At 45.1% G+C, this 57,297-nt stretch carries 55 protein-coding genes and 1 pseudogene (1 of these 56 only partly in view); 24 read left to right on the plus strand and 32 right to left on the minus strand.

Features of this window, described 5'->3' with window-relative positions; translation table 11 throughout:
- Positions 1-86 precede the first annotated feature (86 nt).
- From AZH43_RS18295 to rplM, 6 genes and pseudogenes are all read right to left on the minus strand, one after another.
- Positions 87-242: pseudogene (locus AZH43_RS18295) on the minus strand (dihydrolipoyl dehydrogenase); the annotation flags it as partial.
- Between the two features lie 167 nt (positions 243-409).
- Positions 410-1,051 (minus strand): hypothetical protein, encoded by a 642-nt coding sequence (locus tag AZH43_RS00005; RefSeq protein ID WP_067664930.1) that lies wholly within the window; start codon positions 1,049-1,051, stop codon positions 410-412.
- A gap of 18 nt (positions 1,052-1,069) precedes the next feature.
- Positions 1,070-1,498, minus strand: coding sequence for a ClpXP protease specificity-enhancing factor (locus AZH43_RS00010; RefSeq protein ID WP_067664938.1), 429 nt, complete (start codon positions 1,496-1,498; stop codon positions 1,070-1,072).
- A gap of 11 nt (positions 1,499-1,509) precedes the next feature.
- Entirely contained in the window at positions 1,510-2,160 is a 651-nt protein-coding gene (locus AZH43_RS00015) for a glutathione S-transferase N-terminal domain-containing protein (protein WP_067664941.1), read from the minus strand.
- A 356-nt stretch (positions 2,161-2,516) separates the two neighbouring features.
- Positions 2,517-2,903 carry a 30S ribosomal protein S9 gene (gene rpsI, locus AZH43_RS00020; protein WP_005007735.1) on the minus strand — a complete coding sequence of 129 codons (387 nt, stop codon included), beginning with the start codon at positions 2,901-2,903 and terminating at the stop codon, positions 2,517-2,519.
- A gap of 13 nt (positions 2,904-2,916) precedes the next feature.
- Positions 2,917-3,345, minus strand: a complete 429-nt coding sequence (gene rplM / locus AZH43_RS00025) for a 50S ribosomal protein L13 (RefSeq protein WP_005007737.1) — start codon at positions 3,343-3,345, stop codon at positions 2,917-2,919.
- Positions 3,346-3,940: 595 nt separating this feature from the next.
- Between rplM and pdxA the strand changes: the two genes are divergently transcribed.
- The 3 genes from pdxA to AZH43_RS00040 are packed head-to-tail and all read left to right on the plus strand — an operon-like array spanning position 3,941 to position 6,608.
- The gene (gene pdxA, locus AZH43_RS00030; protein ID WP_067664943.1) at positions 3,941-4,909 is read left to right on the plus strand and encodes a 4-hydroxythreonine-4-phosphate dehydrogenase PdxA; all 969 of its coding nucleotides are present in this window, start codon (positions 3,941-3,943) and stop codon (positions 4,907-4,909) included.
- Positions 4,910-4,942: 33 nt separating this feature from the next.
- Entirely contained in the window at positions 4,943-5,758 is an 816-nt protein-coding gene (gene rsmA / locus AZH43_RS00035; RefSeq protein ID WP_067664946.1) for a 16S rRNA (adenine(1518)-N(6)/adenine(1519)-N(6))-dimethyltransferase RsmA, read from the plus strand.
- 1 nt (position 5,759) lies between these two features.
- Positions 5,760-6,608, plus strand: a complete 849-nt coding sequence (locus AZH43_RS00040; protein WP_067664949.1) for a symmetrical bis(5'-nucleosyl)-tetraphosphatase — start codon at positions 5,760-5,762, stop codon at positions 6,606-6,608.
- A gap of 72 nt (positions 6,609-6,680) precedes the next feature.
- On the opposite strand, the gene AZH43_RS00045 is transcribed toward AZH43_RS00040, so the two are convergent.
- The 7 genes from AZH43_RS00045 to AZH43_RS19030 form a co-directional block, all read right to left on the minus strand.
- The gene (locus AZH43_RS00045; protein ID WP_067664952.1) at positions 6,681-7,133 is read right to left on the minus strand and encodes a DUF2147 domain-containing protein; all 453 of its coding nucleotides are present in this window, start codon (positions 7,131-7,133) and stop codon (positions 6,681-6,683) included.
- 51 nt (positions 7,134-7,184) lie between these two features.
- Positions 7,185-7,634: a DUF2147 domain-containing protein gene (locus AZH43_RS00050; RefSeq protein ID WP_067664955.1), complete on the minus strand. Its 450-nt coding sequence runs from the start codon at positions 7,632-7,634 to the stop codon at positions 7,185-7,187.
- A gap of 140 nt (positions 7,635-7,774) precedes the next feature.
- The gene (locus tag AZH43_RS00055) at positions 7,775-8,221 is read right to left on the minus strand and encodes a DUF2147 domain-containing protein (RefSeq protein ID WP_067664958.1); all 447 of its coding nucleotides are present in this window, start codon (positions 8,219-8,221) and stop codon (positions 7,775-7,777) included.
- An 88-nt stretch (positions 8,222-8,309) separates the two neighbouring features.
- Positions 8,310-8,984, minus strand: coding sequence for an LrgB family protein (locus AZH43_RS00060; RefSeq protein WP_067664961.1), 675 nt, complete (start codon positions 8,982-8,984; stop codon positions 8,310-8,312).
- A gap of 10 nt (positions 8,985-8,994) precedes the next feature.
- Positions 8,995-9,366: a hypothetical protein gene (locus AZH43_RS00065; RefSeq protein WP_067664963.1), complete on the minus strand. Its 372-nt coding sequence runs from the start codon at positions 9,364-9,366 to the stop codon at positions 8,995-8,997.
- A gap of 44 nt (positions 9,367-9,410) precedes the next feature.
- On the minus strand, positions 9,411-10,739 hold the full coding sequence (gene hflX, locus AZH43_RS00070) for a ribosome rescue GTPase HflX (protein WP_067664966.1): 1,329 nt from the start codon (positions 10,737-10,739) through the stop codon (positions 9,411-9,413).
- Between the two features lie 67 nt (positions 10,740-10,806).
- Entirely contained in the window at positions 10,807-10,935 is a 129-nt protein-coding gene (locus AZH43_RS19030; RefSeq protein ID WP_264753336.1) for a hypothetical protein, read from the minus strand.
- A gap of 181 nt (positions 10,936-11,116) precedes the next feature.
- Between AZH43_RS19030 and AZH43_RS00080 the strand changes: the two genes are divergently transcribed.
- Complete coding sequence (locus tag AZH43_RS00080) at positions 11,117-11,932, plus strand: lysophospholipid acyltransferase family protein (protein WP_067664972.1); 816 nt, start codon at positions 11,117-11,119, stop codon at positions 11,930-11,932.
- 45 nt (positions 11,933-11,977) lie between these two features.
- Here the strand turns inward: AZH43_RS00080 and AZH43_RS00085 are convergent, their stop codons facing one another.
- Positions 11,978-13,612, minus strand: coding sequence for a phospholipase D family protein (locus tag AZH43_RS00085; RefSeq protein WP_067664975.1), 1,635 nt, complete (start codon positions 13,610-13,612; stop codon positions 11,978-11,980).
- 103 nt (positions 13,613-13,715) lie between these two features.
- Here AZH43_RS00085 and AZH43_RS00090 point away from each other — a divergent pair, with 103 nt between their 5' ends.
- Positions 13,716-14,726, plus strand: coding sequence for a metallophosphoesterase (locus tag AZH43_RS00090; RefSeq protein WP_067664978.1), 1,011 nt, complete (start codon positions 13,716-13,718; stop codon positions 14,724-14,726).
- 163 nt (positions 14,727-14,889) lie between these two features.
- Positions 14,890-15,237 carry a hypothetical protein gene (locus AZH43_RS00095; protein WP_067664981.1) on the plus strand — a complete coding sequence of 116 codons (348 nt, stop codon included), beginning with the start codon at positions 14,890-14,892 and terminating at the stop codon, positions 15,235-15,237.
- Between the two features lie 80 nt (positions 15,238-15,317).
- On the opposite strand, the gene AZH43_RS00100 is transcribed toward AZH43_RS00095, so the two are convergent.
- A complete protein-coding gene (locus tag AZH43_RS00100) occupies positions 15,318-16,631 on the minus strand; it encodes an MFS transporter (RefSeq protein ID WP_067664984.1) in 1,314 nt (437 codons plus the stop codon).
- A gap of 143 nt (positions 16,632-16,774) precedes the next feature.
- The gene (gene trhA, locus AZH43_RS00105) at positions 16,775-17,422 is read right to left on the minus strand and encodes a PAQR family membrane homeostasis protein TrhA (protein ID WP_067664986.1); all 648 of its coding nucleotides are present in this window, start codon (positions 17,420-17,422) and stop codon (positions 16,775-16,777) included.
- 101 nt (positions 17,423-17,523) lie between these two features.
- On the opposite strand from trhA, the gene AZH43_RS00110 reads away from it, so the two are divergent.
- Positions 17,524-18,744 (plus strand): class I SAM-dependent methyltransferase, encoded by a 1,221-nt coding sequence (locus tag AZH43_RS00110; RefSeq protein ID WP_067664989.1) that lies wholly within the window; start codon positions 17,524-17,526, stop codon positions 18,742-18,744.
- 11 nt (positions 18,745-18,755) lie between these two features.
- Positions 18,756-19,178: a GNAT family N-acetyltransferase gene (locus AZH43_RS00115; RefSeq protein WP_067664992.1), complete on the plus strand. Its 423-nt coding sequence runs from the start codon at positions 18,756-18,758 to the stop codon at positions 19,176-19,178.
- Between the two features lie 180 nt (positions 19,179-19,358).
- Here the strand turns inward: AZH43_RS00115 and AZH43_RS00120 are convergent, their stop codons facing one another.
- Entirely contained in the window at positions 19,359-19,688 is a 330-nt protein-coding gene (locus AZH43_RS00120; RefSeq protein ID WP_067664995.1) for a hypothetical protein, read from the minus strand.
- Between the two features lie 142 nt (positions 19,689-19,830).
- A complete protein-coding gene (locus tag AZH43_RS00125; protein ID WP_067665004.1) occupies positions 19,831-20,463 on the minus strand; it encodes a LysE family translocator in 633 nt (210 codons plus the stop codon).
- Positions 20,464-20,600: 137 nt separating this feature from the next.
- On the opposite strand from AZH43_RS00125, the gene AZH43_RS00130 reads away from it, so the two are divergent.
- A complete protein-coding gene (locus AZH43_RS00130) occupies positions 20,601-21,071 on the plus strand; it encodes an Lrp/AsnC family transcriptional regulator (protein ID WP_067665007.1) in 471 nt (156 codons plus the stop codon).
- 137 nt (positions 21,072-21,208) lie between these two features.
- On the opposite strand, the gene AZH43_RS00135 is transcribed toward AZH43_RS00130, so the two are convergent.
- Together AZH43_RS00135 and AZH43_RS00140 are read right to left on the minus strand one after the other, a co-directional pair.
- Positions 21,209-23,341 (minus strand): 3-hydroxyacyl-CoA dehydrogenase NAD-binding domain-containing protein, encoded by a 2,133-nt coding sequence (locus AZH43_RS00135; RefSeq protein WP_067665010.1) that lies wholly within the window; start codon positions 23,339-23,341, stop codon positions 21,209-21,211.
- A gap of 11 nt (positions 23,342-23,352) precedes the next feature.
- Positions 23,353-24,558 (minus strand): acetyl-CoA C-acetyltransferase, encoded by a 1,206-nt coding sequence (locus AZH43_RS00140; protein ID WP_067665013.1) that lies wholly within the window; start codon positions 24,556-24,558, stop codon positions 23,353-23,355.
- Between the two features lie 193 nt (positions 24,559-24,751).
- On the opposite strand from AZH43_RS00140, the gene AZH43_RS18510 reads away from it, so the two are divergent.
- Positions 24,752-24,907 carry an NUDIX hydrolase gene (locus tag AZH43_RS18510; RefSeq protein ID WP_161485903.1) on the plus strand — a complete coding sequence of 52 codons (156 nt, stop codon included), beginning with the start codon at positions 24,752-24,754 and terminating at the stop codon, positions 24,905-24,907.
- 118 nt (positions 24,908-25,025) lie between these two features.
- On the opposite strand, the gene AZH43_RS00145 is transcribed toward AZH43_RS18510, so the two are convergent.
- On the minus strand, positions 25,026-26,036 hold the full coding sequence (locus AZH43_RS00145) for an AraC family transcriptional regulator (protein ID WP_067665016.1): 1,011 nt from the start codon (positions 26,034-26,036) through the stop codon (positions 25,026-25,028).
- A 211-nt stretch (positions 26,037-26,247) separates the two neighbouring features.
- On the opposite strand from AZH43_RS00145, the gene AZH43_RS00150 reads away from it, so the two are divergent.
- The 5 genes from AZH43_RS00150 to AZH43_RS00170 all read left to right on the plus strand — a co-directional run bounded on the left by AZH43_RS00150 (position 26,248) and on the right by AZH43_RS00170 (position 33,716).
- Entirely contained in the window at positions 26,248-27,366 is a 1,119-nt protein-coding gene (locus AZH43_RS00150; protein WP_067665019.1) for a CaiB/BaiF CoA transferase family protein, read from the plus strand.
- Between the two features lie 120 nt (positions 27,367-27,486).
- A complete protein-coding gene (locus AZH43_RS00155; protein ID WP_067665021.1) occupies positions 27,487-28,767 on the plus strand; it encodes a carbohydrate porin in 1,281 nt (426 codons plus the stop codon).
- 169 nt (positions 28,768-28,936) lie between these two features.
- Positions 28,937-31,339 (plus strand): glucose/quinate/shikimate family membrane-bound PQQ-dependent dehydrogenase, encoded by a 2,403-nt coding sequence (locus AZH43_RS00160; RefSeq protein WP_067665024.1) that lies wholly within the window; start codon positions 28,937-28,939, stop codon positions 31,337-31,339.
- Between the two features lie 255 nt (positions 31,340-31,594).
- Complete coding sequence (locus tag AZH43_RS00165) at positions 31,595-33,238, plus strand: nitrite/sulfite reductase (RefSeq protein ID WP_067665027.1); 1,644 nt, start codon at positions 31,595-31,597, stop codon at positions 33,236-33,238.
- Positions 33,231-33,716 carry a DUF934 domain-containing protein gene (locus AZH43_RS00170; RefSeq protein ID WP_067665031.1) on the plus strand — a complete coding sequence of 162 codons (486 nt, stop codon included), beginning with the start codon at positions 33,231-33,233 and terminating at the stop codon, positions 33,714-33,716. Before AZH43_RS00165 ends, AZH43_RS00170 begins: the two co-directional genes overlap by 8 nt.
- 55 nt (positions 33,717-33,771) lie before the next feature.
- On the opposite strand, the gene AZH43_RS00175 is transcribed toward AZH43_RS00170, so the two are convergent.
- From AZH43_RS00175 to AZH43_RS00185, 3 genes are all read right to left on the minus strand, one after another.
- Positions 33,772-34,221: a VOC family protein gene (locus tag AZH43_RS00175; protein WP_067665034.1), complete on the minus strand. Its 450-nt coding sequence runs from the start codon at positions 34,219-34,221 to the stop codon at positions 33,772-33,774.
- Between the two features lie 195 nt (positions 34,222-34,416).
- Positions 34,417-35,592, minus strand: coding sequence for a thiolase family protein (locus AZH43_RS00180; RefSeq protein ID WP_067665037.1), 1,176 nt, complete (start codon positions 35,590-35,592; stop codon positions 34,417-34,419).
- 109 nt (positions 35,593-35,701) lie between these two features.
- Complete coding sequence (locus tag AZH43_RS00185) at positions 35,702-36,223, minus strand: GspH/FimT family pseudopilin (protein ID WP_067665042.1); 522 nt, start codon at positions 36,221-36,223, stop codon at positions 35,702-35,704.
- A gap of 376 nt (positions 36,224-36,599) precedes the next feature.
- On the opposite strand from AZH43_RS00185, the gene omp38 reads away from it, so the two are divergent.
- Complete coding sequence (gene omp38, locus AZH43_RS00190) at positions 36,600-37,649, plus strand: outer membrane protein Omp38 (protein ID WP_067665044.1); 1,050 nt, start codon at positions 36,600-36,602, stop codon at positions 37,647-37,649.
- Between the two features lie 686 nt (positions 37,650-38,335).
- Here omp38 and AZH43_RS00195 read toward each other — a convergent pair.
- The 3 genes from AZH43_RS00195 to AZH43_RS00205 all read right to left on the minus strand — a co-directional run bounded on the left by AZH43_RS00195 (position 38,336) and on the right by AZH43_RS00205 (position 42,269).
- Positions 38,336-39,799 (minus strand): amino acid permease, encoded by a 1,464-nt coding sequence (locus AZH43_RS00195; protein ID WP_067665047.1) that lies wholly within the window; start codon positions 39,797-39,799, stop codon positions 38,336-38,338.
- Positions 39,796-40,833: a class I SAM-dependent methyltransferase gene (locus AZH43_RS00200; protein WP_067665050.1), complete on the minus strand. Its 1,038-nt coding sequence runs from the start codon at positions 40,831-40,833 to the stop codon at positions 39,796-39,798. Before AZH43_RS00200 ends, AZH43_RS00195 begins: the two co-directional genes overlap by 4 nt.
- Positions 40,834-40,898: 65 nt before the next feature.
- Positions 40,899-42,269, minus strand: a complete 1,371-nt coding sequence (locus tag AZH43_RS00205) for a uracil-xanthine permease family protein (RefSeq protein ID WP_067665053.1) — start codon at positions 42,267-42,269, stop codon at positions 40,899-40,901.
- A 175-nt stretch (positions 42,270-42,444) separates the two neighbouring features.
- Between AZH43_RS00205 and typA the strand changes: the two genes are divergently transcribed.
- Together typA and mscL are read left to right on the plus strand one after the other, a co-directional pair.
- On the plus strand, positions 42,445-44,283 hold the full coding sequence (gene typA / locus AZH43_RS00210) for a translational GTPase TypA (protein WP_067665056.1): 1,839 nt from the start codon (positions 42,445-42,447) through the stop codon (positions 44,281-44,283).
- A gap of 222 nt (positions 44,284-44,505) precedes the next feature.
- Positions 44,506-44,946, plus strand: a complete 441-nt coding sequence (gene mscL / locus AZH43_RS00215; RefSeq protein WP_067665059.1) for a large conductance mechanosensitive channel protein MscL — start codon at positions 44,506-44,508, stop codon at positions 44,944-44,946.
- A 177-nt stretch (positions 44,947-45,123) separates the two neighbouring features.
- Here the strand turns inward: mscL and AZH43_RS00220 are convergent, their stop codons facing one another.
- A complete protein-coding gene (locus tag AZH43_RS00220) occupies positions 45,124-45,405 on the minus strand; it encodes a peptidylprolyl isomerase (RefSeq protein WP_067665062.1) in 282 nt (93 codons plus the stop codon).
- Positions 45,402-46,256 carry a bifunctional DNA-formamidopyrimidine glycosylase/DNA-(apurinic or apyrimidinic site) lyase gene (gene mutM, locus AZH43_RS00225; protein ID WP_067665065.1) on the minus strand — a complete coding sequence of 285 codons (855 nt, stop codon included), beginning with the start codon at positions 46,254-46,256 and terminating at the stop codon, positions 45,402-45,404. The genes AZH43_RS00220 and mutM overlap by 4 nt, the downstream gene beginning before the upstream one ends.
- A 389-nt stretch (positions 46,257-46,645) precedes the next feature.
- Between mutM and AZH43_RS00230 the strand changes: the two genes are divergently transcribed.
- The 4 genes from AZH43_RS00230 to AZH43_RS00245 are packed head-to-tail and all read left to right on the plus strand — an operon-like array spanning position 46,646 to position 52,166.
- Positions 46,646-47,920, plus strand: a complete 1,275-nt coding sequence (locus tag AZH43_RS00230) for a carbohydrate porin (protein WP_067665068.1) — start codon at positions 46,646-46,648, stop codon at positions 47,918-47,920.
- A gap of 23 nt (positions 47,921-47,943) precedes the next feature.
- The gene (locus tag AZH43_RS00235; protein ID WP_067665071.1) at positions 47,944-50,049 is read left to right on the plus strand and encodes a TonB-dependent receptor; all 2,106 of its coding nucleotides are present in this window, start codon (positions 47,944-47,946) and stop codon (positions 50,047-50,049) included.
- 13 nt (positions 50,050-50,062) lie between these two features.
- A complete protein-coding gene (locus tag AZH43_RS00240; RefSeq protein ID WP_067665074.1) occupies positions 50,063-51,178 on the plus strand; it encodes an NADH:flavin oxidoreductase/NADH oxidase in 1,116 nt (371 codons plus the stop codon).
- 49 nt (positions 51,179-51,227) lie between these two features.
- Positions 51,228-52,166: an AEC family transporter gene (locus AZH43_RS00245; protein ID WP_067665077.1), complete on the plus strand. Its 939-nt coding sequence runs from the start codon at positions 51,228-51,230 to the stop codon at positions 52,164-52,166.
- 117 nt (positions 52,167-52,283) lie between these two features.
- Here the strand turns inward: AZH43_RS00245 and AZH43_RS00250 are convergent, their stop codons facing one another.
- Positions 52,284-53,090, minus strand: a complete 807-nt coding sequence (locus AZH43_RS00250) for a tetratricopeptide repeat protein (RefSeq protein WP_067665080.1) — start codon at positions 53,088-53,090, stop codon at positions 52,284-52,286.
- 370 nt (positions 53,091-53,460) lie between these two features.
- Here AZH43_RS00250 and AZH43_RS00255 point away from each other — a divergent pair, with 370 nt between their 5' ends.
- The gene (locus AZH43_RS00255) at positions 53,461-53,706 is read left to right on the plus strand and encodes a hypothetical protein (protein WP_067665083.1); all 246 of its coding nucleotides are present in this window, start codon (positions 53,461-53,463) and stop codon (positions 53,704-53,706) included.
- A 214-nt stretch (positions 53,707-53,920) separates the two neighbouring features.
- The gene (locus AZH43_RS00260; protein ID WP_067665088.1) at positions 53,921-55,096 is read left to right on the plus strand and encodes a PQQ-dependent sugar dehydrogenase; all 1,176 of its coding nucleotides are present in this window, start codon (positions 53,921-53,923) and stop codon (positions 55,094-55,096) included.
- Between the two features lie 347 nt (positions 55,097-55,443).
- Here AZH43_RS00260 and ygfZ read toward each other — a convergent pair whose 3' ends face one another.
- Both ygfZ and AZH43_RS00270 read right to left on the minus strand, forming a co-directional pair.
- Positions 55,444-56,169, minus strand: a complete 726-nt coding sequence (ygfZ, locus tag AZH43_RS00265) for a CAF17-like 4Fe-4S cluster assembly/insertion protein YgfZ (protein ID WP_067665090.1) — start codon at positions 56,167-56,169, stop codon at positions 55,444-55,446.
- Positions 56,170-56,301: 132 nt separating this feature from the next.
- Positions 56,302-57,297, minus strand: partial view of a multicopper oxidase family protein gene (locus AZH43_RS00270; RefSeq protein WP_067665093.1) — the 3' end only. The gene runs 1,125 nt beyond the window's last position; the window shows 996 of its 2,121 coding nt (coding positions 1,126-2,121); the start codon falls outside the window, past its right edge — the gene reads right to left on this strand; it ends in the stop codon at positions 56,302-56,304.

Here is a 57,297-nt window from a genome sequence, read left to right on the forward strand (position 1 = left end):
TTTTATGTGCAGGAAAAGGGAAAATAAAAGAAGGAATACTCCCAATCACGAAGGAAATAGAAACAAATAAAGGCTTAATTCAATGCTTAAATAGGATTCAGCTGTCTGCGTGCATGCTTAAGGGCAGTGCGAAGGCCTTCTTCTAAGGTTGGATGATAGAACGGTTTAGTCAGGGCATCATCAATGGTGAGTTCTTCTGAAATTATCCAAGCCAGCAAATGCGCGAGATGTTCTGCTGATTCTATAAAAAAGTTTAGACCTTAAATTAGTCTTATTGCTGGAATAATAATTCTTAAAAAGAATATGTGAAAAGTAAATGGATTTAAGTGCGTTAATACGCTGTAATTTGCCGAATTTACCAATAAAAAAAGAACCAGATTGGCTGGTTCTTTTTTATTGCTTCGCTATGTTAAGCAAATATATTGCAGGCGGCAGAGGCAAGTACCCATAAAATAGCTAGAGCAATAACAGGTTCAACTATTTTTGACCATACTGGAATAGCTGGAGCTGCATCTTCCTGTTCTTGATGTGTATGTTGGCTTACCATTTGATTAAACTCCTTCATTGATTCTTCTAATGATAGCTCATCTTGAGGGATGGTTTTGGAGCCTTTTAATTCCGAAAGTTTATTTGTTGACCAAACCCAATCATTCGCTTGGCCTGATAAATGTTCTATTTGACCAATGAGCAACTCATTGATGCTCTGCAGCGAGTGATTGCCGGTATCATGCAGCTGTTTTAATTCTGTCAGCTGCAAGCGAAAAATTTCCGCAGTGACGGCTTCCAATTCAGGCCGAGCAAGGCTGGACAAGTTTTCTTTAGAGGTGGTTAGATGCCTTGCAACTTCTTGGATATAGAGTTCATCCGGTGAGGTAATTTCCTGATAGACTTTCTTATCATTTGAGCGCCATTGGCTGATCAGTTCACCCAGTGTTAATGCATTGATTTCTGAAATATGGCGGCGTTTATCTTCTGTGGAGTGCTGAGGAAGAAGCTCAGGCTTTTGAGTTTCTATTTGTTCTGCAAAGTACTGTACTAAGTCAAAAGCCATGCTGCTGCTCCATATTTATTAATCTAATAGCCTTAAGCTCGGTTTTTTCTTCGGCTGTTCATTTTTTTGTTCAGTGTCTGATTTTAAAGCATCTTCGGTGTTTTGGATATGCTGATATTCATCTGGATCGAAGAATAAGCCTTGGCCGTTCTCGCGCGCATACAGCCCAAGCACTGCTGAAAAAGGCACGTATAAATCACGTGAAACACCGCCAAAGCGTGCGGAGAATGTAATCGCGTCATTGCTCATGTTTAGGCCGTGCACAGCATGCGGCACAATATTCAATGTGATTTGCCCATCCTGAATGAACTGCTCAGGAACCATTGTATTCGGCTGTGTGGCGTCAACTAAGAGATAAGGAGTGAGCTGGTTATCACAAATCCATTCATATATCGCGCGGGCCATGTAGGGGCGTGTTGGGCTAAGATTTAATTCTTGTTCAGACATAAAAAACTCAATTAATTCGACAATAACGCACTGTAGCGGTTTTTTTCCTGCAATGTCATGGATTTTACAAAAGCAGGACGGTTAAAAATACGTTGACAATATAAGTGTATAGGACGGCAATGCTGCGGCGGCAAATGAATGCCCATCGACGGCAACCTAAGAAAAACCGGTGCCAGCATACAGTCTAAAATACTGAAATGCTCTGACATGAAAAATGGAAAATGCTGGAACAGCGGCGTTAATGAAACCAGTGTGTCCTGCAGTTTTATTTGGGCTTTTTTTTGCGCAGCTTTATTCAGGGTATCTGAATCGCGCAGCATAATATCTGCAAGTTCCAGCCAATCCTGTTCAAACCGCCAAATATATTGACGCTGTTCTGCCCTTGGGGCCGGCGCATCGGCATACAGTTTATTTTGCCGGTAACGGTCATCGACATATTCTGAAATAATGCTGGTTTTAAACAGTTTCAAATCATTTTCTACCAGCATCGGAAGCTGGTTGTATGGATTTAAGCTGGCTAAGTCTTCGTCGTCTTCATCGGTCAAAATCAAAGTGTATTTGATTTGCTTTTCTGCAAGTACATAACGGATCCAATGCGACCGAAAATCATCTGCATGGCTATACAGCGTGATTCCTTGAGGAGGTGCGGGTTCGACTGACATAAATCCTGAACAACGTCTTTAGAATAAGATAGGATACTAAAATTAGAGGATAAAATCACGGATCCGTTTGGGAAATTCGAAAAATGGCTGATTTTTGTCATAGTGAATGCTGATTGCGCTATTCGGAGTGCTATTTTTGGATTATCACAGGTATTTTTACATTGAGAGGGATGTGATTTTGCAAAATTACCGCGGACATTTTTAGAGTGATGCTGTATACCGCAATTCATGCTGGCTGATAGGTTTTTATATTTTTATATAGCAGATTGAATTGAAAGCGTTTGGCTAAAATAAAACGGCCAGGCATAAAAAAGCCTTGGATAAACCAAGGCTTTTTGTCCGATTCGGTAAACGGATTAACGTTTAGAGAATTGAGGACGTTTACGAGCTTTACGTAAACCAAGTTTCTTACGTTCAACTTCACGAGCATCACGAGTAACGAAACCAGCTTGACGAAGAGCAGGTTTTAAAGTTTCGTCAGAAGCGATCAACGCACGAGTAATACCGTGACGGATAGCGCCAGCTTGACCGCCGATACCACCACCAGCAACAGTGATGTAAAGGTCATATTTTTCAGTAGCTTCTAAAAGCTCTAAAGGTTGATTTACAACCATACGAGCAGTTTCACGACCGAAATATTGTTCAAGTGTACGGTTGTTGATTACGAGTTTGCCTGTACCAGCTGACAAGAAAACACGTGCAGTTGCGGTCTTACGGCGACCTGTACCATAATTAGTAGCCATGTGCTGTTATCCCTTAGATGTCCAAAACTTGTGGCTGTTGAGCAGCGTGTGGATGCTCTGTACCTGCATACACTTTCATTTTCTTGATCATTGCATAACCAAGAGGACCTTTAGGTAACATACCTTTAACAGCTTTTTCTAAAACTGCTTCTGGTTTGTGAGCGATTAACTTTTCAAAGTTAGTCTCACGGATACCACCAGGGAAACCAGTGTGGCGATAGTATTTCTTATCGTGAGCTTTTTTACCAGTCACAGTAATTTCTTCAGCGTTAATAACAACGATGTAATCGCCAGTGTCAACGTGAGGAGTATAAGAAGTCTTGTGCTTACCGCGTAAACGACGAGCGATTTCAGTCGCAAGGCGACCTAAAGTTTTGCCAGAAGCATCAACAACGTACCAGTCGTGTTGAACTTCAGCTGGCTTAGCGCTGAGAGTTTTCATTAAACCACTACCTATTATAGTTGGTTTGGACTATGGAATCTGTCCAAACAAAAGGAGACGCGATTCTAAACGAAAACGTGAAGAATCACAAATGAAAATATTAAATTTCAAGCGCTGTATTATAAGGCGCTGTCTAATATTTGACTAGTGTTTTTTATAGAAATCTCGATCTTCTTTCATTTACGAATATTCGTCATTTAAATTCACCAGATCTTGCTGAAATTAAAAAAAAATGGCGCGTACTCAAAAAATGCAGCTAGGCGGTTTTTTGAGTTTTTTTACTTCTATTATTAAAGTCTAACCGCAGGAATATTCCTTGGTATGCCTGCTTGTCCAGTCAAATTCAGCTATTTGGAACCTCTTTATGTTTTAGCGGCTATGTCATGGGCGCTGGCATTTATTTTAATTTTCACCGTTGATCTTTCGATGAGCTTTAATTCTCTGCTGCATTCATAATCGTTCTGCCGGTTTTGATTGCCTAGTTTTGTGGCATGCGGGTTCTGTTCTCACAAGATTAAAAATATAAAAATCAACGGTAATTATTTTATAGATTCAGTAAAATAATCACACTGAAATTAATCCTTCAAGGTCAGCCATGCTTCCTTTATATATTACCAGCGGTGAACCGGCGGGTATTGGTCCGGATATTTGCCTGAGTTTAGCCGACCGTATTGATGAGCGCCCGGTTGTGGTGCTGATTGATAAGCAGATGCTGCAGAAGCGGGCTGAAATTTTAGGACAGCCGATTGAGCTGGTTGAGTATACCGGACAGCAGGCCTCATGCGCTAAAGGGCAGCTGTATGTCGAGCATGTGCCTTTGGCTGCTGATGTTGTTTTGGGACAGTTGGATGTCAACAATGCGGCCTATGTGTTAGAGCAGCTCCGCCGTTCGGCAGAGTACGCCATGACAGGACGGAGTGCCGGTGTTGCGACAGCGCCGGTTCAGAAGTCCATTATCAATGAGGCCGGGATTCATTTCAGCGGCCACACTGAATATTACCAAGAGTTTGCCGGTGTGCCGCGTGTGGTGATGATGCTGGCAACCAAAACGCTGCGTGTTGCGCTGGCAACAACACATTTGCCCTTGCGTGAAGTTCCGGACGCTATTACGGCAGAGCGCCTGCATCAAGTTATTGATATTTTAATTCATGATCTGAAAACCAAGTTTAAAATTGAGCAGCCGCGTATTTTGGTTTGCGGCCTGAATCCGCATGCAGGGGAAGATGGCTATTTGGGCATGGAAGAAATTGAGGTGATTAATCCTGTGCTGGAAAGCTACCGCGCAAAAGGGGTGAAGATGAGCTTGAGCCTGCCTGCTGATACCTTATTTACTCCAGAAAACTTAAAAGATGCCGATGCGGTTTTGGCGATGTATCACGATCAGGGTTTACCTGTGTTAAAATCTCAAGGATTTGGTGAAGCCATCAATATTACGCTTGGCTTGCCGTTTATCCGTACCTCTGTTGATCATGGCACAGCACTCTCCCTTGCCGGCACTGGACTGGCAAAAAGTTCAAGCTTGCATGTCGCTGTCGATTTAGCGCTTGTCCTTGCGCGCCATTGATTCACTCATTCAGTTTCACGTTGGAATTCTTTTATGTATCAAATTAATGCCTTAAACCCAAAAGATGAAGGGCATCACACGCGTAAGCGTTTTGGTCAAAACTTTTTGCATGACCAACGTGTAATTGCCAAAATTGTCCGTTCTGTAAATCCGCGCCCAGGCGACAACGTGGTTGAAATTGGCCCTGGCTTGGCGGCTTTAACATCGCCTTTAATTGGTGAATGCGATGCTTTGACGGTAGTCGAGCTGGACCGTGATTTGGCGGCTGGCCTGCCGGGCCGGGTGCCGCATCCTGAACGCTTAACCATTATTGAAGCGGATGCCTTGAAATTTGATTTTATGTCATTGTTTCACGAAGACCGCCCGCTGCGTGTAGTTGGCAACTTGCCTTATAATATTTCCACACCTTTGCTTTTCCATCTTTTGGAATTTGGCGCTAAAGTCAAAGACATGCACTTTATGCTGCAAAAAGAGGTGGTGGACCGTATTACAGCATCTCCGAATACTAAAGAATATGGCCGTTTGTCGGTCATGATTCAATATTACTGTAAACCGACCTTCCTGTTTGAAGTGCCGCCAGGCTCATTTAACCCGCCGCCAAAAGTGACATCGGCGGTATTCCGTTTAGAGCCTTATGCGGTTAAACCGATTATTGCTAAAAATGAAAAAGCGCTGGCGCGTTTGGTTTCACATGTCTTTACACAGCGCCGCAAAACGCTGCGCAACAGCTTAAAAGGCATGCTGGCTGACGAAGGTTTTGAAAATGCTGGGGTAGACCCGATGGCGCGCCCAGAAACGTTAAGCCTTGCTCAGTTCGTCGCTTTAGCCGATCAAATGGTGGATGCATAACATGGCGCGCGAAAATATCCGATATAACTATGTTATTGGTGATGTGCAGGGCTGTTTTGAAGCTTTGAAACTGCTGCTGAAACACATTCAGTTTGATGCAGATCAGGATTTTATCTGGTTTGCCGGTGATTTAGTCGCGCGCGGTGAAAACTCGATTGGCGCACTGCGCTTTATCAAAAAGCTGGTAGACCGCAATGCCGCGGCTACCGTGCTGGGCAATCATGATCTGAATTTACTGGCGGTTGCCCGCGGCATTAAAGAGCTGAAAGAGCAGGATAATACTGCTGATGTCATTCATGCATTGGAAAGTGACGACCTGATTGATTGGCTGCGCAAACAGCCGCTGTGCCTTTTTCCTAATGCACAAACGGTGCTGACCCATGCGGGCATTCCATGCAATTGGACGGCCGAGCAGGCTGGAGCGCTAGCCCAAGAAGTGGAAGCGGTAATTGGCCATGAAGACTTTGCTGTTCTCGATGATTTTTTAAGTGAGATGTACGGCAAAAAACCAGCGCTTTGGTCTGATGATTTGCAGGGCAATGAGCGTCTGCGGTGCATTACAAATTATTTAACCCGCATGCGTTTAACCGATGCTGCAGGCCGGATGGAATTCAGCTTTAAAGATGCATTGGATGAACCCATGCCCGAAGGTTTTCTGCCGTGGTTTGAATTTGAATCGCAGGCGGCGAAAACCCATCAGATTTTCTTCGGCCATTGGGCGGCTTTGCAAGGCAAAACCATTTCTGAACGCATTCAAAATGTAGATGGCGGCTGTGTATGGGGCAATCAGCTGATTGCTTACCGTTTAGAAGATCAAGAAATTTTCCGTGTGGACAATCCTGTGTTTTAAGCAGAGCCGCGGGGATAACATCATGAGCAATAAAAAAGCCGCAATATTTTGCGGCTTTTTTCTGAAAAAGGATTAATCAAGGCGCAGCCAAGTTTGATTGCGGCCTAAGGTTGAAACCCCCATATAAGCGCGCATAGTTAGGCGTTTGCCTGTTGCGTTCAATTTGACTTTTGCATCATAGACTTTACCTGCAAGCGGATCGATAACACGGCCCTTTTCATAGTTGCTGGTGCCATCTACATGCTTTAAGCCTTTTAAAATTTCCATTCCTAAAATAGGCTGGTTTTTATAAGGCGCAGGGCAATCATTGCAGGTTTTTTGCGGTGTATAGCCAGGGCGCGGCGTAATTTTGACAATTTTACCGGTATATGTGCCATTGTTTTCTTTCTGAATTTCAATAATGGCTTTGGGTGAACCTGTTTTATCATCTATAGATTGCCATGTGCCAGTTAAATCCTGTGCCAGCACTGAACCGCTGAACACTGCGCCAAGCAAAAGGAGCCCCAATTTAAAATTACGCTTCATAAAATTCCTAAATGATTCGTCACAAAATAAACATGCAATGACATCAAAGCCTTAATCTTGGCGAATCCACGTTTGTGTGCGGCCAATAGCTGAAATGCCGATATATCCCCTCAAAAGCAAGCGTTTGCCATTGGCTGACTGCTTGCCTTTCAAATTGTAGATTTTACCTGTAAGCGGATCAAGGATTTTACCGCCTGAGTACAGATTTTCACCTTCAAATTTCAAGTTTTTAAATACATCCAGACCGAGAATCGGCTGATTGGTATATGGCGCTGGGCAATCCACGCATTTTTCACGCGGGGTATAGCCGGGGCGCGGGGTAATTTTGGTGATTTTGCCAGTAAATGTACCAGCCGGTTCTTTGCGTATTTCAATCAGTGCTTTAGGGGATCCGGTTTTATCATCAATTTGCTGCCAAGTTCCCGTAAGGTCTTGAGCATAAAGCGTCGAGCTGAGTGAAAGTAAGCCTGCGAATGATGCCCATATCATATTTTTCTGCATTTTTATTCTTCCTTTTATCGCCTTCAATTCAATTGCTGAATCTGATTTTATGGTATGCAAGATCAACATGTTGCGCAACTGCATTTTATCAAAAGATTTTTAAAACCTGATTTGAATAAAAAGCAGCTGCGGGATTACAGTTAATCGTGACGTATCCAGGTCTGGCTGCGGCCCAATGCCGAAACACCGACATAGCCGCGCAAAGTAATACGCTTGCCGTTCGGGCTTAATTTGGCTTTGGTGCTGTAAATTTTGCCTGAAAGCGGATCAAGGATTTTCCCGCCGGAATAGTTGTTTTCCCCAGTTTCTTTTAACCCCGTCAGTACATCTAAGCCGAGAATCGGCTTATTGGTATAAGGCGCAGGGCAGCTCACACAGGTTTCTTTAGGCGTGTAGCCTGGGCGCGGCGTGACTTTGATAATTTTAGCCGTATAGCTGCCATTTGATTCTTGACGGATTTCCAATACAGCTTTTGAAGAGCCTGTTTTGTCATCAATATTTTTCCACAGCCCCGTAATATCATCGGCCCAAAGCATGCTTGAAAAACTGCTGAGCAATACTGTCGCGGCCAATTTAAATTTTCCCATCAAAATCATCCTTTTTTAATATGAAAAACGTTCATTGATCATATGCTGAATTTTTATGCAAAACAATTATTTAAAAATGATTGCTCAGTCACATTTTTTGCAGGAAAAAGATAAATGACGGCAGCCAAATGGCTGTGAAGACGGCATTCACCGCCATGCCAAAGGCAGCGTAGCGTCCTGCAATACTGCCGCGCTGCCATGCCTGAGCGGTGCCAATAGCATGCGCAGCCAGCCCTAAGGCTAAGCCGGATGCCCGTTCATCATTGATGTGGCGCAGGATTAATGGTGAGAAAGCGGCGCCAATCACACCGGACAGGATCACAATTAAGATGACCAAAGGCACCGGCGAATGCAGCAGCGTCGCTATATTGATGGCGATAGGGGTGGTGACGGCTCTGGTTGCGAAGGCCATAATGGTCGGATCGGAGAGGTGAAGCAGGTATGCCAGCCCCATTGGTAAAGCCACAGCGCTGATGCTGGCAAAGACTAAAATACCGCCCACCGCTTTTAAGGGCAAATCATCATAGCGCATTGCCGCTAAGGGAATAGCTAAGGCCACAGTGACATAACCCAGTAAATTGTTGAATAGCGGGTTCACTTGCGCCATATAGCTTTCATAAGGAATGCCGAACAGATACAGCATGCCGATCACAAAAAACATGCCGATGACAATGATCGGGATTTGCGGCAATTTTTTATTGATTGGCTTTGCCACAAGATAGGCGATCAGCGTGATGAAGAATCCGGAAAATATTGCAAGCATGTTGATTCTCCTACAGCCACTTCTTGGACATTTTTGCGTAAACCCAGAGCGGGATGAGGGTGCTGATGAACAGGACAACTAAGAACATCGGAATTTCATCGCCCAAATGCATCAGCATCAGCAGAGAACCGGCGCTGATCGGTAAAAATGCAAAAGCGCTTTCTTTCATGATTTTGTTGTTGGTATCGACTAAGCGCGCTGGAATTTTTTTGAATTTTCTCCAAAGTGAAAGCACGATCAGCAGGCTGATGAGTCCTGCTAGATTGCCCAGTTCCGGATGGCTGAATTGCTTCATGACCCAGACGGCACCTTCACGGAAGATAATAATTAAGGCGATTGTGCCTATCCATGCTTTCCAGTCGACGCGCTTGATCCAGTCCATTTTTGATCTTTCATTAAAATTTTACTAATCACGTTTTAACCGATTTAGTCCTTGATTTCAAATTCTTCAAGCGGTTTTTGAAATAGACTGGCGCGTTCACCTAAAATTTCCGCCATAGGCAAGTGCGCTTGTTTGATCAGCTGTTCCAGTTTATGCGGCGCCATAATCACATGCAGATGCAGGTTGCCTTGATCATCATAATTTTCAGATTGAATCACATTCAACTCGTACAGCTGGTTGCGCAGCTTGCCATATGCCGGTTTTAAATTCAGATCAAAACTTTGAATATTGCCCATCAACAGTTCATGCACGGCCTGCTTAAGCAGGTCTAAGCCTTGCTGTGTATGGGCAGAAACATAGACGCGGTCGGGCTGGTGCGGGGCTTTATAAATAATTTTGGCCTGTTCGCCACTGACATCAATTTTATTGTATACCCGCAATACCGGTACATCGGCGCCAATTTCTTTGAGCACTTTCTCTACGGCTTCAATCTGCTCCAGCATATCCGGGCTGCTGGAATCAATTACATGCAGCAGCAAGGTCGCTTCCACAGTTTCTTCCAGCGTCGCTTTAAATGACTCAACCAGTGAATGCGATAAGTTGCGGACAAAGCCGACGGTATCTGCGAGCACCAAATTGCCGATGCCGTCCCAGTTTAAGCGGCGTAAGGTTGGGTCAAGCGTGGCAAACAGTTGGTCGGCGGCGTAAACATTGCTGTCTGCAAGCATGTTGAATAGCGTTGACTTGCCTGCATTGGTATAGCCGACTAAAGACACTGTTGGAACAGCGGCTTTTTGGCGGGCCAAACGGCCTTGCATACGGGTTTGTTTAACTTTTTCAATTTTAGCGTTCAGCTGCCCCATGCGGATCCGCAATAGGCGGCGGTCAGTTTCCAGCACAGTTTCACCCGGGCCGCGCAAGCCGATGCCGCCTTTTTGGCTGTCCATATCACCGCGGCTGCGGATTAGCCGGGATGACAGATGTTGCAGCTGCGCCAGTTCAACTTGCAGCTTGCCTTCGTAAGTGCGCGCGCGCTGGGCAAAAATATCAAGAATCAGTTCGGTGCGGTCAACCACACGGCAATGGATAATTTTTTCTAAATTACGCGCCTGAGCTGGGGTCAGCGCATGGTCAAAAATTACCAAATCTACTTCGCACTGTTCTGCCAGCGCTGCAATTTCTTCAGCTTTGCCAGAACCGATAAACAGCTTGGCATCCGGCTTGATGCGCTGTGCATGAATATGTTCTAAAATTTCAGCGCCTGCAGATTGCGCCAGCAAATGAAATTCTTCGGCATCTAAATCTTCCAGCATTTGTACTGAAACACTGACTAAGATGACCCGTTCATGGCTGTGCTGCTTTAAATGATCCAATCTGCAAAAACTCCTGCTTAAAACGCTATTCTAGGCGAAAATCAGCCGGAGCGGTGTATCGCATCATTTAAATTGTGCTGTAGAAAGCATGCGCAAACAGCACCATCAATCCGCAATATAAAATGGATGAGCCGGCGATGAACTTTAGAGCGGTCCAATAAGGCATCTGCATTTCATTGCTGTTCTGATTGTTCATGGATTTATTCATCTGTATATTCGATAGAAATATTATTATTGATTTTTATATTCGATGAAAATGGGAAATGATAATCGTCAGCTTCGGTTTTTATGATCAATGCAAAGTCATGCGCTTCAGTATAGTATGTTAAAAAAACTGTGATTAAAAATTTAGCCGTTTTGTGACTAGTGATAACTGTATGAATCAATCCGCTGCACCGACATCTTCAAATTTAAAAGGTTTTGCCCGTTTTTCTCTGTATGTGCGCAAGGTCATTGCATCTATTGGCGCGGTCATCGAAGGCTTTTATCTGGTGTATTACTACCAGCTGTATAAAAACCCGAATAATCCAGAAAATACCCGCTATGTGCAGTATTTTTGCCGAAAACTGTGCAAAGTCTTCAACATTGAAGTGCAAGTGCATGGCGAGATTCCCCGTCATCCCGCATTATGGGTCAGTAATCATATTTCTTGGCTGGATGTAGCTGTGCTGGGCTCAGGCGCGCGGGTGTTTTTTTTAGCCAAAGCAGAAATTGAAACATGGCCTTTGCTGGGCAAACTGGCAAAAGGCGGCGGAACTTTATTTATTAAGCGCGGTTCAGGGGATTCAGTCAAAATCCGTGAGCAAATAACTGACTTTTTAAAGCAGGACAGTCCGGTCCTATTTTTTCCTGAAGCGACCACCTCGGACGGCACACGGATTAAAAAAGTTCATGGACGCCTGCTGGGCGCGGCTATTGAAGCGCAGCGGCCGGTACAAATCTGCCTGATCTGCTATGTGAATCAGCAGGGCGAGCTGGACATGGTAGCGCCGTTTATTGGCGAAATTACTTTTGCCAAGCATGTGCAGAATGTGCTGGAAATGCCAAAAGTAACTGCGCATCTGATGGCGCTGCCTGCAATTGAGACTGCAGGGCATACGGTAGACAGCTTGACGCAGGAAGTGCAGTCAAAAATGACTGAAGGGCTGGTTCAGTTGCAGAAGAAGGCATTATCCAATTCATCCGCAGACTAAGCTTTAGCCAAGCATTGACGCGCTTGGCGAATTCAGCGCTTTATTTTACATAAAGCCTTCAGCGGGAAACCATGAGATGATTTTGATACCGGCGCGCTGCCACCATTTCATTTTAGGCTCTTTGTAGTAAGTTCGGGTCTGTCCATTTTCCAGTTTAATTTTCCAGTTAATGCGCTGATTTGCGCCTAAAACCAGCTTATAGGCATATTTGCTGAGATTTTCATCCATGGTGGTGTGTACGGCCCGCGCTAAAGAGGGGCTGTTCAGCAGTACGCCAATTTCGGTATTTAAATAGGCGGAACGCGGATCAAAATTGAAGGAACCGATAAAGACTTGTTTTTCATCCAGCGCCATGAGTTTTGCATGCAGGCTGGAACGGCTGAGTCCGGTTATGCTGACTTTGGCTTTGCTGGCCAGTTCATCTGTATTGATATTTAAATTTTCAGCATTTGGATTGGCCAAAAACTCATACAGCTGCACATCATTTTCCAATAAATCCTGCCGGTATTTTTGATAAAACGCATGCACCAGCGGCACATCATTGGCCTTATAGGAATTGGTCAAGACCCGAACCTGCACGCCACTGCTGCTTAAATCCTGCAGTCGTTTCGCGCCGTGTTTTTCCGGAACAAAATAAGCCGATACAATATCAACACTTTGTTCCGGCTTGCTTAAATGGTTCAGCAGCTGAAAATTAAGATGTTCTTCTTTTTTTGCTTTGGCTTTAATTTTACTTGGCGAGTCTTTGACAACTTCCGCTTTTACCCAGTCAAATTGAATTTGATTGTTCAGCCATTTGTCAAAAGAATGGGAACGGTTGGCCAAATCGAGATAGTTCTGTACGGAAATTTCTTGGTTGAATTCATCCAGCTGCTGTTTCAGCCCTTCAAAACGCAGGGTGTAGTGGCGCGGATTGACCAGCTGCTTAACCGGGAAGGCATAGTCATCATTCCAGTATTCATCAAAAGAATGAATGATTTCATCGGAAGCGGAGCCGACCAGCATGACATCGACATCTGAAAATTGATAATTGTCGCTGAAGTTATAATATTGATTGCTCATATTGCGCCCGCCAATCAGCGCAATCTGATTGTCGGCAATAAAGCTTTTATTGTGCATGCGGCGGTTGATGCGCTTGAGGTTCAGCAGCATGTCCATGGCGCGGTAATGCCTGAACCGGTAAGGGTTGTAAAGCTTGACTTCAATATTGGCATGCTGATCCAGCGCCAGATAAATGCCTTCCATTTTTTTTGAATTATTGTCATCAATCAGCAGGCGGACTTTTACCCCCCGGTCCGCAGCCTGAATAATGGAATGCAGCGCCATGGAACCGATTTTGTCATTGTCCCAAATGTAATACTGCAAATCTAAAGATTTTTCTGCCTTATTGATGAGTTGCATACGGGCTGCCAGCGCTTCCAGCGGATCATACAGCACGTGGTAACCGGTCAAGCCTGGGTTTGCATTGCGCAACGGCAAAACAATTTTTGCCAATTGCGTTTCTTCAGTCGGCGTACTGAACGCATATTCCATAGGCTGTTCTGTTTGCTTGGGCAGCGTAGAGCAGGCTGGGAGTCCCAAAATCACACTGCAGCTCAGCGCAATAACTGCCGGTTTAAAAAAAATCAGCGGTTTTGCAGCGCCAGCAATTTCATTGGCGTTATGGGGGGGATTTGTCATGCGGGCAGAAAATCAAAAAATTAGAATTGAGTATAATTGCCAGCTATGAAAAGATAAATATGAGGCCGGTGAATTCCGACTGATCAATTTGTTGAGTATTCGTATGTGGGATCAAAATTCCGTTGTGATTTATTTTTATATTGGCATGGGACTGCTGGCGCTTTGGGGGATTTCTCAGGCTTGGCTAAGCCAATCGCGCACGGAAACCATCCATCCTTTTAAAGCTTTTGTGCATTTGCTGGCATTCTATTTGTCTTATTTGCTCATTCCGCTGTTTTTTTTCAGTATTTATGCCGGCTGGAGCGGGTACTATTTTCCGCATGAAGCGATTTTCGTATTTTTGGTCAGTGGCATATTCTGCTATGCGCGCTTTATTGAACCGCATTTCATTCAGCTGAAAACGACGCGCTATCAGCTGAATGACGATAAAAAGTTGCTGAAGCCCGTAAAAATCGCTTTGGTTGCCGATTTGCATATCGGGCTTTTTTCGGGACATGAGCGTCAGTTAAAGCTGATTGTCAAAAAACTGAATAAGGCCCAGCCGGATTTAGTGGTGGTGGCAGGGGATTGGACGTATGAACCTGAAAATAAATTGGCGGAAGAGCTGGCGGTTTTAAAAGAGATTCAGGCGCCCGTATATTCGGTCAACGGCAATCACGATGAGCAGTACCCTGGACCGCCTATTCAAACGCTGCTGCGGCATGCGCTGCAGAGCAATAATGTGATGGATATTGAAGGGCAGGTAGTCGAATTCAATGAATTCAGACTGATTGGCATTGGCGATTTATGGGCAGGCAAGGCGGATATGCGCTTTATGCCGGAATTGCCGCAGGATAAGCCCTGGATTATTTTATCGCATAACCCAGATACCGTAGACATGGTGCCGGTATTGCCGAGCCGGCCGTTAATGCTGTCAGGACATACGCATGGCGGGCAGGTTGAATTGCCGTGGCTGACGGATTATGTGATGAAAAAAGTCTCCATTTTAGGCCATAAAAAAGGCCTGTATCAGCATGAACATGCCGATGTCTTTGTGACGGTCGGCACGGGCATGGTGGGCGTGCCTTTCCGCTTTAGGGTGCCGCCGACAATTGATATTATTGAATTAATTTGATTTTATTGCTTGTTTTGCAGACTTATTTCACATTATATTAAAGTGGTTAAACGCAAAGTTTAAATGAAGCGGCGGCGTCATATTTTTACAGGGTGTGAACATCTGCTGCTTCTAAACATCAGGCTTTGACACAAAGCATTGTGAAGAATAAGAGTAGAACAATATGTCAGAATTTCATAAGGAAGTTGGAACGTTATTCGGGCTCTCTGAGCAGCAGGCTGCACAGCTGGAGCAGGGGTTAAATCAGCTGGCGCAAGACTTTTCTGCAGCTGCTCAAGTCGATGATCAGGCTTTTTCTGCTGATTTTTATCAAAAATTTAAAAAGCTGGCCTTGCAAAATGGCCTGCTTGACAGTGATTTAGAATCTTTGGTCGGTGTTCTGTATTTCACCGAAGATCATCAGCAAGTGACTACATTCATTGTGCCCAGCTATTATAATGCTGGCGGTGATCGTGATGTGTTTTCAGATACTTATCAGCTGATGATGGATGACTTAAAGAAAGCGATTTAAGCGCGTTTAATAATTTTTGCCCTCAAAGCGACATAAAAAAGCCGGATTTATATTCCGGCTTTTTTATGTGCATGATGATCTTAGATTTGATTGTTGACATCATCATTTTTAGTTTCACGGATTGCGAGGAACGCAAGCAATGAAAGAATTGACGCAGCTGTCAGGTAGTAGCCTACAGCATATAAGCCATAGGTTGTCGCCAGTTTAGTGGCGATTAACGGCGCAAAAGACGCACCGAAAATGCCGGCTAAGTTAAAGGTCAATGCAGAGCCTGTATAGCGTACAGATGTCGGGAAGATTTCAGACAGTACAGTCCCGATCGGGCCGTAGGTTAAGCCCATGATTGCCAATCCGGTACATAAGAACAGGAACACCACAAGGGTGCTGCCGGATTCAAGCATTGAAGAAAATACTAAGCCAAAGAGCGCAGATACAATGCAAACGGCGATGGATGTTGCTTTACGGCCAAATTTTTCAGCAAAGATTGCAGAAAGCGGAATAAAGGCGGCAAAACAAAAGGTCGCAATCAATTGCAGTTTCAAGAACTCTTCACGGGTATAGCCCAGTTTTGAGGTTCCCCATTGCAGTGCAAATACAGTGGTTAAGTAGAACACCACGAATGTACAGATAGCTGCAATGGTGCCAAGAATCAGCATGCCCCAATGTTTGGTCATGACTTCTTTAAATGGAACATTCACTTCTTTTTGCTTATTCAGCACTTTTTGGAACGCAGGGGTTTCATGCAGTTTCAAACGGATCCACAAACCCATAATCACCAGCAGGGCGCTGGAAATAAATGGAATGCGCCAGCCCCACTGCATGAACTCAGCTTCAGACATGAAGTGGCCAAGTGTCAGAAATGAACCGGTTGCCAGAATAAAGCCGATAGGCGCGCCCAATTGCGGGAACATGCCGTACCACGCACGTTTGCCTTCAGGTGCATTTTCTGTAGCAAGCAGCACAGCGCCAGACCATTCACCGCCTAAGCCTAAACCTTGCCCTAAACGGCACAGCGCCAGCAATAATGGCGCGGCAATGCCAATTTGCGCATAAGTCGGCAATAGGCCGATACATACGGTAGAAACACCCATGGTCAGCAACGCAGCCACCAAGGTCGCTTTACGTCCAATACGGTCGCCTAAATGGCCAAATAATGCAGCGCCAATCGGGCGGGCAATGAAGGCAATGGCGAAGGTCGCTAAAGACTGAATGGTGGCCGTAGTTGGATCTGTACTGGCAGGAAAGAACAGATGCGGAAAAATAATTACGGCAGCAGTGGCGTAAATATAGAAATCGAAGAATTCGATTGTTGTACCTACAAGGCTGGCTGTAAGTACGCGGAATTTTGAGTTGGCCGCCGGCTCTTGAGCTGCAGCAATATTTGTTGACGCCATAATAGACCTTACACTTACTAAAAATAAAAAAAACTTAGTTTTAAAAGCGCAATCTTTTTAAAAAAGGCGTAATTTCTTAAAAAAACAACAGCAATCTTCTCAATTCGACTCGCTCAGGGTCACTGAAATAAAGAATGAGATGATTAAATCACGTAAAGATAGATAGACAGGAAGTGTGATCCTGCTCCTATCAGTACAAAAATGTGCCAGATAGCGTGCGTATATCTTACTCTTTTTAGTGCATAAAACAATGCGCCAATTGTGTATGAAAGGCCGCCAATGATCAGGTAGGTTAAAGCTTGAGCACTGAGGAAGCGCTGCATGTCATCAATGACCAGCAGGGCAAGCCATCCCATCACCAAATATGCAATTAAAGAAATTTTCTGGAAGGAGTTAATGAATATTAACTTGAATAGTGTTCCAATGATGGCAATAACCCATAAAGCAATCAGCAAGTAATGCGCTTTAGGGGTTGGAATGGCAATGGCCAAAAAAGGCGTATAGGTTCCCGCAATTAAATAATAGATGGCCGTATGATCGAGCTTTTTATAAAAATAGCGCCGGTCTGCGGTGACAGACATGTGGTAAAGCGTAGATGCTGAGAATAATAAAATCATGCTCAGCGCATAGACCCAAAGTCCGAACCATTGACCTGCGGGAAGATATGAACCTTTAATAATTAGAAAAATGCCTGCAATTACGGCGAGTACCGCACCCGCGCCATGACTGAGAAAATTCATCCGCTCTTCAAACGGATCGTAATCTGGAACCAACGGAGCGTTGTTGTTCATTTAATGGCGCTCAATTAAAAATACAAGTGTATAGTAATTCAATTTTGCTTTTAGCGTAAGAAGATTTAAACTTTAGCTGCAATTCTACTCAGGTTCTATATATGTCTGCTTCGGCTTCGTTCTTTCCACAGGAACAGCAATTTCTAGATGCGTTTCAGCAAGCCGTTGAGACACAGCGTTTTGAGCGTCTTATCCTTAGCCAATATAAGGGTGAGCTCGAACAATTGGAAAAAATAACCTTAAGAACCATTTCACTGCAGAATGAAACTGTTCTCAGCTGTTTATACCGCTATAAGACTCAAGATGTCACCAAGAATTATCCATTAAAAGAAGCGCCTGCGCTGGTATCCGAGCTTTTGCAGTGCTGCCGGCAAGCCAATTTATTTACTCTGGATGACGAGCTGCAGCTGAAGAAAAATAAGAAAAAAGCCATGCTGAATATCAGTAAAAACCAATCAGCATCTAAAAAGCAGGCAGAACAGCAAGAGCATGACCGCGCCAAGCGTCGTTACGTCGATCAGAACAGTCCCTTTTTACAGTCTTTAGGGATTACTGATGCCAAAGCGCAGATTGTTCCCAGCATGGCGCGGAAGTGGAAGCAGATTAATAAATTTGTAGAAATCTGTGCGGGCGCGCTGGAGCAGATTCAGCATGAAAATCAGCCTTTATACGTGGTGGATTTCGGTTCGGGCAAAGGATATTTGACCTTTGCGCTGTATGATTATTTGGCGAAACATGTGCAAGCGCCATTTGTGACAGGTGTAGAGCTTAATCCTAAAATGGTGGAGTTTTGCCGGCAAATGGCGGCAGAAGCGGATTTCAATCAGCTGGACTTCTTTCAAGGCGATGTGCGCACTTATGCGCCCAAGCAGCTGGATGTGATGATTGCGCTGCATGCCTGCGATGTTGCGACTGATTTTGCCATTCATACCGGTATTCGATTAAATGCGCAGATGATTATGTGCGCGCCATGCTGCCACAAAGAACTGCGCCCGCAGCTGCAAAGCCCGAAAGTGCTCGCGCCGATGCTGCAATTCGGCATTCATGCCGGCCAGCAGGCTGAAATGCTGACGGATACTATTCGCGCATTGCTGCTCAAAGCATACGGTTATGACACTAAAGTTTTTGAGTTTGTGGCGCTGGAGCATACCAGTAAAAATAAAATGATTTTGGCGGTGAAACGCAAAGATTACCAAGGCCCGGATCAGGAGATTTTGGCGCAGATTCAAGCCTTAAAAGAGATGTACGGTATTCAAAAACATTCTTTGGAGTTGCTGCTGAACAATCAATGGGATCAGCAGGATATAGGCTGTAAGTGCTGATGGAGAGACGTATGCAGCAGTTTCAAATTCTTTCAGGGAATTGGGCGCAATTTGAGCAAGCCGCGAAATTGATTCGTGAACAGGTGTTTATTCAAGAACAGCACATCGCTCCAGAAGATGAGTGGGATGCAGAGGATGCTGCATCACTGCATTTTATTGTCTATGATCAAGCTCAGCCGATTGCTACAGCACGCCTGATGAACAGCAATAGCATTGGCCGTGTGGCCGTGCTGAAAGCCTATCGCGGCAAAGGCATTGGCAAATTGCTGATGGAGGCGGTGATTTCACAGGCACGGATAGAGCGCCGTGAATTTTTAAAGCTGTCATCGCAAGTGCATGCCATCTCATTTTATGCAGGATTGGGGTTTGCAGCGGAAGGCGGGGAATATCTGGATTGCGGTATTGCGCATATTGATATGCGCATGAAGCTCTAATCAAACATACGTTAGGGTAAAGCATGCCTGGCAGATTGCCATATAAATCAGCATAGGCTTTTGATTATCTAGCCGTTTAAAAGGTTGTTTTTATTAGTCCAAGCATGATGCAGCACAAAGCATAAAAATGCGCTGAATAATCAGCGCATTTTTTATATGTATTCGTCAGCGGTTCTGAGATTAGTGATTCGCCGCAGGTTCATGCTGCATATCGTTCATATGCGCATGCTCGTCATTGGACATGTGCATATCAGATGCTGAAGGATTCTTTGCCGCGTCGCGCGCTTCTTTTTGCTTTTGCGCCTCAGCTAAATCTTCTTGAGACATGGCAGGCGCATTTTTAAATGCATGCTGCTGGGTATTTTCTTTTTTCTGCTGGCTTGGCATGTAATCGGGTTCATTGCTGACAGCAAGCCAGAAGAAGCCCATGAATAACGCGCCCAAAATACAGAAGATAATTAATGCTTTCCAGCCCCAAGGTGATTTTTCAGGAGATGAATGGTCTGTCATAACAGCATACTCAATCGGATAAAAAGAATTCACAAATATTGTTACTTTATAACATGAATTAGCGCGTGATGGGGAAATTATCAGATAGTCATGATTTTTTTATGGTTTTATCTATTCCTAGAAAAAAGGCGGAAAATTTTACTTAGCGGATGAGGCGGACAATTTCTAAATAAATGGTACTGCAGGCAAACCCAGCCATCATGATTGCGGTTGCTCTGAGCAGCATGCTCAGAGCGCTTGGACTGCTGAGTAAATGTTTTATTTTGACTGCGCTGAAGATATACAGGCTGCCGGCAGCCAGTAAGGTCACAATGGTCAGCAGCACAACTGAGATGAGTACCTCAGGATGCAGTGCCGCCGTGCCTAAAATAGACGGAACCAGCGCCAAGTAAAAAGAGATGGTTTTAGGGTTGGCCAGTGTGATCAGCAAGCCTTCTTTATAGCTGGATGAGGTGCTCGAGGTATCCTTGGACAAATTGAAGGACAGCGCAGAACTCCAAAAACGGCAAGCCAAATACAGCAGATAGGCGCATGCACAGAGAATCAGTGCAGCTGCAAATGTGCTGCTTAACGCATGTCCAAGCCAGCTGAGCCCAGATAAAACCAGTATGAGGTAAAGCAGGTCTCCAGTCACCAGTCCGGCCAGCATTTTAAGGCCATGGCTTGAACCGTGGCTGAGGGTTTTAAACAGCAGCCCGGTCATGCCGGGCCCTGGAATGAGCGCTGCAAGCATTAAAGTAAAAGTATAACTGCCGAGCAGCGTGAGTAGATTCATCGGTTATCGTCCATTGTGCAAACAGCAATATTGTTCGGTAAATAGAAAGGTGAAATTGATCTATTTATTTTAAAAATTCATATTTTTAGGGTATAAATTCTTTATTAAATGAATAAAAAAGGCAGATTATCCCCTAAATGAAAATAGACCGCAGCGATGAAAAAATACTGAGCCTGTTGCAGCAGGATTCCCGCACCAGCAATCAACAGCTATCTGAACAAATCGGCATGTCAGCGTCTCCGTGCTGGCGCAGAGTGAAACGGCTAGAAGATGCAGGTGTGATCCGCGGGTATGGTGTGCTGCTTGACCGTAAGAAACTAGGCTTGGGCGTGATGGTTTTTATCCGCGTCAGCATTGACAGCCACAGTGAGGCTGAAGCGCGGAAGTTTGAAGAAAAAGTCGCGGAACTGGACAATGTCGTGGCTTGCTACAGTGTGGGAGGGGATGCTGATTTTTTACTGCAGGTGGTTTCACCGGATTTGGATACTTATGCTGAGTTTTCCATGTCGGTGATTCGGCGTTTGCCGGGCATTAAGGAAATGCAAAGCATGTTTATTTTAAAAGAATTGAAACCCTTTACAGGATTTCCTGTTCGGCAAAATGGCTGATCGCTGAAGGTGTATGAAAATGGATCGAGCGCTGAATGGGCGGGCTTTGATTCAATTTATAGATGATTGCTAAAAACTTTGTACATAAAGAAAAGGAGCGCAATGCTCCTTTTCTTTTGGGTGCTTTTTATAATGGCCTAAATTAATTCATCTTTGGCTATTTTATCTTTCAGCATTTGCGGCGCTTTAAAGCGCTCGCCGTATTTGACTTCTAAGGTATTGGCACGAACCAAAGCTTTTTCTAAACCATATTGATTTAAGAACTGCAAAGCTCCGCCGGTCCAAGGGGCAAACCCGATGCCGAAGATGGAACCGACATTGCCATCAATTGCGGACTCTAAAACGCCTTCTTCCAAGCAGCGCAAGGTATCCAGCGACTGTACGAATAGGAAGCGGTCAATCATTTCCTGCTCAGTCATCGCCGTGTCTTGCTGCCATTTGCTTAAGCCATCCCAAAGATGTTTCTTTCCGCCTTCAGGATATTCATAAAAACCGGCGCCGGCAGCTTTACCTTTACGCCCAAACTCATGAATCATGCTTTGAATGATGTCATCTGCCCCTGAGCGCGGCAAGTCTTTGCCTTCAGCTTGCAGCGCTTTACGGGTCTCCGCAGCAACGTGCTCAGAAAGGGTGAGGGAAACTTCATCCTGAATGGCCAGAGGGCCAACCGGCATACCCGCTTTCAGCGCGGCCATTTCTATACGCGCTGGGTGAATACCTTCTGCCAGCAATCGCAAGCCTTCCTGAACAAAAGTGCCGAATACGCGGCTGGTAAAGAACCCGCGGCTGTCATTGACTACAATTGGTGTTTTTCCGATTTGCTGTACATAGTCATAGGCCTTGGCCAGTGTCTCGGCAGAAGTGTTTTGACCTTTGATGATTTCAACCAGCTGCATTTTATCAACAGGACTGAAGAAGTGCAGGCCGATAAATTTCGCTTGGTCTTTAGAAGCCTGCGCCAAACCAGAAATGGGCAAGGTTGAGGTATTGGAGGCCATAACGCCGCCTGAGGTGAGGTACTGCTCTGCTTCCTGTGTCACTTTGGCTTTCAGTTCTGGATTTTCAAAGACCGCTTCAATAATCAGGTCGCAGCCTTGCAGGTCAGCCGCATCTGCTGTGACCTGAATCAGGCCTAAAACTTGATCGCGCTTTTCTGCGCTTAAACGGCCTTGAGAAACTTTTTTGTCCAGCAGTTTTTGGCTGTAGGCTTTGCCTTTTTCAGCGGCTTCTGCTGTTACATCTTTCAGTACGACTGCAATGCCTTTGGATGCCGTTGCATAGGCAATGCCAGCACCCATCATGCCTGCGCCTAAAATACCGACTTTGGCTGCTTTCCATTTTGTGACATCTTTTGGACGGCTGGCGCCGGCTTTAATGGCATTCAGGCCATGCCAAAATGTACCGATCATATTTTTAGAAATTTGACCGGTTGCCAAATAAGTGAAGTAGCGGGATTCTACGGTCAGCGCGGTGTCTACGTCCACTTGAGCGCCTTCGACGGCTGCCGCCATAATCGCTTCAGGTGCAGGATAGCAGCCTTTGGTTTTATCGCGCAGCATGGCTGGCGCAATGGCAAGCATCTGCGCCACTTGCGGTGAGGCTGGGCTGCCCCCAGGAAGCTTATAGCCCTTAATATCAAAAGGCTGTGCCGATTTTGGATTGGCTTTGACCCATGCTGTCGCTTTGTCTAAAAGCTCTTGTTCAGATTCTGCCGTATCGTGAATCAGGCCCAGTGATTTGGCTTTGTCGACACCAAACTGTTTGCCTTCCATCAAGAATGGAAATACGTTTTGCAGGCCCAGCAGGCGCACCATGCGTACAATGCCGCCGCCGCCCGGCAACAGGCCTAAGGTCACTTCAGGTAAACCGAATTTGGCTTTGTGATCATTCAGCGCCACACGGTAATGACAGCCGAGCGCCAGTTCCCAGCCACCGCCCAATGCCGTGCCGTTTATTGCCGCCGCGACAGGAATCCCGCGGGTTTCGATATAGCGCAGTTTGGCCTTCATGCCTTCGACCATGTGGAAGAATTCTGCGGCATGTTCTGGCGCGGCTTGAATCAGCTCATCCAAATCTCCGCCTGCAAAAAAAGTTTTCTTGGCTGAACGGAAGATGATGCCTGCAATGTTTTCATCGGCTTGCAATTTTTCGACCGTTTCAGTGAGCGCATCACGGAAATCAGCATTCATGGTGTTGGCGGACTGGTTTGGAGAGTCCAGCGTTAGAATAACGATGTTGTCGGCATTTTTTTCAAATTGAATTGCAGTCATTTGTATTCTCCTTATACCAATTCAATAATGGTTGCGATACCCATGCCGCCGCCAACGCAGAGCGTTGCTAAGCCGCGCTTTTTGCCTTGGCGCTCCAGCTCATCCAGCAGCGTGCCTAAAATCATTGCGCCTGTTGCGCCAAGCGGATGCCCCATAGCAATTGCGCCGCCATTGACATTTACTTTTGCAGGATCAACTTTGAGTTCTGTAATAAAACGCATGACGACCGCGGCAAAGGCTTCATTGACTTCAAACAGATCAATGTCCTCAATGTTCAAGCCAGCCTTTGCGAGCGCTTTGCGGGTAGCAGGTGCGGGGCCGGTCAGCATAATGGTCGGGTCAGCGCCCACCAATGCTGTCGCCAAGACTTTGGCGCGCGGTTTTAAGCCCTGTTCTTTGACTGCTTTTTCAGACGCCAGCAGCACTACGGCAGCGCCGTCCACAATGCCTGATGAGTTGCCTGCATGATGGACATGGTTTACAGCGCCGACTTCAGGGTATTTTTGCAATGCAATGGCATCGAAGCCCATCTGTCCCATCATGGCAAAGCTCGGATTCAATTTGCCCAAGCTTTCAGCCGTGGTTGCAGGTTTAATAAATTCATCTTGCGCTAAAATGGTCACGCCGGCCTTGTCTTTAACAGGCATGACAGATTTGTCAAAATAGCCCTTGGCTTGGGCAGCAGCGGCTTTCTTTTGCGAGTCTGCTGCAAAGGTATCGACATCGGCGCGCGTATAGCCGTCAATCGTCGCAATTAAATCTGCGCCAATGCCTTGCGGAATAAAATCGCAGGCCATATTGGTTTCTGGGTCCAGCGCCCAAGGGCCGCCGTCTGAACCCATAGGCACACGAGACATGGACTCTACACCGCCTGCAACCACTAAATCTTCCCAGCCTGAGCGGACTTTTTGCGCGGCTAAATTGACGGCTTCCAGTCCCGAAGCGCAGAAACGGTTAATTTGAACGCCTGCAACATCATTGTCCCAGCCCGCAGCAATGGCAGCGGTTTTGGCAATATCTGCACCTTGGTCGCCAATTGGCGTAACGCACCCCAGCACGATGTCATCGACCGCGGCCGTGTCAAATTGATGGCGGTCTTTGAGTTCATTCAGCAAGCCTGTCAGTAAGCTGATTGGCTTCACTTCATGCAATGAACCGTCTTTTTTCCCTTTGCCGCGCGGCGTGCGGATGGCATCAATGATGTAAGCCTCGCTCATAATTTATCCTTCAAATGGTGCATTAAAATTGTTATGTGCTTTCGAGTGTAATGATTAATCAATGAAGTGCAATGACGAGAACGGATCAGATCATTTGAGATTTTTTGCCAGTTTTATTTTGAGTCATGGGTGAAATGGATGCATTGGGATTGACCCTGTGAGTGAATTTTGATGCTTTTGTTCTGAGGGCATTATGTACTTGAAAAATATTTTCAGTTTTGATGGGCAGCAAGGGCATGAGATTGTATTTGTACATTCAGCCAAGTTTTCTGATCAGCGTGCTTATGCACAGCGCGGGATGACGGGAGTTGAAGCGCTGTTATTTCAGTATTTGTCTAAAGAGCTATAAAAATCGTTTGAACTGGCCTATTTGACTGCAAAAAAAGCCCAAGCGTTAAGCTTGGGCTAGAATCATTTTTTAAGAATGATTGAACTGTGGGTAAGTCAAAAATTATCCACAGTTTGGCTTAATGATAACCGTGCAATTGACGGTATAGGCCTGGTGTTACACCTGTCCATTTTTTAAATGCGCGGTGGAACGTACTGGTTTCACTGAAGCCGACTTGCTGCGCAACATCTTCCAGTGTCAGCTCTGGATTTAACAGCAAGTGAATGGCGGCATCGCGGCGCAGCGCATCTTTAACACCTTGGTAGCTTTTGCCTTCAGCCGCTAAGCGGCGGCGCAGGGTTTGCGGTGAAAGATACAGCATTGAAGCGACATCATTGAGTGTCGGCATTTCTTCGCCAATTTGGCTTTTCAATACTTCGCGGATACGTGACGTTAGTGAATTGGTATTTTTGAATTTTACCAGCAATTGCGCAGGCGCTGCTTTTAAGAATTCTTCCAGCGACTCTTCATTTTGACGGATTGGCAAATCCAGATAATCGGCGGCAAAGGTGATTTCTGTACGCGGCGCATCAAACTGCATTACAGGCGCAAAGAACAGCGCATCATATTCATCGGCATGCTCTGGGCGGCTGTAGCCGAAATGTACACGCTCTAAAGGCAGGCGGCGTTCAATCAGCCAAGATGCCAAGCCATGCCAAATCATCAGCATGCTTTCTGTAATGAAATGGTCGGGGTCCATGGTTTTTGGAATCAGCGGCACCAAACGCGCTTCATGTTTATCGCGTTCCAGTGAAACAGACCATTCCTCGCCAAATAATTTATAAAACTGCGAGGAAAGCTCCAGCGCATCACCTAATGTTTTTGCATGAATAATCAACTGGCACATAATGGCAAAAGTGCCCAAACGGCGCGGCTGAATATCAAATCCGACGTGTTCATCCTGTGTCACCATCCACAGCATTTTAACAAAGCGGGTGTATTGTTCAGGTGAAATACGCGCTTTAGGCTGACGCAGAAGCTCTGCCTCAATGCCTACGTGAGACAATAAAGTTTCGACATCCATGCCCAGTCGTTTTACACCGGATAAGGCTGCGTTGACGAAATGGATACTGATCGTATCGCGACTCATGTTAATTCCTTCAGTCTCTTTAATGTTCACAAATGCTTGACCTAAATGACGCTAAAAAATGTATGGATGGCAATTTACAACAGTAATTTTACCATTTTTACATGTTAAATTGCCGAAACTATCAAGGTAAATGGCTGAACATGACATTGTGTTGAATCTTTTATATTTCTAATATGCCTGAAAATGCAACATAAATAGAGTAAAAACTCCAATGAATTATCCGCTAAACGGTTTGAAAGTCCTTGATTTTTCCACCCTGCTGCCCGGTCCATTCGCCACAATGTATTTGGCGGATATGGGGGCCGAAGTTGTGCATATTGAATCACCTGTGCGTCCTGATCTGGTTCGGCTGATGCCGCCTTATTCAAATGGGCAAGCCGCAGCGCACAATTACTTGAACCGGAATAAGCAGTCTGTGGCTTTGGATTTAAAAAATCCAGAAAGCATTGCATTGATAAAATCCAGGATTTTAGATTACGACATTGTTATCGAGCAATTCAGGCCAGGCGTCATGCAGCGTCTGGGCTTAGATTATCAAACCCTTGCAGAAATTCATCCTAAATTAATTTACTGCTCAGTTACTGGTTATGGGCAAACGGGAAGCTATAAAGACCGGGCAGGGCATGACATTAATTATTTGGCCCTATCCGGCATTGCCGGGCACAGCGGCCGTCAGGACAGCGGCCCGCCGCCGCTGGGCATTCAGGTCGCAGATGTTGCAGGCGGATCGCTGCATGCCGTCATTGCTATTTTAAGTGCTGTGATTGAGCGGACACAAAGCGGCTTAGGTCAGTTTATCGATATTTCAATGACGGATTGCGCCGTGACTTTGAATAATATGGCTGCGGCCGCTGAAATTGCAGGAAATGAACGGCAGCAGCCGGAACATGCGCATTTAAATGGCGGGACATTTTATGATTATTACAAAACGCAGGACGGGCGCTATTTATCAATCGGGAGTTTAGAGCCGCAATTCATGCTGGGATTGGCGCAAATTTTAGAGCTGCCGATTGTGGCGGAAAAAGGCGCTTCTTTTGCCGCTGAAGACCGTCAGGCAGTCAAGCAGGCTATACAGGCCAAAATTTTGACCCAAGATTTTGCTGCATGGAATGCCGTATTTAAAGCGCAGGATGTTTGCGTAGAGCCTGTTTTAAATTTAAATGAAGCGTTGCATTCACCGCTGGCAGCAGAACGCGGCTGGCTGGTGGACGTGCCGCTGACGCAGGGCGGTACAAAAAGCGAACAACAATTAGCTTGTCCGATTAAGTTTTCACGATCCAAAATGAGGTATGAATATATAGGAAAATCATTGGGTCATGATTTGCTTTAAATATCTCATGGTGATAATTCAAACAGATTTTTAGCAAAAATATAACAAAAAAATGGGTTTTTTATACAAATCAAGCGTACCATACACATTAGTAAAATTTTGTAAATAAGGTCACCAATTATGAATAAACTTAGAAGCGGTTGGTGTGTAAATCTTGGGTTATGCGTCTTAAGTGCAGGAATTCAAAGTGTTTCTGCTGCGGATGCATTCAGCGCTGAAAGCCCGTGGATGCTGGGAGATTGGAACGGTCAGCGGACTGAACTGCAGCAAAAAGGCTATGATTTCAGTTTTGGCTATACCGGTGAAATGGCGACGCTGCTGGATGCCAAGCATTCGTCTGGCCATGATACTGAGTATGCCGACCAGTTTGCCTTCGGCGCGCATTTAGATTTAGAAAAAATTCTGGGCTGGCGAGACACAGAAGCGCAAATTACCGTAACAGAACGTAATGGCCATTCCTTATCACAAACTTCTGAAGCGTTGGATGGACATTTAAGTTCAGCTCAAGAAGTATGGGGCCGGGGCCAAACTTGGCGTTTGACTGATTTTTGGATCAAGAAAAAATTCTTAGACCAAAAATTAGATGTGAAAGCCGGACGTTTTGGTGAAGGCGAAGACTTCAACAGTTTTGATTGTGATTTTCAAAATTTGGCGCTGTGCGGTTCGCAGGTCGGCAACTGGGTAGGCGACCAATGGTACAACTGGCCGGTCAGCCAGTGGGCGGCGCGGGTAAAATACAATATCCGTCCAGATTTATTTGCGCAAATCGGCGCCTATGAATACAACCCCGAAAATCTTGAGCGCGGCAAAGGCTGGAATTTGAGCACTGACGGCTCGCATGGCGCAATCATTCCTGCCGAAGTCGTCTGGTCTCCGAAAGTGGGCGCGAACAAACTGCCGGGCGAATACCGCGCAGGCTACTACTACAGTACTGCGGATGCGGATGTTATCGGCAGCGCATCAAATGAAAAAGATCATCATCAAGGCGGCTGGCTGGTTGCCAAGCAGCAGCTGACTGCGCATCAAGGTGACGCTTCACGCGGCTTGAGCGGTTTCGTGAATGTTACTGTTCATGACTCAGAGACCAACAGCGTCAGTGATATGCAAAATATCGGCTTGGTGTATAAAGGCGCGTTTGATGCCCGCCCGCAGGATGAAATTGCCATCGGTCTTGGACGCATCAATATTAATGATGATGTCAATGACGCCAATATTGCCAATGGCGCAGTTGATGCCCGCGGCTTGCAAAGCGAAGAGTACGATGCCGAAATTTATTATGGCATCCATGCTGCCAACTGGCTGACAGTCCGTCCAAATATTCAATATATCCGCCATGTCGGCGCATATAAAAATGGTGAGAATGCATGGGTCGGCGGAATTAAATTCCAGACTGCATTCTAGTTTTTAGATCCATAAGTATTTGCCAGCAGCCGTTGGGTATTTTGATGCAAAAATTTCTGCATGTCCTGTGCAGGGCAGATACTTAGAATCTAAAAACTGTCAAAACAGGCGCTCAGAGGATGTTGCATCCTCAGAGCTTTCAACAGAATCTTAGAAATAGGTGGTCAATATGAGTACTCCATCTTCAGGTTCAGCACTGAAAACCATTGCCGCAGTGATTGCCGCAATTTTTGGTTTGGTGCTGCTGATTGGAGGGATTTATCTTGCAGTTCTTGGTGGGTCTTGGTACTACATCATTGCAGGTTTATTCTTCATTGCTACTGCAGTTTTACTGCAAAAATTAAAAAGCACGGCTTTAATTGTTTATGCTGCCTTAGTTTTAGGCACAGTGGTTTGGGGATTGTGGGAAGTTGGATCAGACTTCTTTGCACTTGCACCCCGCTTAGATATTCTGGGCCTTTTCGGCCTGTTCTTATTAATTCCTGCAGTAACCCGCGGTTTTGATAATTCTAAAGGCGCGAAAGTTGTGTTGACCGGTTCGCTGGCCATCACCATCGCTGTCATGATTTATGCTGTATTCAATGATCCGCAGGAAATCCGCGGTGAGCTGAGCACGAAGCAGCCTGCAGTGTCACAAGCGATTCCGGGTGTGGCTGATGAAGACTGGCCAGCGTATGGCCGTACGCAGTCAGGTTTGCGTTATTCGCCGTTAAAGCAGATTAACTCAGAAAACGTCAAAGACCTTGAAGTGGCTTGGGAATATCATACTGGTGAATCTAAAACCGATAATGACTCTGGTGAAACCACCAACCAAGTGACGCCGATTAAAGTGGGCAACAATATGTACATCTGTACAACCCACCAAAAATTGACAGCGCTTGATCCGGTTACGGGCAAAGCGAAATGGACATTTGATCCGAAGCTAAAAGCGGATAACACTTATCAGCATTTAACTTGCCGCGGTGTTTCTTACTATGACGCAAATAATACTGCCGGTTTTGAAGCAAGCTTAGCGGCGAAAAAAACCGCGTCTGCTGAATGTCCGCAGAAAGTCATTCTTCCTGTGAATGATGGCCGTCTGGTTGCGGTGAATCCGACTACGGGTAAACCATGTTCTGACTTTGGCCATAATGGCGAAGTTGATCTGCAAAAAGATATGCCATTCCCTTATCCAGGCGGATATGTTCCAACATCGCCACCGGTGATTACAGGAACAACCATTATCATTGGCGGTTCTACTACGGATAACTATTCAACTGAAGAGCCTTCAGGCGTGATCCGCGGCTATGACGTGAATACAGGCGCGCTTCTTTGGGTATTTGATACCGGTGCAGAAGATCCGAATGCAATTCCGGCACCTGGTCAAAAATTTGTCCATAACTCTCCAAATGCATGGGCGCCGCTTGCCTATGATGCGAAATTGGATATTGTATATGTGCCGACCGGTGTGGGTACGCCAGATATTTGGGGCGGCAACCGTACAGAGCTGGATGAGCGCTATGCAAACTCTATGCTTGCACTGAATGCATCGACTGGTAAATTGATTTGGAACTTCCAAACCACCCATCATGACTTGTGGGATATGGATGTGCCATCTCAGCCTACATTGGCGGATATTAAAGATAAAACAGGACAAACAGTTCCTGCCATCTATGTCTTGACTAAAACAGGCAACGCCTTTGTTTTAGACCGCCGTACCGGTAAAGCGATTGTGCCTATTACAGAAAAGCCAGTTCCTCAGTCTGTAAAACGCGGTCCTCAAACCAAAGGCGAACGCTATTCTCCAACACAGCCATTCTCTGATTTTGATATGGCGCCAAAAGATAAATTGACAGACAAGCAAATGTGGGGCGCAACCATGTTTGACCAATTGGTCTGCCGTGTGTCTTTCCATAAATTGAACTATGACGGCATTTATACTCCGCCTTCTGAAAATGGAACACTCGTTTTCCCTGGCAACTTGGGTGTATTTGAATGGGGCGGCATGTCTGTCAACCCAGACCGTCAAATTGCGGTGATGAATCCGATTGGCTTGCCATTTGTCACTAAGCTGATTCCTGCAGATCCGAACCGTAAGCAAACAGCGAAAGGCGCGGGTACAGAAGCCGGTGTACAGCCGATGTATGGCGTACCTTACGGTGTTGAAATCAGCGCGTTCCTATCGCCATTTGGCTTGCCATGCAAACAGCCGGCATGGGGCTATGTTGCCGGTGTTGACTTGAATACGCATGAAACTGCATGGAAACGCCGTATCGGTACGATCCGTGACAGTATGCCGGGCATTCCATTGCCTCCATTTAAAATGGGCGTGCCAATGCTGGGCGGTTCAATCTCTACTGCGGGTAACGTGATGTTTATTGGCGCAACTCAGGATGATTACATCCGCGCCATCAACGTAACCAATGGCGATGAGCTTTGGAAAGGCCGTTTACCGGCTGGCGGTCAAGCCACTCCAATGACTTATGAAGCCAATGGTAAACAGTATGTGGTGATTATGGCCGGCGGTCATGGTTCATTCGGCACAAAAATGGGTGACTCATTGGTTGCCTACGCACTGCCAGATAAGAAATAATGAACTGAGATAACGCATAAGAAAAAAGCCTGATTCGTCAGGCTTTTTTTGTTATTCAAATAAATGCTAAAGAATGAAGAAAATGATCAATATCGATAAAAATAAAATGAAAAGGGCTGAAAAGCGTTATATCAGCGAAATCTCTATAGCCTTATCAATAAAACCGCTATGAAATATGTAAAAAACGCATTTTCTTGATAGATGAAATCTCGCTATGCTGTGCGCCGTTATAATAGAAATTACTAGCTGTACGCCATGTATTTATATACTGATTTTGACCAGCAACTGGTTAATGAACGTGTTGCACAGTTCCGCGATCAAACGGAACGTTATTTAGCAGGCAAATTGACGGAAGATGAATACCGTCCGCTTCGCCTTCAAAATGGTTTGTATGTTCAGCGCTATGCACCGATGCTGCGTATTGCAGTGCCTTATGGCCTGATGAACTCCAATCAGCTCCGTAAAATTTCGGATTTGGCGCAAGAATATGACCGCGGCTATGCGCACGTATCAACACGTCAAAATATTCAGTTTAACTGGCCTGCATTGGAAAATGTGCCTGATATGCTGCAGGAACTTGCATCTGTGCAAATGCATGCGATTCAAACTTCAGGCAACTGTATCCGCAACACCACAACCGACCAGTATGCGGGCGTGGTTGCCGGTGAGATTGCGGATCCGCGTCCAACCTGCGAATTGATCCGCCAATGGTCGACATTCCATCCTGAATTCGCTTTCTTGCCGCGTAAATTTAAAATCGCAGTATCTGCACTGGAAGATATTGACCGCGCTGCAACTTCATTCCACGATATCGGTGTGTATATTGTGAAAAATGAAGCGGGCGAAATTGGCTACAAAATTAAAGTGGGCGGCGGTTTAGGCCGTACACCTGTGATCGGCAGCTTCATCCGTGATTTCCTGCCGCGTGAAGATTTGATCGCGTATCTGGAAGCGGTGCTTCGTGTATATAACCTGCATGGCCGCCGTGACAACAAATATAAAGCGCGTATTAAAATTTTAGTGAAGGCGTTAACGCCTGCAGTATTTGCTGAAAAAGTCGAAGCTGAATTTGCGCATACTATCAAAACTTTAAAAATTGATGCAGATACGCTGAAAAAAATGGATGAAAACTTTACGCCATTTGATTATCAGCATTATGCCGATGAAGATTTCGCTGCGCAGTTCGCCGCTGAGCCGAAATTCAAGCAATGGTTCAATATCAATACCAATGCGCATAAAGTTTCAGGCTACCGTATCGTTACGATTTCATTGAAGCGTGCAGGTGTTGCGCCTGGGGACATGACTGTTGAAGAAATGAACCTGATCGCGGATCTTGCAGATAAATACACCTTTGGTGAGCTGCGCACAACGCACGAGCAAAATATTTCGCTGGTCGATGTGCCGCAAAAAGATTTGTTTGAATTGTGGCAAACACTGGATCAGCATAACTTGGCGCGTGCGCATATCGGGTTTATTACCGATATTATCTGCTGCCCAGGCGGGGACTTCTGTTCATTGGCCAATGCGAAATCTATTCCAATTTCGGAAGCGATTTCACGCCGTTTTGATGACTTGGATACCGTATACAACCTTGGCCACATTGACCTGAATATTTCAGGCTGTATGAATGCCTGCGGACATCACCATGTCGGCAATATCGGTATCTTGGGTGTAGACAAAAAAGGCGCGGAGTTTTACCAAATCACTTTGGGCGGCAACGCAGACCATGATGCCTCTATCGGTGACATTCTTGGGCCATCATTCGCCGCTGACGTGGTTCCGGACATCATTGAAGAAATCCTGAATACGTATTTAGATTTACGTACAGAAGGCGAAGAGTTCATCGAAACTTACCGCCGTGTCGGCATTCAGCCATTTAAGGAGCGCGCATATGCTTAATACAGCACTTCAAGTTCTCTCTAAAGATGGCTCTGTAGCCGGAAATACTTATCAATTGATTGGTGAAGATGGTGTTTTGCCGCAAGGTGACGTGGTTTTGACGGTAGAGCAATTGGATCAATTGGCTAATGTGTCTGGTAAAAAAGGCCTGTTTGTGACAGTTGATGCTTCTCCTGAAGATCATCAGTTCCCGCTGGATCAATTGGATACGATCTTCATAGATTTTGCCGGCTTTAACGATGGCCGCGGCTATTCATTTGCCGCGCTGCTGCGCCGTCAAGGCTATCAAGGTGAGCTTCGTGCAACTGGAGATGTTTTCAAGGATGTCTTGAACTACATGAAACGCTCTGGCTTTGATTCTTTTGTGGTGAAAGAAGGCAAAGACATTCAGGAAGCCGCTGCTGGTTTAGGTGATTTTACCAACCCTTATCAGGCGTCGACTGCTGTGCCGAAAGCGCATTATCAAACGGGTGCTTAATGCATTCTGATTGAAGAAAAAGCCTGCTTATGCAGGCTTTTTTTATTGGGTGAAATCAGCTGTTTTCAAGCTGGCAATTAATCATCCATTTAATGCCGAACTGATCTGTAAAGGCGCCGTACAGCGCGCCCCAAAAAGTTTTATCCAGAGGCATTTCAATTGAACCATTGGCAGAAAGCGCATCAAACAGCGGTTTAGCTTTCGCTTGTTCACTGCTGTCTAAATTGATCGAAATATAGTGATTGGTTCCTACTGTAAAGGGCTGATTGGTTTGCGCGCAGAACTGTTCATTCACATCAGAGGCCATGAGAACCGTAGATTCATTAATCGGCAGGGAAATGTGCATGATTTTTTGTTTATCTGCATCTGAAAGCGTCACGCCGTCTTGAGCTGGCATGTCGCCGTAGCGCATCAAGGGAGAGAATTCACCGCCAAAGACAGATTTGTAGAAATTGAAGGCGGCTTCGGTATTGCCATGAAAATTGAGGTAGTGATTGAGCTGCATTTTAGATGTCCATTTTTGTTATGTATAACTTTAGATATTAGGACACTTTCCTTAACTTTAAATGGTGCATCTATTAAAAAATGTAAGCATAAAAAATCCTCCGAATATGGAGGATTTTTTATGCTTACTTATTTGGAGTGAGAGAGTTGGGCTTTTCTTCCTCTCTCTAGCGCTCTCTCAAAGGGAGACAGGACTTTATAGAATTTCAATCGCTACAGCAGTTGCCTCACCGCCGCCAATGCACAGGGCTGCAATACCACGTTTGCCACCAGTGCGTTTAAGTGCGTGAATCAGTGTCAAAATAATACGTGAACCTGTCGAACCTACTGGGTGGCCTAATGCGCATGCGCCACCATGAATATTAACTTTCTCGGCATCCAGCTTAAATTCATCCATTGGACATATGGTGACCATGGCAAAAGCTTCGTTAATTTCCCAAAGATCGACATCTTGTGCATCCCAGCCAGTTTTATTCAGCACTTTTTGAATTGCGCCCACTGGGGCAATGGTAAATTCAGAAGGATGCTGAGAGTTTGATGCATAAGCCACAATTTTCGCTAAAGGCGCTAAACCTTTGGCTACAGCATTTTCAGCAGAAGTTAAGACTAGAGCTGATGCGCCATCAGAAATCGAGCTGGCATTGGCTGCTGTAATTGTACCGTCTTTTGCAAAAGCAGGGCGCAGGCTTGAAATTTTGTCAATATTGGCATTGAATGGCTGTTCATCTTTATCAATGATGACATCGCCTTTACGGGATGAAATGGTTACAGGAGTAATTTCATCTGCAAAATACCCTTCAGTAATTGCTGTTTGAGCGCGCTTGAGTGAGCGGATGGCAAAATCATCCATTTGTTGACGGGTATAGCCTTTGGTATTTGCCATATCTTGCGCAAATGAACCCATTAAACGCCCGGTTTCAGCATCTTCTAGGCCATCTAGGAACATATGGTCTTTTACTTCGCCATGGCCCATACGGTAGCCTGCACGCGCTTTCGTCAGCACATAAGGCGCATTGGTCATTGATTCCATGCCGCCTGCTACCGCTATTTCTGCAGAACCGGCTTTAATCATGTCTGCTGCCTGCATGACTGCTTTCATGCCTGAGCCGCAAAGCTTATTGATGGTCACTGCGCCTGTAGAATCTGGCAGACCTGCAAGGCGCATCGCCTGACGTGCTGGACCCTGTTTTAAGCCAGCAGGAAGGACACAGCCCATAATGACTTCTTCAACATCGTTGGGCTGCAAGCCTGCACGTGAAATGGCTTCTTTAATCGCAGCTGCGCCTAATTGAGGCGCGGTTAAACCAGAAAGGCTGCCTTGAAAGCCGCCCATAGCCGTACGTGCGCCATTTACAATTACGATGTCCGTCATTGTTATTTCTCCTAAATTTTTTAATTAAAAAATATCCTAACCCGAGCAGTATATTGAAAAATCTCACAGAATAAAGCGCAATTGCTGTGCAGAACGAAACCCGTGAGTTCTAGCAGACGCTTATATTTTCAACGCGAGTATGGCCCATTTTGCTGAGATTAAGCTTTTGATGAGGCAGCTGCGTAAAGGAACAATAGTAAAACCCGCCATTGGAACCAATCGGCAAGCCTGAGATTCCTTGGAATGTGATGCTGGGTATTCCTAGTGTGCCTTTCCAGTTCAAGCTGCCATACTTTAGATCAAGCGCTTCTTTCTGCAGCACTGGTTCTGCTGGGTCCACCTGCCTGTTTTTATTTAAATCGATAAATACAATAAAGCCGCTGTTCCATTTTAATGCCTCACATTGGGTAAATGAGCCGCTTGGGCAAATCACAGTATTTGCATGATGCAATAAAGCTAAATTCTTGGCGGATTGACTGACACTCATCAATTTGGCGACGGTGGACTTTAATTCCTGTTTGGCCATGTAGTATTGAAATGAGGGCAGGGCGATTGTGGCAATGATTGCGATAACGGCAATTACGATAATGAGTTCAATCAGCGTGAAGCCATTTTTTGTTATAGAAAACATGAAATTAGACCTATTGTTATATGTTTTTTTATAAAAATCGTGTTATTGGTAGTGCGTTTTAATGCTTTCTTATACTGAGCAGTTAATTTTATTACTCAAGTTTTGATAAAACTGCTAAAATAAAGGCAAGTGACAATAGGCTATTCACAAGAATAAATTGAGTAAAAAATTACCGAATTACAACGGAAATTGTAAGTAATTTTGTCAATAATTTACTTGATTAAATTAATCAAGCACTTGGAAAAATAAGAAAGTGTTTGTATGATTCAACGTGAATAGCTTAAAAATAAAACTGGGGTATTAGAAAGCCTATCTCAGGATAGCCAAATTTAGGCTTAAGCTTGAACAACAATTTTTATCTCTGGAGGATAAATCCATGAAAATGAGTCGTATTGCATTAGCAATGCTCGTAGCTGCTCCTTTAGCGGCTGCAAACGCAGGCGTAACTGTTACTCCATTAATGCTTGGTTACACTTTCCAAGATTCATCACACAATAACAGCAATGGTAACCTTACTCACGGTCCTGAGCTTCAAGACGATTTATTCGTTGGCGCTGCGCTTGGTGTTGAATTAACTCCGTGGTTAGGCTTCGAAGCTGAATACAATCAAGTGAAAGGTGATGTAGACGTTCAACAGGGCGAATACAAACAAACTCAAATCAATGGTAACTTCTATGCTACTTCTGATTTGATCACTAAAAACTACGACAGCAAAATCAAGCCATATGTATTGTTAGGTGCTGGTCACTACAAATATGAATTTGATACAGCTTCAGCTCGTGGTCTCAATGGTGCTTACCGCGGTACTGAAGAAGAAGGTACTTTGGGTAACGCTGGTCTAGGTGCTTTCTGGCGCTTAAACGATGCTCTATCTCTACGTACAGAAGCTCGTGCGACTTATAACATTGATGAAGATTTCTGGAACTACACAGCTTTGGCTGGCCTTAACGTAGTTCTTGGCGGTCACTTGAAACCAGCTGCGCCAGTTGTTGAAGTTGCTCCTGTAGCTCCAGCGCCTGTAGCTCCAGCTCCACAAGAGTTGACTGAAGATCTGAACATGGAACTTCGTGTGTTCTTTGATACAAACAAATCAAACATCAAAGATCAATACAAACCAGAAATCGCTAAAGTTGCTGAGAAGTTAGTTGAATATCCAAACGCTACTGCTCGCATCGAAGGTCACACAGATAACACTGGTCCACGTGCATTGAACGAACGTTTATCATTGGCTCGTGCTAACTCTGTTAAATCTTCACTTGTAAATGAATACAATGTAGATCCAGCTCGTTTGTCTACTCAAGGTTTCGCTTGGGATCAACCGATTGCTGACAACAACACTAAAGAAGGCCGTGCTATGAACCGTCGTGTATTCGCGACTATTTCTGGCAGCCGTACAGTTGTTGTAGAAGGTGAACAAGCTCAATAATTTATTATTGAACTGATCTGAAAAAGCAGCCGTCAGGCTGCTTTTTTTATTGCTGAGTTTTATCCGTTCGCGTTTTCCCGCAGTTCTAACTCAGATATCAGATTAAATATTTGAATAAGGCCTCTTATGGATTCTGATGTTCCTGAATAGGGGGATTTAGAGTTTAATGCTGATGGTGCGAAGTCTAGAGTATTTTTAGCCTGATAGCGTCAGCGGCCATACTGTGATGTGATCAGGCTGATTTGAGTAATGCACTAGTCTAGCGTGTGCGCAACATTAAGATAGTTTGAATTAATAGCCTCATAAAGAAGGAAAGGTGAGTGTGCGGAATGTTCCTATCCAGTCTGCTTTGGATAATGCCGCGTTAAGATGGAAATTTGATGCTGATAATTTTATTTTAATTTTCATAGCGCTTCGAAGGATATTGTAGTGAATCCGAGATACATCGCATAAATGCACAGGGCAGTGATTTCTTTGCTGGTTTTGTGATGTTGCGCCTGTAACACGTTTCTGAATGGCAGTGCGGAGCTGAATATCGTAGCAGATCGATCCAAACAGTCAGTGTTCAAAGCTTTCGCAATCATGGCAGTTCAACCATGTGCACATGAAGCACAGACAAATTTTTTCAGCCTGAAGATTGCACTCTTGCAAAAAAAACAGCCCGAAGGCTGTTTTAAAAATTGGCGTTATTCTCGATCAATGTTCATGGGACGAACATCCATTTCGCTGTAAGGCACCAGCTTGGTTTTAAACTTCCATTTATAGCCGAGCCATATGATTAAGAATAAGAAAATACCGATATAGGTTGAAATGACCGCCAGTATGTCGCCGTCAAGGACAGCCTGATAGTTTTGTCCTAAAACCACGATGGCGCATAAAATAAAGGCAAACCAAGGGGCAAAAGGGAAAAATTTTGCACGGTATGCAAGATCTTCGAGTTTATGCCCTTGCGCTATATAGCCCTTGCGGAAGCGGTAATGCGAAATCGCAATTCCCAGCCAAACAATAAAACCGCACATGCCGGACATGTTTAAAAGCCAGTTAAATACTTGTTCTTCGCCAATGAAAGTGGTTAAGAAGCACAGCGCAGCAATTGCAGTCGTTGCATACAGAGCATTCATCGGCACGCCGCGCGCATCGAGTTTACTGAAAAATTTAGGCGCGCTGCCATTTTTCGCCATATCAAACAGCATGCGGGTAGAAGAATACATGCCCGAGTTACCGGCTGAAAGAATCGCAGTTAAAATAACTGCATTCATCACACCGGCGGCAAAGGCAAAACCTGCTTTTTCATACAGCAGCGTAAACGGAGAAAGCGCAATATTTTCGCTTGATGCGGCTTGCAGCAGGCGCGGATCATCATATGAAATTAAGGTGCCGATAATGAAAATGCACACCACATAGAATAATAAAATCCGCCAGAAGATCTGTTTAATGGCAATCGGGATGGTCTTTTGAGGGTCTTTAGATTCACCGGCGGCGACACCGACCATCTCTGTGCCTTGAAAGGAGAATCCGGCGATCATGGCAACACCGATCAAAGCTGAAAGCCCGCCGACAAATGGCGCTTCACCTTTCGTCCAGTTGGAAAAAGCGGCGGCACCCGGCGTCATCATGATTTTAACAATCATGAACATACCAATGGCAATAAAGATGATGATGGCTAAAACTTTCACTAAAGAGAAGAGGAACTCACTCTCACCGAAGCCTCTGACAGATAAGGCATTGATGCCGAATACAACGGCAAGGAAGATTGCGCTCCAGTAAAAGCCGGGAATATCGGGAAACCAAAACTTCATGATGAACTGGACGGCAACCAATTCAAAGGCAACGGTAATGGCCCAGTTGTACCAGTAGTTCCAGCCCAGCGCAAAACCAAAGCCACCTTCGACGTATTTCGTGCCGTAGGTAAAGAAAGCGCCTGATGTCGGGTTGTGCGTTGCAAGTTCGCCCAGACTGGTCATGAGGAAGTAGATCATCACACCAATCAGGCAGTAAGCCAATAAAGCGCCGCCAGGGCCAGCATTTGCAATGGTTGCGCCTGAGGCCAGAAATAAACCTGTACCGATAGAACCGCCGATTGCGATCATATTCAGATGGCGGGCGCCAAGCCTACGCTTGAGTTGCGCCGGTTGAGTTGTTTCGCTCATCGTTGTTCCTTAAGATTTTTTTGAGTGCTGGCGAAGAGCACTTTGAAGCCTTGCTGATCAGCTTTTGTTGAGCACTGACCAAAACTTTGCTCAATTAAAATGGGGTAATTTAAAAAACGGTTCGCAACAATCCACAGTTCACCGCCCGATTTGAGATGGCGGCGAGAAGTTTTGCATAAATTTTCGCTGGCATTGTAATCGGTATGGATACCTTGATGGAATGGGGGATTGCTGACTATGGCATGCAAAAATAGCGGTGCATCTTCTATGCCGCTGACCGCTTTGATTTCAAGCTGTTCGGGCAGCAGGTTATTTTTCTCAAAAGTCAGCTGTGTTGATGCCAAAGCAAAGGCGTCGACATCTAATGAAAAGATGCGGTTTTTGGGATTCAGTTTGGCCAAATAAGCACTGATAACGCCTGCGCCGCAGCCAAAGTCTGCAATTTTTCCTGAAGTGACCTGAGATAGGTACGGCAATAAAACCGCAGTGCCCACATCTAATTTATTTTGGCTGAAGACACCCGGCAAAGCGCAAATGCTCAGGTCGCCTTTCGGCGTGCTGACACTGTATTCTTGAACCCAGCTTTCTAGAGGCTTAAGCTCAGGCTGGAGGATGCTGATGAGCTGCCACATTTGGCAGTGGCGTGCGCTATCCAGCTTGATTGTGCTGCCATATGGCTGCAATTGCTTGGCTGCGCGTTCTACGCCGCCTTTTTTCTCGCCAACCAAAAAGATTGAAGCACCGGGTTTTAACCGGCTGAGTACATTATGCAAAACATAATTCAGCAATTCTTTTGATTTCGGAACAAAAATAACGGCTTGTTCAAACTCACTTTCAGGCAGCTGCGTGCCGAAATGTATGTGCGTATTTTGATTTTGGAAATACAGAAATTCATTGTAATTCCACGTCCAAAATTGTGCATTGATTTGAGGCGGCAATTCTGTGTGCAGTTCATCGCAAGGCGCATTGACAAAAAGCACAGCGCCTGTCAGATAGTCCTGCTGCCGAAGAACAACTTCACTTCGTGGATCCATATTTGTTGCTCCTAAGTAAAAACGAAGCCCAGGCAATGCTGGGCAGCGTACATACTGAAATGAAATTATTTCTTCGTTTCAGGAAGAATAATGTTTAATAACAAGGCCGCAATACCGCCTGTAGCAACGCCAGAGCTGAAGATGTTGCGGAATAGTTCAGGCAAGTGTTCAAGGATTTGAGGCACTTGCGCAACGCCTAAGCCCAAAGCCAGTGAAATTGCAATGATCAGCAATGCGCGGCGGTCTAAGTGTACACCTGAAAGAATATTAATGCCTGAAGCAGCCACTGCGCCAAACATCACCATCACTGCACCGCCTAGAACCGCTTGCGGAACAGCTTGGATCACGCCTGCAACCGCAGGCACTAAACCTAAAATGACCAAAAGCGCAGCAATCCAAATGCCGACATAACGGCTGGCAACACCTGTCAGTTGAATCACGCCATTATTTTGCGCAAATACAGAACTTGGGAAGGTGTTGAACAAACCGGCCAATAATGAGTTTGCGCCGTTAACCAATACACCGCCTTTAATGCGCTGCATCCATTCAGGGCCATCGACAGGCTGGTTAGACAGCTTAGATGTCGCGGTAATATCACCGATGGCTTCCAATGAAGTGACTAAATAGATAAATGCCATTGGAATAAATAAGCTCCAAGAAAAGCTTAAACCAAAGTGCATAGGGGTAGGAACCTGTATCAACGGTGCATCTTTCAAGCCTGAAAAATCCAGATGCCCCATAAAGCCAGCCAAAACGTAGCCGCTCACCAATGCAATTAAAATGGCGGAACTTTTAATCCATGTTACGCGTACGCGGTTCAGGATGATGATTAAGGCTAAAACAGTACATGACATGATCAGGTTGTCTGCATTGGCAAAGGTTTTATCCCCCATGGCTTGATAGCCGCCGCCCATGCTGATCAGGCCTTCTTTAATTAAGGTTAAGCCAATAAGCAGTACCACGATGCCTGTAACTAAAGGGGTAATGAGTTTTTTGATCCAAGGCAGAATGCGTGAAACGCCCATTTCAATAAAAGAACCCGCAATTACGACACCAAAGATGGATGCCATAACGGCTTCTACAGGTGTGCCAGCAGCCACCATGGCAGAACCAATCCCAATGATGGGACCAATAAAGTTAAAGCTGGTGCCTTGAACAATCAGCAGCCCAGCGCCGAACGGCCCCACTTTTTTACATTGTAAAAAAGTGGCAATCCCCGAGATCACCAATGACATTGAAAGAATCATATTGGTGTCTTCTTTAGACACGCCTAACGCTAAGCAGATCAGCAGGCCGGGTGTAACAATAGGCACAATAATCGCTAATAAATGCTGAAATGCAGCAAGAAATGCAACAAGAGGTTTCGGGCGGTCATTCAGTCCATAGACTAAATCAAGTTGATCTTTGGGACTGGGAGATTGATTTAAATCAGACATGTTCAAGGCAAATAAAGGCTAGGTGGCGCTATTCTAATCTGATTACACGGCTTTACAAAACCAAAAAAACTGCTGTTGTTCAAAAAAATCGGTATTGTCAATAAACTGTCACTATAAAAACTTCGGATTTTTCTGTATAATTTGCCCTCAAATTATATACGTATCGAATTTTTACATGTCAGATATTAAAACTCTCCGTAACATTGCCATTATTGCGCACGTCGATCATGGTAAAACGACTCTAGTCGACAAACTTTTACAGCAATCTGGTGCTCTCGGTGATCGCGCGGGTGAGATCGAACGTGTGATGGATTCGGGCGCTATTGAAAGCGAACGCGGTATTACCATTCTTGCAAAAAACACTGCAATCAAATGGACTGATGCCCGCACGGATACAGAATACCGCATCAACATCGTGGACACCCCGGGACACGCCGACTTCGGTGGCGAAGTTGAACGTGTAATGTCGATGGTTGACTGCGTATTGCTTCTTGTCGATTCTCAAGAAGGCCCAATGCCGCAAACTCGTTTCGTAACGCAAAAAGCGTTCGCGCGCGGTTTGAAGCCAATCGTAATCATTAACAAAGTTGACAAGCCAAGCGCGCGTCCAGACTGGGTTATTGACCAAGTATTCGATTTGTTTGACAACCTTGGCGGTACTGACGAACAGTTGGACTTCCCAATCGTTTACGCTTCAGGCCTTCGCGGTGTTGCTGGTCCTTCTCCAGAAGAACTTGCTGACGATATGACACCATTGTTCCAAACAATCGTAGACATCGTTGAACCGCCAGCAGTTGATGTTGATGGTCCATTCCAAATGCAAGTGTCTTCACTTGACTATAACAGCTTCGTAGGTGTAATCGGTGTAGGCCGTATCCAGCGCGGTTCTGTTAAGTTGAACACACCTGTAACTGTGATCGACAAAGAAGGCAAAACACGTAACGGCCGTATCTTAAAAATCATGGGTTACCACGGTTTAGAGCGTATTGATGTTGAATCTGCTCAAGCAGGCGATATCGTTTGTGTAACGGGTATCGATGCATTGCATATTTCTGACACAATTTGTGATCCGAAAGCAGTTGAAGCGCTTCCTCCTCTTTCTGTAGACGAACCTACAGTAACCATGACTTTCCAAGTAAACAACTCACCGTTTGCTGGTAAAGAAGGTAAATTCGTAACTTCACGTAATATCCGTGAACGTCTAGACCGCGAATTGATCCACAACGTAGCATTGCGTGTTGAAGACACTGACAGTCCAGACCGTTTCAAAGTATCTGGCCGTGGTGAACTTCACCTTTCAGTTCTGATTGAAAACATGCGCCGCGAAGGCTTCGAAATGGGCGTATCTCGTCCGCAAGTAATCTTGAAAGAAGTTGACGGCGAAAAACAAGAACCGTACGAAAACGTGACTTTTGACGTTGAAGAACAGCACCAAGGCGCTGTTATGGAACAAATGGGTCACCGTAAAGGCGAAATGACCAATATGGAAGTTGACGGCAAAGGCCGTATCCGTATTGAAGCGACTGTTCCTTCACGCGGCTTGATCGGTTTCCGTTCTGAATTCCTGACCATGACTTCTGGTACAGGCATCATGACGTCAAGCTTCTCGCATTACGGTCCAATGAAACAAGGTACTGTTGCGAAACGTCAAAACGGTGTGTTGATTTCTATGGTTCAAGGCGTTTGCTTGGGCTATGCGCTGTTCACTCTTCAAGACCGCGGCCGTTTATTCGCTAAACCTCAGCTCGAAGTTTACGAAGGCATGATCATTGGTATTAACTCTCGTTCAGACGACATGACAGTTAACCCAACGAAAGCGAAACAGTTAACAAACGTACGTGCATCTGGTACTGATGAAGCGTTGACTCTGGTTCCAGCTGTTGAATACACACTTGAACAAGCACTTGAATTCATTGAAGATGATGAATTAGTTGAAGTAACACCGAAGTCAATCCGTATCCGTAAGCGTTACTTGACTGAAAACGAACGTAAACGTAACCGTTCTGGTAAATAAGATTTAGAAATGATGCTGTTCCTATGCGGGTAGCGTCATTGAAAATGCCATCAAGCTATTGGTGGCATTTTTTTTGTTTAAAATTAGCAAACTCGTGTATGAACACAGGTGTTTTCCGAGTAAATTACAAGGAATTCATCAGGCTTATACATTATAATTTGTGATGTAGGTCACTTAAAAAATTTAATAAAGAATAGTAGCGGACATTGGCTGGAGATAAAGATGAGTATTGTTCAAGAATTTAAAGAATTTGCTGTAAAAGGCAACGTGATGGATTTGGCTGTCGGTGTGATCATTGGCGGCGCGTTCGGTAAGATTATTGATTCAATGGTGAAAGACATCATCATGCCTGTGATCTCTTGGATCCTAGGCGGCGATGTTGATTATTCAAACTGGTTCTTGGTGTTGGGCGATAATCCCAACAACCTGAATACATTAAAAGCGGCGCAAGATGCTGGCTTGAATGTTTTAGCCTACGGTAATTTCTTGACCATCTTAATCAACTTCCTGCTTTTGGCTTGGGTCGTGTTCTTGCTGGTGAAAATCATGAACAAAATGCGTCGCAAGCAGGAAGAAGAAGCGCCGGCACCAGAACCTACACCGGAAGATATCGAATTGCTTCGAGAAATCCGTGATGAGCTGAAAAAACGCCCGCAAGCGTAATGCTGATTTAGACATAAAAAACGGCGCTCAATGCGCCGTTTTTTTTGGAAATTTTTTCCTCTTTTTTAGAAAGGGCAGGCAGGAAGCCGGCTCTGGCTGGGAGAGGACGTTAAAGGGTTTTCTTGGACAATATGATCAATCTTCAGCTCAGCTTTTCTTCTGGCAGCAGAAGGTCTGTTAATCCATCCGAAACTTAATTTCCAGTAAATGCCAGCCAAACTGGCTTTTGATTGGGCCATGCAGTTCGCGCTCAGGCAAAGTAAACACGGCTTTATCAATCGGGCCAACCAGCTGGCCTTTTTTAATGTCGCCGAGTTCACCGCCTTTTTTTCCTGAAGGGCACGTTGAATGCTGTTTGGCTATTTTGGCAAAATCAGCGCCAGCTTTAATTTTCTTCTTCAGCTGTTCAGCTGTTTCTTTGTCTTTGACTAAAATATGCCGAACGATAGCGGATTTCATGCTTTGTTTCCTTTCAGGGCTTTCTTACTGCTTATTTTAACCTTTTTGATAGGCTGGCATTCAGGGCAGAATACACTTGCGCGCTGACCCAGTTTCAAATTTTCTAAAGTCGTTTCACAGTTGACGCACATTTCACCGGCGCGGCCATAAGCCAGCAAAGTCTGCTGAAAATAACCGTTCTCACCCATAGCATTGCTGTAATCTCGCAAAGTAGAGCCGCCCAGATCAATGGCTTGCTTGAGAATGCGCTTGATTTCAGCCACCATCTTTTCAACTTGCGCAAAGCTGAGGGTCGATGCGGGCTGTGCCGGATGAATGCCTAAGTTGAACAGGCTTTCAGTGGCATAAATATTGCCGACCCCGACCACAATATGATTATCCATCATGGCCACTTTAATTGCGGTATTCTTGGTTTTGAATTTATTGAACAGATACTCTGCATTGAATGATTCACTCAGCGGCTCCGGCCCCAGCGTATCAATCAATTTAGCCTGAGAGCTTTCATCCAGCCAAAGAATACAGCCAAAACGGCGCGGGTCGTGGTAGCGCAGCTGTACATCATCAAATTGAATAATCAGATGGTCATGCTTGCGCAATTCTTCATGCCCATCGCAAATTCTGAAGCTGCCGGACATGCCTAAATGCCACAGCATAGTGTCATGTTCAAATTGCGCCAAAATATATTTAGAACGGCGCGTCAGCTGCAGCAGGCGCTGTCCAGCAAGCTTTTGCAAATCATGGGGAATAGGCCAGCGCAGGCTAGGCTGGCGCACCTCAACCCGCAATACATGCTGATCAATTAATGGCAACAGGCTGGTTTTGGTGGTTTCGACTTCTGGTAATTCAGGCATGCTGTATCTGGTTAAAACAGGATGCCGTTAATATTGGGTTAAATTGGCGGTATTGCAAGCGCAAATAAAAAAGCTGAAAGGCCAATAGCAGATTTTACGGTTAAAAATATTGTCAGGCTTCTACCTACGCGTCATTTATATTAAAAAATCAAAGCCTCAAATGCTTGAGCCTATTTGAGACATGGCTAACAGCTTATGCTTTTGATATTCATTGAAAATTTATTTTTCCGGCTAATGGTTATTTATTTAGTTGTTTATCATAAATAAAAGTTTAATAAATGATAAAAATTTTGCAGAGATAGATATTAATTAATTATGTAATTATTCACGCAAAAGTTTTCAATCAAATGCACTGAGAACTGCAACATTCTTAAATTCAGGTTTTTCCTATGAAAAAGTTCAGTCTAGCTTTTATGCCAGTTTGTCTGATGGCTGCCATGACATCTGTTCACGCCTCCGAACAGCCCTTTGATGTTCAAGGCCAGTATTTGCTGGGAGATTGGAACGGTCAGCGAACCGAATTGGCGCAGCAAGGCATAAAGTTTGATGCGACTGTTGCAACAGATGGCTCGTATCTGGCGCATGGCGGCTATGATGCGCATCAATCGCCGACGTTCGGCACGCAGTTTGGTGTAGGCACAACCTTGGATCTGGAGAAGCTGGCAGGCTGGGAAGGCGTAATTTTCCGCGCTTTGGTCACAGCGCGCCAAGGACAAAGCACTTCGCTGGAAGGCATTCAGGATCCATCAGCACCGCAATGGGCCAATTCACAGGCGAACTGGGGGCGCGGTAATTCGGGAAGCCGTTTAAGTGAATTTTATATTGATAAGGCCTTTAAAGACCAAGGCATCAGCGTTCGATTGGGCCGCATGGGCTTAGGTACTGAATTCAATACCATGGCCTGTGACTTTCAAGGCAATGCTTTTTGCGCTGCCCAAATGGGCAAGTGGCAGGGCAAGCTGTGGTACAACACGCCCGTTTCCCAGTGGGGCGGCCGGGTAAAATACCAAATTAATCCAGAGCTGTTTGCGCAAGTGGGGGTATTTGAATATAACCCTGAAAATGCATTGGAACGTCAAGGCTGGAATTTGGATACCAAGAATGCCGATGGCGTGAATATTTTAAGTGAAGCGGTTTGGTCTCCGAAAAAAGGGCTGAATGACCTGCCGGGCAGTTACCGTTTCGGTGTTCTGTACAACACGGCGGATGATGCCAAAAATCAGTATGATGTGGCCTATAAAGCCGGTACAGCTGGGGAAGACAGAAGCTACGGCGGCTGGATTTCCTTTGAGCAGCAATTAACGTCTGCAGGAGAAGGGCGCCGCGGATTGCACAGTTTCGGGAATTTCACTTTCCATGACCGCACCACGACTCAAGTGGACAATTCACAGCAAATTGGCTTGAAATACATTGGCGCTTTTGAAGGCCATCCGAATGATATTTTAGGCTTAGGGGTAAACCGCGTACATGTGAATGACCGCTTCAGAGCTACCAAAGAAATTTTGAATGAAGAAGCAGAATATAATATTGAATTAAATTATTCTTATTACCCATTGAAATCATTCATGTTGCGTCCGTTATTGCAATATGTGGTCAACCCAGGCGCGACAAACAAAGTTGATGATGCCTTTGTAATTGGTTTAAGCTCTAAAGTAATATTCTAATGAGCTGAAAACAGGTGTACTTGATGATAAGTAAAGCGTTGAATCTTCCTATACAAATGACTTTACTTGGACTGACGGCAAGCATCTGCCAAAGCCTATATGCAGAAACAGGTTCTTCGGAACCTGTTTTACTTCCGGTCATAAAAATAGAAGCAGCGCGTACCGATACGGCTTGGCTCAATACGCCAGCATCGGTATACCGTGTAGAGCAGGACTTAAATCGCAATGATTTGGGTGTGAATCTGACTGAAACCCTGAAAGGCGTTCCGGGACTGCAGCTCAATAACCGTGAAAATTATGCGCAGGATCTGCAGCTGTCTATGCGCGGTTTTGGCGCGCGTTCAACTTTTGGCGTGCGCGGCATCCGGCTGTATGTGGATGGCATTCCAGCGACCATGCCGGATGGGCAGGGGCAGACATCAAATATCGATTTAAGCAGTCTGGATCACATTGAAGTTCTGGGCGGGCCATTTTCATCGCTTTACGGCAACTCTTCCGGCGGCGCGATTTTAACCTCAACCAAAGAAGGTTCAGGCAAAGATTCGATTGAATTGGGCTATTCGGGCGGCAGCCACAATAAAAGCCGCGCTGATGTTGTGCTGCAGGGCGGAGCTGACAAAGCGGGTGAGCCAAGCTATGTGGTGAGCTCATCTTATTTTGATACGGACGGCTACCGAGAGCATAGCGCGGCTCAAAAAGTGCTGAGCAATGCCAAACTCACTTGGGATTTAGAAGACGGTTCCAAAGTGAACTGGATTGTCAATCATGTCGACATTAATGCCGATGATCCGCAAGGTTTGACCCGTGCGCAATGGAAGGCCGACCCGAAGCAGCAGGTACCTTTTTTAAAGCAGTTTGATGTCAGAAAAGACATTAATCAAACACAAACGGGGCTCACTTGGAGCAAGCCGCTGAATGATCAGCAAGAGCTGTATGCAATGGCCTATGCAGGACAGCGTGACGTGGTGCAGTATCAGTCTATTCCGAGCAGTACTCAGCTCAACCCGCGCCATGCAGGCGGCGTGATTGATTTTAGCCGGGACTATTATGGAACAGATATTCGCTGGATAGGCAAAGACCTTTTGCCGAATACCCGTTTTACTGCTGGTTTGGCATTTGACTATATGGATGAAGACCGTAAAGGCTATGAAAATTTTGATGCCAATGGCAATTATGGGGTAAAAGGCAATTTACGCCGCGATGAAAATAACACCTTATGGAATTTAGATCCCTATCTACAAGCCTCTTGGAACTTTCTGCCGGCGTGGACTTTAGATGCGGGCCTGCGCTACAGCAATGTGCATTATGAATCTCAAGATCACTATGTTACGGCAGGAAATGGAGATGACAGCGGTAAAACAGATTATGACAAAGTCTTGCCATCTGCAGCCTTAAGTTGGGCCATTACTCCAAATGTGAACACTTATGTCAGCTATGCCAAAGGCTTTGAAACGCCAACCTTTACAGAGATGGCGTATTCTGCGGATGACGGCATGAATTTCAATTTAAAGCCTGCCAGCAGCGACAATTATGAAGTCGGCATCAAAGCGCAAAATGCCTTGGGCAATTTCACTGCTGCAGTGTTCCAAAGCAAAACACAGGATGATATTGTTTCTGCAGGAACTGTGGATGGCCGTGCAACATATCGAAACGCTGACAAAACCTTGCGTGAGGGTGTGGAGCTGTCTTGGAATAAAGCGTTATGGCGTGATTTAACCGCACAGGCCAGCTACAGCTATATAGATGCCACTTTTGATGCTGCAATCCCGGACAGTGATGTTGTTAAAGGAATTTATATTCCCGGTATTGCCAAGAATCAAGCCTTTGCTGCTCTAGGTTGGCAGCCAGAAACTGGCTTTAATGCAGGTGTAGATGTCCGCTATATGGATAAAATCTATGTAGATGACGGCAACAGTGATGCCGCGCCAAGCTATACCGTAGTCTCTGCCAATGCGGGCTATGTCTGGAAGCAGGCAGACTGGAAAGTGCGGACCTATGTGCGTGCAGATAATTTATTTGATGAAAACTATATTGGCTCAGTCATTGTTAATGATGGCAATGGGCGTTTCTTTGAACCTGCGGATGGGGTGAATTGGAGCGCTGGCCTGAGTGTAACAAAGGCTTTTTAACAAGGAGAGTTCGGTGTCTTTATTATTTCAGCCCATTCATTTTGACCGGCTGCAGCTCAGCAATAAAATTGTCATTGCGCCGATGTGTCAATATTCTGCTAATGAACAGGGTGAATTGAGCTACTGGCATGAACAGCAATGGGCTGCTTATGCCTTATCGGGTGCAGGGCTGTGCATTGTTGAAGCAACAGCAGTACAGCCAGAAGGGCGCATCAGCTATGCAGATTTGGGGTTATGGAATGATCTGCAGCGCGCGCAAATCAAAGCGCTGCTGGCCAAACTGAAAACTATTTCACCTATGCCGTTCGGTATTCAGCTGGCGCATGCGGGACGTAAAGCCTCAACAGACAAGCCATGGGATGGGCGCGGACAATTGCCGCCTGAGCATGTGCAAGGCTGGCAGACTGTTTCTGCCAGCAATGTGCCATTTAATCCGGCCGATCATGCACCGCATGCATTGAATACAGCTGAAATTGAGCGGATCATTGCGGACTTTGCTGAGTCTGCAAAGCGTGCGGTGAATGCAGGTTTTGAACTGATTGAGCTGCATGCAGCGCATGGCTATTTACTGCATCAATTTATGTCACCCTTGTCAAATCTGCGTACAGATGAATATGGCGGCAGTTTTGAAAACCGCATCCGTTTGACGCTGGAAGTCTTTCAGGCCATGAAAAATGCGGTGTCAGCAGGCTATCCTATTGGGGTACGTCTTTCAGCAACGGACTGGATGGATGGCGCTGACAGCTGGAATGTTGAATCAGCTGCCGGTATTTCTAAAGCCTTAGAGCAGCTGGGGGCAGCGTATATTCATGTGTCCAGCGGAGGGCTGCATATTGAACAGAAAATTGATCTGCATGCAGGCTACCAAGTGCCGTTTGCGGCTGCGGTTAAAAAAGAGGTCAGTATTCCTGTAATTGCGGTCGGTTTAATTACCGAGGCCTTGCAGGCGGAAGGCATTTTGCAGAATGCGCAGGCCGATGCGATTGGGCTGGCCCGGGCAATGCTGTATGACCCGCGCTGGCCTTGGCATGCTGCCGCTGAATTGGGCGATACGGTTGCTATTGCGCCGCAGTATCTGCGCTGCCAGCCGCACGGATTGCGTGATCTGTTCAAGCGCTTCGAGATCTAGCTCAGTTTGATGAACTGAATAAATGCCGCTTTAAATTAAGGAATATGCTGTGCTGGCGAGTGTGCTGTTGCCAATCTGTCTGATTGTGCTGCTGGGGTATTGGGCCATCAGAAATGGTTTTATTGAAGCGGGGCATCTTCAGGCGCTCAGTCAATTTGTTATGAAGGTGTCTTTGCCGGCTTTTTTAGTGCAGGCGCTGGCCAGCAAAAATTTAGCGGAAATTTGGCATCCGGGCTATTTCATCGGCTATGGCGGCGGTTCCTTGCTGCTGTTTCTCCTGACTTTGCTGCTGTGCCGTAAGGTTTTTAATGAGCCCTTGACGCGCGCCAGTGTGCTGGCGATGGGCGCCTCTATGTCCAATACCGGTTTTATCGGTACAGCCATTTTGACACTGCTGCTCGGCAGCCATTCTGCTGTTTATCTTTCCTTAACTTTAATTATTGAAAATCTGCTGATTCTTTCTTTAATGCTGCTTTTGGCAGAAAGAGGGCAGCATTTGAATTTGCCTCAGCAAGGCGCTGTATTTAAAATCCTGCTGAAACGCCTGATGCAGAATCCGGTGATATTGGCCATTTTAATAGGCATCAGCTGTGTGTTAATGCAGCTGAAATTACCTGAATTTCTAGTGCAAGTGCTTGAAATGCTGGGGAAAACAGCATCGCCTCTGGCCCTTTTTGTAATTGGCGGCAGTTTGGTTGGCATGAAGCTAAGCACAGTGAATGTGCAGAGCGCAGTACTGGTTGGTCTAAAAGTCATTGTGATGCCGCTGCTGATTTTTTCACTGCTGTGGCTGATGGATGTCAGCCGGGAAATGATGTTTGTCGGCACACTGCTGGCCGCGCTTCCAATGCCGATTGCCTTTGGCATATTTGCGCAGCATTACGGTTTAGGCGAAAAAGCTTTAGCGCCCTTGGTGTTAAGCACAATTGCCGGCTTTATTGCGGTGGCAATTTTATTGTCGCAGTCATCGCAGTTTATTGCGCTTTGACGGTTACTGCAGAACAGCGCATTTTGGATATTCATGGGTGATGACTCCCAATAAAAAAGCCAAACAATCAAAGTTTGGCTTTTTTTTATGTATTTTGAATGCTAAGAGCGTTTTTGCTTAGCTCTTTTTAGCTTCAGGTTTAGGATTTTTGGCTTGTTCTGCAATCATTTTGTTGACTGTCGCTAAAGATTCTTTGGCTTGCGGTACATTCTCTTTGGCCAAAGCCGTAAAGATTTTTTGCGCTTCAGTTAGGTTCTGGGGAATGATATTGCCGTTGGCGAACATATTGCCTACAGCCATCAAAGCGGGAACATAGCCTTTTTTCGCCAAGTCCTGAATGCTGTTTAAGCCTTGCTGAATGGGCTTTTCATCTTTGTTTTTAAAGCCGGTGCTGATGTCATACAGCGCTTTGGCATGGACTGCTTGGTAGTTGCCCTTTTTAATTAAAGGATCCAGTTTGGCTAAGCCGGCTTTATCTGATTCAGGTTTATTTTCAGAAAACAGCAATACAGCTAAATCGACAGAAGCATCATCAAAACCTTGTGACGATGCCTTTTCTAAGTATTGCTTGGCTTTGGCAGGGTCGACTTTTAAACCCATTGAACCGGTAATGTAGTTTTTACCCAAAACATAGCTGGCCACAGGGTAGCCCTTATTGGAAGCTTCTTCATACAGCTGAATGGCTTTCTTCTCATTTTTTGCTGTGCCTTGACCGGATTGCGTCAAGTAGCCCAAATTATAAATCGCTTGTGCGTTGCCTTGTTTTGCTAATTTTTCTAAGGCTTGATAAGCGCCTGTGAGATTCTTCGCTTTAACCATCGCCTCAATTTTAGCGAATTCAGGATCGGTGCTGCTGGCAGGAGCCTCTGCCAAAACGAATTGAGATGAAAGGGCAATTAAGCCGGCGAGTAGGATTTTTTTCATTTTAAACCTTTTAATACAGCGACATAAATCCATTTATGTGTCTGAGTATATTCATGTGTAATAACCGTATATCTCATCATAATTAGAATTATGCGAAAGTAAATATGCCTTTTGTGAAATATTCCAAGCGGTCTGCAATTGTGTGAGCGCGACAATTGAAACGTGTAGGGTCAATGCAAAAAACAAGGCTGTGCAGAAATGTTCTGCAGATTTAGCGCATTACAATTCGATGGAATTTTGATTCATTGCTGTTCTAATTTAAATCTAAATGATGAGTTGATTCTGAATTTGGACATTTTCTTTTAAACAGATTTGCTTTTCATTGTGTTTTAAGGTAAATCTGCGCTGCAATAAATGAAAGAGCAGACACATGTTTATTAAAAGCATCCGGCGCAATTATGACAAGGTCGATCAAGACGACAGCATTGCGCATGAAGATAAAATTGATGCCTTGCTGATGAAACTTGGCGGCGAGTTTTTAGTCAGCAAAGAGGACCGCGTGTATATCTTTGAAAAAGATGGCCAGACTGCAAAGTTTGATGCCAAGCATGCGCGGGATTATTCATTTAAAGATTATTTGTGCAAGGACATGAATAAGCTGTTTCATGGGTTTTGAATCAAAGCGTCTTCTTTAAAAATAAAGATTCAGGGGGAGGCTTTTTGTACCTCCCGGATCTTGTCCATTATTTGCAGCTATAATTAAAATTATTAAAAAAGATTTTTTAAAATATAAAGTTTAATTAGATAAATATTTAAAACCTGAATTGAATATAATATGAACAAGTATTTTATGATAAAAAAATTGCAGGATTAATTCAGATGCCTTTAATATGATAAAAACAATACTCATCTTATTCATTAGCTTAGCTTATTCAGTGACAAGTTGGGCCATACAGCCAAAGCTTGTTCCTCATCAAATTAACTTGAAAAATGGTCAGCATTTTTCTTTAAATTTGCCGTCAGATTATGAAATTATTCCTGCTGCCGAAGGTTTAAAACGCGTACGTTTTTTTGCTCGGGCGCCCGATGGCAGAATGTTTGTCACGGACATGCATGATTTGACGGACAATAAAAAAGGGACTGTTTTTATTTTAGATGATTGGAATGCGGAATCGGGGAAATTCGGTAAAATCATTCCTTATCTGATGGGTTTGAGAAATCCAAATTCAGTTCAATTTTATACAGATGCACAAGGGCAAGATTGGCTGTATTTAGCTGAAACACATCAACTTACCCGACAAAAATTTATCAAAGGTGAAATTAAGCCCGCGAGTAAGGCTGAAGTTTTAGCGGTTTTTCCTGATTATGGATTGAGTTATAAATATGGCGGCTGGCATTTAACGCGGAGCATTGCCGTCGGCGGGAACGGGAAAATTTATGTGTCTGCAGGCTCAAGCTGTAATGCTTGTGTTGAGAATGAAAAAGTTCGGGCGGCCGTTTTAGAAATGAATCCTGATGGTTCGGAACAAAAGATTTACGCCAAAGGCTTGCGCAATGCAGTCGGTTTGAAATGGATTGGTAAATTCCTATTTGCCACCAATCAAGGTGCAGATCATTTAGGAAAGGGGAAGCCTGATGAAACTTTTTATGCACTGAAACGTGATGCAGATTATGGCTGGCCTTCTTGTTATTCCTCGAATGGGAAAGTTTTGGCTGATCCGAAATTTAAACGTGCATCGGGGTGTAAAAATATACGGTCTCCCTATGCTTATTTTCCATCGCATTCGTCTGCACTAGGTTTTGATTATTTTGATCATCCAAATACAGATGACATTATCAAAAACTCTTTTTTAGTGGCTCTGCATGGGGCTACGGATGCCTCAATTGGTCACGGCTACCAAATTGCGATTATGCGTAAAGGTCAAAAGCTTGAAACATTTATGGATGGGTTTTTAGTTGGTAAAACGGTATATGGCCGCCCTGCGGATATTTATCGAGTTGATGAAAAATCATTTTATTTTTCAGATGATAAAGCAGGCGTGGTTTATTATGTCCGAAGAAAATAATCGACACTGTCTTTAAAAAGCCAACGTATTTTAAACCTTGGCTTTACGTCGCTGTTTTATTTATCTCAGTTCTTAATAAATGAAAAAATACGCCTGCATAGTTTTTTTGCTTTAGCTGACAGTTTTCCATCAGGGGGCTTTCGTCAAAATCGGTGCTGATTTCACAGCAGAAATCCAAACTAAGCTATAAAAATGATGTCGCTTTATTTTTATTACTTTATTATATTTTTATCATTATCTGAAGATTAAAAAAATTGACGATCAATCAAATAGTTTTTACATCTAAGCATTAAAAAAGCCCCTAATTTTAGAGGCTCATTGACACAACATTATAAGTTTTTAAAGGCTTATTGCGGTCTTGCAACATCACCGTTTAAAGCCTCGGGCAAATCTAAAACTTTTACATCCAGCTCAGCCAAAGCGTCTGGACGGGCAACAACCAATGCCACATAGCCATTTTCAGTTGCAGCGCTATTCACCACTTGCACCTGAGCATGCAGCTGTTCACCCTGAGCGGGCGCAGCGCCTGTACCTGAGATGGCATGCAGCCATGCTTTCGGTTTGGCTTTAAACCATAAGCGCGCAATCACTTCCTGACCTAGGTAGCAGCCTTTGTCATAATGCACGCCTTCACGCTGATGCAGGCGCAATTCCTGCGGCTGAAAGATATGTTCAATGGCTTGATTAATATAAGCCTGGCCTGCTTGAATGGCTTGAACTTCCCAAGCCGGCACATCGGTAGGCTCTACGGCAAAAGAAGTTTGATCGCCATTGAGTGTTGGATAAACAGGGCCAGCTTCTTCAAGCTTCATTTTAGAAAAAGCGCCAAATTTTTTAATATGCTTGGCAAATTCTTCGGCTTGATCGGCAGTAGTCACAATCTCAAAGCTTTCCGGGTTGCGTTTGGTCAGCCACAGTCCAAAGTGGATACGGCCCTTTAAATCGCAAATGGCAGTATAGCGTGTCACATTTTCGGCCAAAGCCTCTGCGTTTAAAGTGACTTGACCCTGCAGGAATTTTTGCGCATCCACACCATTTAAAGTGAAAGATGTAAATGTCATCGACGTTGACATGACAAGCCTCTACATAAATTTTATCAATCTTGAATAAGGATATTTTGAAGCAAGCGCGGCAGATAGGCAAACAAAAAGCCTATATGTTTATAGGCTTGCTGTTTGGTTTGCTGCAATGGCGCAGTGTACTGCTTAGTGGCTATGCGCTGACACACTGGAAGCAGAAACGTCACTGGCGCTCATGTCCATATCCATAGACGTGTGATGGCTGGGCGGTTCAGTATTGCAGTCATATTTATCGCCGCAAATCCGCACGGTTTCCATCATGCCTTGATCTTCATGGTCAAGAATATGGCAATGCAGTACAAAGTCGCCTTCGAATTTTTCATATTTGCTGCGCACAAAGATTTTATAGCCTTGCTTGATCAGCAATGTATCTTTCCACACACCTTTTAGGCCATGGTACTGCGAATCGATATTGCCGGCGCTGTCTTTATCCGAGCTGCCAATGGCGCTGACATCCGTACCGTCTGCATTCAAAATTTTCACGATTTGGAACGGGTTGACATGGATATGGAACGGATGATTGGCCAAATTGCTGCTGAGTTCCCATTCCTGTGTTTTGCCAATTGGCAGTTTGCGGACATAGGTATGATTGGTATGGTCTTCGCCATGGTAAGCATCTCCAAAGCCAATCAGCGTCCCATTGTCTTCATGGCGCAGGCCAAATTTGGCGCTGCCGTCCGCATTAAACTGAATGTCAAAATTGGTGATCTGCTTAGCCATGTCTTTCAGCAGCTCGTCCACATCTGAAGTCATTAAGCTGGCATGCGCAGTGAAGGCTGAAAGATCGCCTTGTGCAACTTGCTGCACGATTTCCGGCGCCAGTCCAATGTGTTCGGCTTGGCTGGACAAAAAGGCATAAGGCGTCTGTTCAGGAAGCTTTGTGGCCTGAACATTTACCCAGCCCAGCAGCTGCGTATTCAGGCTTTCACCGGCAGCGCTGCGCAGCAAGGAGGTGGATTGCGCTGCATTAATTTCATCTTCCAAATTCAGTTTGGCGTCATAGACGCAATATTTATTCAGGCTTGGAAAAGACAGCATGGCATCAAAACGGTAGCCGGGCTGGAAGATTTCACTCCCCTGTTTTTGCACTTGGCCCATAGTGAGGCCGTCTTGTGCGACTGT

Origin of the sequence: Acinetobacter pragensis (assembly GCF_001605895.1) — a bacterium.
In the GTDB taxonomy this organism is placed as follows: Bacteria; Pseudomonadota; Gammaproteobacteria; order Pseudomonadales; family Moraxellaceae; genus Acinetobacter; species Acinetobacter pragensis.

Excerpts from the sequence above, each read along its gene's own strand:
- AZH43_RS00015 (WP_067664941.1), bottom strand. The coding sequence starts at position 2,160 with ATGTCAGTCGAACCCGCACCTCCTCAAGGAATCACGCTGTATAGCCAT.
- trhA (WP_067664986.1), bottom strand. The coding sequence starts at position 17,422 with ATGAACAACAACGCTCCGTTGGTTCCAGATTACGATCCGTTTGAAGAG.
- omp38 (WP_067665044.1), top strand. The coding sequence starts at position 36,600 with ATGAAAATGAGTCGTATTGCATTAGCAATGCTCGTAGCTGCTCCTTTA.
- AZH43_RS18510 (WP_161485903.1), top strand. The coding sequence starts at position 24,752 with ATGTACTTGAAAAATATTTTCAGTTTTGATGGGCAGCAAGGGCATGAG.
- AZH43_RS00165 (WP_067665027.1), top strand. The coding sequence starts at position 31,595 with ATGTATTTATATACTGATTTTGACCAGCAACTGGTTAATGAACGTGTT.
- AZH43_RS00090 (WP_067664978.1), top strand. The coding sequence starts at position 13,716 with ATGTGGGATCAAAATTCCGTTGTGATTTATTTTTATATTGGCATGGGA.
- AZH43_RS00260 (WP_067665088.1), top strand. The coding sequence starts at position 53,921 with ATGATAAAAACAATACTCATCTTATTCATTAGCTTAGCTTATTCAGTG.
- AZH43_RS00255 (WP_067665083.1), top strand. The coding sequence starts at position 53,461 with ATGTTTATTAAAAGCATCCGGCGCAATTATGACAAGGTCGATCAAGAC.
- AZH43_RS00010 (WP_067664938.1), bottom strand. The coding sequence starts at position 1,498 with ATGTCTGAACAAGAATTAAATCTTAGCCCAACACGCCCCTACATGGCC.
- AZH43_RS00200 (WP_067665050.1), bottom strand. The coding sequence starts at position 40,833 with ATGGATCCACGAAGTGAAGTTGTTCTTCGGCAGCAGGACTATCTGACA.
- AZH43_RS00195 (WP_067665047.1), bottom strand. The coding sequence starts at position 39,799 with ATGAGCGAAACAACTCAACCGGCGCAACTCAAGCGTAGGCTTGGCGCC.
- AZH43_RS00160 (WP_067665024.1), top strand. The coding sequence starts at position 28,937 with ATGAGTACTCCATCTTCAGGTTCAGCACTGAAAACCATTGCCGCAGTG.
- AZH43_RS00060 (WP_067664961.1), bottom strand. The coding sequence starts at position 8,984 with ATGCTTGCAATATTTTCCGGATTCTTCATCACGCTGATCGCCTATCTT.
- AZH43_RS00095 (WP_067664981.1), top strand. The coding sequence starts at position 14,890 with ATGTCAGAATTTCATAAGGAAGTTGGAACGTTATTCGGGCTCTCTGAG.
- AZH43_RS00230 (WP_067665068.1), top strand. The coding sequence starts at position 46,646 with ATGAAAAAGTTCAGTCTAGCTTTTATGCCAGTTTGTCTGATGGCTGCC.
- AZH43_RS00235 (WP_067665071.1), top strand. The coding sequence starts at position 47,944 with ATGATAAGTAAAGCGTTGAATCTTCCTATACAAATGACTTTACTTGGA.
- AZH43_RS00085 (WP_067664975.1), bottom strand. The coding sequence starts at position 13,612 with ATGACAAATCCCCCCCATAACGCCAATGAAATTGCTGGCGCTGCAAAA.
- AZH43_RS00080 (WP_067664972.1), top strand. The coding sequence starts at position 11,117 with ATGAATCAATCCGCTGCACCGACATCTTCAAATTTAAAAGGTTTTGCC.
- AZH43_RS00005 (WP_067664930.1), bottom strand. The coding sequence starts at position 1,051 with ATGGCTTTTGACTTAGTACAGTACTTTGCAGAACAAATAGAAACTCAA.
- AZH43_RS00185 (WP_067665042.1), bottom strand. The coding sequence starts at position 36,223 with ATGTTTTCTATAACAAAAAATGGCTTCACGCTGATTGAACTCATTATC.
- AZH43_RS00250 (WP_067665080.1), bottom strand. The coding sequence starts at position 53,090 with ATGAAAAAAATCCTACTCGCCGGCTTAATTGCCCTTTCATCTCAATTC.
- AZH43_RS00045 (WP_067664952.1), bottom strand. The coding sequence starts at position 7,133 with ATGAAGCGTAATTTTAAATTGGGGCTCCTTTTGCTTGGCGCAGTGTTC.
- AZH43_RS00100 (WP_067664984.1), bottom strand. The coding sequence starts at position 16,631 with ATGGCGTCAACAAATATTGCTGCAGCTCAAGAGCCGGCGGCCAACTCA.
- AZH43_RS00145 (WP_067665016.1), bottom strand. The coding sequence starts at position 26,036 with ATGAGTCGCGATACGATCAGTATCCATTTCGTCAACGCAGCCTTATCC.
- mscL (WP_067665059.1), top strand. The coding sequence starts at position 44,506 with ATGAGTATTGTTCAAGAATTTAAAGAATTTGCTGTAAAAGGCAACGTG.
- pdxA (WP_067664943.1), top strand. The coding sequence starts at position 3,941 with ATGCTTCCTTTATATATTACCAGCGGTGAACCGGCGGGTATTGGTCCG.
- ygfZ (WP_067665090.1), bottom strand. The coding sequence starts at position 56,169 with ATGTCAACGTCGATGACATTTACATCTTTCACTTTAAATGGTGTGGAT.
- AZH43_RS00055 (WP_067664958.1), bottom strand. The coding sequence starts at position 8,221 with ATGGGAAAATTTAAATTGGCCGCGACAGTATTGCTCAGCAGTTTTTCA.
- mutM (WP_067665065.1), bottom strand. The coding sequence starts at position 46,256 with ATGCCTGAATTACCAGAAGTCGAAACCACCAAAACCAGCCTGTTGCCA.
- AZH43_RS00050 (WP_067664955.1), bottom strand. The coding sequence starts at position 7,634 with ATGCAGAAAAATATGATATGGGCATCATTCGCAGGCTTACTTTCACTC.
- AZH43_RS00150 (WP_067665019.1), top strand. The coding sequence starts at position 26,248 with ATGAATTATCCGCTAAACGGTTTGAAAGTCCTTGATTTTTCCACCCTG.
- AZH43_RS19030 (WP_264753336.1), bottom strand. The coding sequence starts at position 10,935 with ATGAACAATCAGAACAGCAATGAAATGCAGATGCCTTATTGGACCGCT.
- AZH43_RS00155 (WP_067665021.1), top strand. The coding sequence starts at position 27,487 with ATGAATAAACTTAGAAGCGGTTGGTGTGTAAATCTTGGGTTATGCGTC.
- rsmA (WP_067664946.1), top strand. The coding sequence starts at position 4,943 with ATGTATCAAATTAATGCCTTAAACCCAAAAGATGAAGGGCATCACACG.
- AZH43_RS00175 (WP_067665034.1), bottom strand. The coding sequence starts at position 34,221 with ATGCAGCTCAATCACTACCTCAATTTTCATGGCAATACCGAAGCCGCC.
- AZH43_RS00220 (WP_067665062.1), bottom strand. The coding sequence starts at position 45,405 with ATGAAATCCGCTATCGTTCGGCATATTTTAGTCAAAGACAAAGAAACA.
- rplM (WP_005007737.1), bottom strand. The coding sequence starts at position 3,345 with ATGAAAACTCTCAGCGCTAAGCCAGCTGAAGTTCAACACGACTGGTAC.
- rpsI (WP_005007735.1), bottom strand. The coding sequence starts at position 2,903 with ATGGCTACTAATTATGGTACAGGTCGCCGTAAGACCGCAACTGCACGT.
- AZH43_RS00135 (WP_067665010.1), bottom strand. The coding sequence starts at position 23,341 with ATGACTGCAATTCAATTTGAAAAAAATGCCGACAACATCGTTATTCTA.
- AZH43_RS00110 (WP_067664989.1), top strand. The coding sequence starts at position 17,524 with ATGTCTGCTTCGGCTTCGTTCTTTCCACAGGAACAGCAATTTCTAGAT.
- AZH43_RS00170 (WP_067665031.1), top strand. The coding sequence starts at position 33,231 with ATGCTTAATACAGCACTTCAAGTTCTCTCTAAAGATGGCTCTGTAGCC.
- AZH43_RS00065 (WP_067664963.1), bottom strand. The coding sequence starts at position 9,366 with ATGGACTGGATCAAGCGCGTCGACTGGAAAGCATGGATAGGCACAATC.
- AZH43_RS00205 (WP_067665053.1), bottom strand. The coding sequence starts at position 42,269 with ATGTCTGATTTAAATCAATCTCCCAGTCCCAAAGATCAACTTGATTTA.
- AZH43_RS00040 (WP_067664949.1), top strand. The coding sequence starts at position 5,760 with ATGGCGCGCGAAAATATCCGATATAACTATGTTATTGGTGATGTGCAG.
- AZH43_RS00180 (WP_067665037.1), bottom strand. The coding sequence starts at position 35,592 with ATGACGGACATCGTAATTGTAAATGGCGCACGTACGGCTATGGGCGGC.
- AZH43_RS00115 (WP_067664992.1), top strand. The coding sequence starts at position 18,756 with ATGCAGCAGTTTCAAATTCTTTCAGGGAATTGGGCGCAATTTGAGCAA.
- AZH43_RS00130 (WP_067665007.1), top strand. The coding sequence starts at position 20,601 with ATGAAAATAGACCGCAGCGATGAAAAAATACTGAGCCTGTTGCAGCAG.
- typA (WP_067665056.1), top strand. The coding sequence starts at position 42,445 with ATGTCAGATATTAAAACTCTCCGTAACATTGCCATTATTGCGCACGTC.
- AZH43_RS00125 (WP_067665004.1), bottom strand. The coding sequence starts at position 20,463 with ATGAATCTACTCACGCTGCTCGGCAGTTATACTTTTACTTTAATGCTT.
- AZH43_RS00140 (WP_067665013.1), bottom strand. The coding sequence starts at position 24,558 with ATGAGCGAGGCTTACATCATTGATGCCATCCGCACGCCGCGCGGCAAA.
- AZH43_RS00120 (WP_067664995.1), bottom strand. The coding sequence starts at position 19,688 with ATGACAGACCATTCATCTCCTGAAAAATCACCTTGGGGCTGGAAAGCA.